A 45389-nucleotide genomic window follows, 5' to 3' on the forward strand; every position below is an offset into this window, starting at 1 on the left:
CCGTGGCTGATGGTGGCGGCCACGGTCTGGCTGCGCTGCGTCAGGCCCGCGAGCTCGATGGCGCGTTCGCAGCGCTGGTTCACCTGGGTCATGCCGGCGGCGGCGCTGAGCCAGCGCAACGGGTTCCATGGCGCATGGCGCTCGCGCGACTGCGCGGCCAGGCGCACGTTGTCCCACACGGTGAAGGGCAGGAAGATGTTGGTCTTCTGGTAGCTGCGGCCCAGGCCCAGGCGCGAGATGGATTCGGGCGAGTGCCCGGCGGTTTCCACACCGCTCAGTGTGATGCTGCCGCTGGTGGGCGGCAGGTCGCCCGAGAGCAGGTTGGTCAGCGTGGACTTGCCCGCGCCGTTGGGGCCGATCACGGCGTGGAGGCGGTCGCGGAACAGGTCCACCGACACGTCGTTCACGGCGGCCAGACCACCGAAGCGCTTGGTGAGGTGTTGCGCCGACAGGATGGACTGGCTCATTTCGGCTCCCCCCCCTGGCGGCGGTTGAGGAACTTGTCGCCCAAACCCAGCAGGCCACGCGGCGCGACGATGACCACCAGCACGATGAAGCTGCCCATCCACAGCTGCCAGTGTTTGCCGGTGTCGAAGTCGCCGATGGCGGGCAGGTCCTTGAGGACGTGCATCACGTATTCGAAGGTGAACGCGCCGATGATGGCGCCCGCGAAGTTGCCCATGCCCCCCAGGATGACCATCATGATCGCGTGCGCGCTCATGTGAAAACCCATCAGCTCGGGGTTGACGAAGCCGGTCTGCGCCGCCCACAGGTAGCCCGCCACGCCGGCCAGCGCGCCCGCCAGCGTGAAGGCGGCCAGCTTGTAGCCGAAGCTGCCGTAGCCCACGGCGCGCAGGCGGTGTTCGTTCACACGGATGCCGGCCAGCACGCGGCCAAAGGGCGAAAACAGCACGCGGCGCAGGAACAGGTAAACGCCCACCATCACCGCCAGCGTGAAGTAGAAGAAGTGGGCCTTGTTCTCCAGGTCGATGCCCAGGGCGGTGGCGTCGGGGCGGAAGTTGACGTACAGGCCGTCCGACCCGCCCAGCGCCTTGTTGTCGAAGAACAGGAAGAACACCATCTGCGCGAACGCCATGGTGACCATGATGAAGTAGATGCCGTGGGTGCGCACCACGAAGAAGCCGATGACCAGCGCGGCCAGGCCGGCGCCCGCGGCGGCCAGCGGCAGGCTCCACCACAGGCTGATGGGCGTGTCGGCCGGGGTGAGGAAGGCCAGCGCGTAGCCGGCCAGGCCGAAGTAGGCGGCGTGGCCGAGCGAGACCAGGCCCGTCACGCCCTGCAACAGATCGAGGCTCATGGCGAAGATGGCCAGGATCATCATTTGCGTGAGCATCTGCAGGTAGAAGTCCGACGCCTCCAGCGGGATCAGCGGGAACGCGGCCAGCGCGACGGCGCCCAGGCCCAGCAGCACCTGCATGGCGCGGGGCAGCTTTTCGAGTGTGGCTTTGGGGGAACTCATGCGGGGGTGCACACGGCGGTTCGTGCGGTCATTGTTTGAACAGCCCTTCGGGCTTGTAGAGCAGCACGCCGGCCATGAGTATGTACACCGCCATGCCCGCGATCTGCGGCACCAGCACCTTGCCGAAGGTGTCCACCAGGCCGACCAGCAGGGCCGCGACCAGGGCGCCGCGCACCGAACCGATGCCGCCGATGACCACGACCACGAAGCACATGATCAGCACCGAGCTGCCCATGCCGGGGTACACGCTGGAGATGGGTGAGGCGATCATGCCGGCGATGGCCGCCAGCGCCACGCCCAGCGCGAACACCACGCCGTGGATCAGGCGGATGTTGATGCCCAGGGCCTCGGTCATTTCTCGGTTGAAGGCACCGGCGCGGATCTTCATGCCCAGGCGGGTCTTGCTGATCAGCGCGTACAGACCCAGCGCCAGCGCCACGCACACCGCCGAGATGACCAGCCGGTACACCGGGTACGACAGGTTCTCGGTCAGCTGGATGGAGCGGTTCACCAGCTCGGGCACCTGCACCGCATGCACATCGTCGCCCCAGAGGATGGAGCGCAGCTCTTCAAAGATGTAGATCAGGCCGAAGGTGAGCAGCACCTGGTCGAGGTGGTCGCGGTGGTAGAAGTGCCGGAACAGCAACCATTCGAGCAGCCAGCCCAGCGCCACGGCGATGACCGTGCCGACGGCGATGGCCAGCACCAGGCTGTCGAGCTGCGAGGTGAGAAACCAGGCCAGGTAGGCGCCGAGCATGTAGAAGCTGCCGTGCGCGAGGTTGACCACGCCCATGATGCCGAAGATCAGCGTCAGGCCGGCGGCCAGCATGAACAGCAGCAGCCCGTATTGCAGGCTGTTGAGCAATTGGATGAGGAAGTTGGCGAAGTCCATGGCACTCACAACAGCCGGGAATGGCGCCGATCCGCCCTTCGACAGGCGCAGGACGGGCGGCTGGCATCGCCCCCCTTTCTGGGGGGAGATGCCGAAGACAGCGCAGGGGGCTTAGCCGAGCCGGCAGCCGGCGCCCGAGTCGGCCACGGCCTTCTGCGCGATGCCGATCACCTTGTTCTGCTTGTTCTCCACCTTGCGCAGGTAGATGTCCTGCACCGGGTTGTGGGACTTGCTCATGGTCCATTTGCCGCGCGGGCTGTCGATGGTCGCGCCTTCCATGGCGGCGTACAGCGCCTTCTTGTTCGACAGGTCGCCCTTGACGGCGTTGGCCCCCTTGACCAGCAGCAGGCCGGTGTCGTAGCCCTGCACGGCGTAGACGTCGGGCTGCAGCTTGAAGGTCTTGGCGTAGTCGAGGCGGAATTTCTTGTTCGCCGGGGTGTCGAGCGAGTCGGCGTAATGCATGGTGGTGATCACGCCATTGGCCGCATCGCCCGCGGCTTCCAGCACGCCCTCGGTCAGGAAGCCCGAACCGTACAGCGGGATGCTCTTGTTCAGGCCGGCGGCCGCGTAGTCGCGCATGAACTTGGCCGCGCCCGGGCCGGCGAAGAAACAGGCCACGGCGTCGGGCTTGAGCGCGGCGATCTCGGTCAGCAGGGCCTGGAATTCGACGTTGGGGAAGGGCAGGCTCAGCTTCTTGACGATGGCACCGCCCGCTGCGGTGTAGCTCTGCTCAAAGCCCTCGAAGGCTTCGTCGCCGGCGGCGTAGCTCCAGGTGATCCAGACCGCCTTCTTGTGGCCGTTGGCCACCATGGTCTTGCCCAGTGCCAGCGTGGGCTGCGAATTGCTGAACGAGGTGCGGAACACGTTCGGGGCGCACTGCGCACGGGTGGCGATGTGCACGCCGGCGTTGGGGATCAGGTTGAGCACGCCCGATTCGCGCGCCACCTTGTGGATGCCCATCTGCACACCCGAGTGCACGGTGCCGACCAGCACATCGACCTTGTCGCGCTGGATCAGGCGGTTGGCGTTCTCGATGCCCTTGGCCGGATTGGACTCGTCATCGACCTTGAAGAACTCGATTTCACGGCCGCCGAGCTTGCCACCCTGTTCGTTCAAGGCCATGCGAAAACCGTTTTCAATGGCCACGCCCAGGGGCGCAAAGTTGCCGGTGTAGGGCAGCATGAAACCCACGCGCAGCTTGTCGGACTGGGCGCGCACCAGCTGCGGCAGCAGCAGGCCGGACGAGGCGGCACCGATGATGGCTGCACTGCGGGTGAGGACAAGACGGCGAGAGGTCATGAGGGGTCTCCGGTGAAAGTTGTGCAGGCACTGTAGGCAGCAGCACCCGGCTTGGCGATACTGGCTTACCCGTACTTTAGGTGTGAACTATCAAGCTGTGAATCACTGGGTCAGTGCTTGGCAAGATAGTGCTGATACATGCAGTATGTTGCATGTGGTGAGGATGAGCACCGGGGGAAACCCTTGGCGGAGGAGGATGGCCCGCTGATACAGCAGATGCAACAGGTCTCGCGCACGCTCTGCCGCGCAGGAATGCAGTGGCTTTGTCGCGCAAGCGCTGGTCGGCGTTGCTCGTGATCGCGTGGCCAATAACGAGCATCTGCGGTTCGTCGATGTTGAGCATCTGCTGGATTCCCTGTGCTCTTTCGTCTGCATCCTTTTTCGCATCGGTGTGGACGATATTCAGTGCTGCGCCCATTCAGGCAACCAGCAATCCACCTGCTAAAACTGAGCGGCCCGACCTGCCTTGACGCAGCGCTGGTCCATGTGCTCTGACCGAGGGCTACGGGTTCCGCCCGGGCTTTTCCAATGTGGATCAGCAGGCGTGCGGCACTGCCGAACGGCTACTCGGTACTGTCCTGACGAAACTCGCGGTTCCATCCCGATGCCCGCTGAGTCTCGATCACCTCCAAGGCCTCGGCGCGCACTTCAGCGTCCAAGCCGGGTGAGGCCTGCAGTGCCTGCAACTTGGTTTCAAATTGAGGCCAGGAACTGAGTGCCACGGCCGTCAGGGCGTCGATCTGCAACGCCGGGTTGCCGCTGTCCAGCATGGCGCACAGCACGACGAACACGTCTGGGTTGAAAGGCCCGCAGGCCAACACCCCCAACGCGCGCGCGGCGGTGCCCAGGTGCTCGATCGTGGTCGCCTCCTGGAGCGTGGCAATGCCTTTTGCGGGTGTGATGAGCCATGCGTCGTGCGCCAACAGGGGCTCAGCGTCGGCAGCTTGCGGCCCATAGACCAGCCCATAGAAATGCCGAGAAAACTCGGGGTCGTCCATCCATGAAACCCAGGCATCCAGGGTGGGGTGCCGCCAGGTCGATGCGGCCGCGCTGGGCAGTCCCGCCAAAGTCCCTTGCTCAACCCGAGTCCAGCCACCGGCCTCAAGCGAGGCGTAGAGCTTTTCGTGTTGCAGCGCTGGCAGAACGCGGAGGATGGCGGGCATGGTTGTTCAAGTGTGGCTCAGAATCAATCGGGCAGGCCAGTGAGGGATTTGAATCTGTCCAGAATGGCCTTGTGCACCTGTTTCTCGATGTCGCTCGTCAGCTGACTCTCGCTGTTGAACAGCATCCTCCCGGCCTCCATTTCGGCCTGAAGCACCCGGGCAACGAAATCCAGTTGCTGCCGAATGAAGCGGCGCAGTCGCTTGGCCCTGCCTGAAGGTTCCTTGCCCTGCGTGGCGAGTTCCTGCGCCTTGCCGGCGTTCTTGACCGCGTCCTTGCTGCTGAGCAGTTGCTTGCGTTTGTCCGCATCTGCTTCGCTCAGCGACCCGGCCACGCGTTCGTTGTAGCCGGGCTTGTCCGGGTTGAGGCGCCTGTCATTGGCGCTGATGCCCGTCATCGGGTCGGCTGCCACCGCTCCGCCAGTGCTCATGGTGCCCTGCGCCGCGTGGTGTGCAGTGTCCAGCGAAATCAGGCCGCCGGCGGGGTTTCGGCTGATCTCGGCGATCTTCAGCAACGCCTGGGTGGCGCCGAAATTGGCGACGGCAGGTGACTGTCCGCCGGCAGGCCGGCCAAGAAAGGTTTGCGTGGTGGCCTGATGGAGCGTCTGATGACTGGCCCCAGTGGCGGTGCTGGTCGCCTGCACATCTGCCACGTGGTTGATGTAGGCGCCGCCATCGCGCACATGCTGCAGGCCGGGTGATGCGGCCGAGGTGTCTGTGGCCCAATGCGCCGGGTCACGGGTCACCTGGGCCGTTCCCCCGCCTGCAAATGTGACGTTGGCCTGCTGGCCCGAAGGTCTGGGCTTATTGAGCTGGGCGGCCAGCGCCAGGCTCTCCGCCCCCGACTCAACCTTGGGTTGTTCGGTTTCTCCCTTGTCGTTTACCTGGGGCTTGCCGTCGGCGATGGCCGCGGCCTTGTCTGCAGCGGCCTGCACATCCGGGTGGTTCATCACATCATCGGCTGCCTTGTAGATCAGCTTGCGCAGAGGCACCCCGAACTTGGCCACAAACTTTGACACTTCCTCGCTGGGGTTGACCTTGGCCACGACGGTGGCTACCCCGTCAGCGACCTTGAGCTGCAGGCTGGTGAGGCGGTAGCGCACCCGCCACATCAGCAGCCGAGCCTTGAGCAACATGCCGCTCAACTTGCCCTTGCCCGCCATCGAAGCCACCTGAGGCCTGATGGCCTCCACTGCCTTGCGCAGCCGATCCTTCTTTTCCTCGTCTTTGTCCTGCTTCTTCTGGCCCGCGTCCTTCTTCTTGCCGGCGTTCTTGGAATCCTTCTTCGCCTTGCGCTTCGCCCGCCAGTCGTCAAACCGCTTCTTCCCCTTCTTGACCGCACCACCGATCTTTTTGGCCACCTTCTTCAGCGCGCCGCCCACTTTCTTCATCACAGCCTTGAGCTTGGCCATGATCTTCTGGGCGATGGCTTTCACCTTGGCGCCCACCTTGCTGGCCGGGCCGCGCAGTTTCTTGAGCAGCCAGTTGGCCACGAAGTCGATCACCACGATCGCGGCGCTGGCCAGCAGGTCGGCGAACTGCGGGCCGGCGCCGCCGGCCTTCACGGCCTTGAGGAAGGACACGAACTTGCCCAGCGCGGCGATGATGCGCTGCACCGTGCCCCAGGCGGCCTGCAGGCCTTCGATGATCGCCATCACCGCGCCGGCGGCCGGCACGATCATGGCCACCACCTTTTCGATCAGCAGCTGGATCAGCGCCTGCGGGATCGCGGCCTTGAGCGCCTCGAAGGCCATCTTGCCCACGTCCTTGATGGCGATGCCACCCTTCTTGAGCACGCTCCAGATGGCGGTGCCCACGCCCAGCACCTGTTCGAGCTTGTCGTCGAACCAGCCCTTGACCGCCGTCTTGAACGCCTTCCACAGGTGGTTCTTCACGCCGTCCATCACGGCCGCGCCCAGGTTGGCGATCCAGCCGCCGGGGTTGGCCGCGATGTCCTTGATGAGCACGATGAAGGTGCCCACCAGATCGGCCACCGCCTTGGCCGCCTTGATGGCGCCGTCCACCACGGCCTTGGCCGCGTCCAGCACCATGAACATGGCTTTCTTGTAGGCGTCGAGCAGGAACTCGAAGGCCTTGCCCAGCGCGTCCAGCAGCTTGGTGACCCCCTTCTTCAAGGCGTCGGCCAGGCGGTTCACCGCGTTTTCGGCGGCCTTGACCTTGGCCTCGATGAAGCTGCGGAAGCGCCGCTTCAGGTTGGGGAAGGCGGCCAGCAGCACGTCGCCCAGCGCGATCAGCGCGGCGCCCACCGCCTTGATGACGGCGACGATGGCCTTGCGCGCGGCCTCGATCACCGCCACCGCCAGCTTCTTGGCCTTGTCGATGGCCGCGCGCACCAGCCGCTTGGCGGCGTCGAAGATGGCGGTGATGCCGCGCTTGATGGCGTTGAAGAACGACGACACCTTGCTGGAGAGCCAGCCGAACACGCCGCCCGATTCCTTCTTCGCTTCGGCCTTCTTGGCCGCCGCGTCGCGTTCGGCGCCGGCCTTGGCTTCGCCGGCTTCGCGCTCGCCGTCGCCGATGTGCTGGGTCGCTTTGTCGTCGGCCTGGCGCTGTTCCTGCGCCACTTTGGTGTGGCCCTTGGCCAGTTCCTGCCCGGCCTTCTGGCCGGTGGCGTCGATGGCCTTGCGCTGCTCGGCGGTCCAGTCGCTGCGGGCCTTGGCCACCTCGCTGCGTGCACCGGCCTTCTCGGCCGCCTGCTCGGCGGCGTTTTCGGCGCGCAGGGCGGCCATCTGTTCGTCGTTCTTGTCCTTCTCGGCGCTCACTTTCTGCTGGTGCTCGCCTTTTTTGCCGGCCATCTCGGCCTGCGCCTGGGCCATGGCTGCGCGCACCTCGGGGCCCTTCTTTTGATTGGCGATGATCGCCAGGCCTTCGGCCGCGGCGCCCGCGTCGGCGGCCCCCTTGCCGCCACCGGCCGCGCCGCCTTGGGCGATCTCGGGCGGCTTGAGCACCTCGCGCGGGCGGGTCGAGCGGATGGCGTTTTCGCCCGCCGGGGCGGCGGCGTCGGCCGCGCCCTGCTGGCGTTGCGTGGCCACGGTCTGGTCCAGCTCGGCCTTTTGCTGGTCGGCGCTGGCCGGGTCGGCTTCGCCGCTGAGCTGCACCTGCGGCGGCGCGCCCGCGGGCACGTCCAGGCCCGGGTCGTGCGTGGGCAGCGCGTCCACCGCGCCCTGCACCCGGGCACCGTCTTCGCTGGAGACCTTGCCCCCTTCGCCGGCGCTCACCTGCGGTTCGGCCACGCCGGCCACCGGCGCCGGACCGGCCGGGGGCGTGGGCGCGGGCTGGGGTGTGGCAGGGGACGCGCCGGGCTGGACCGCCTGGGGCCGCTCGGCCTGCGCGTCGTCGGCAAGGGGCTGCACCGCGCTGGATGACGCGCCGTCTTCGCCCACTTCGGGGTTGGGCATCTGATCTTGCAGCGCCTGGCCTTCTTCGCCTGCGGTGCGTTCGATGGCGCTGCCCACGCTGCCCAGCGCAGCCCCGGCCTGCACCGGGCCCAGTGCTGCCGCCGCACCCAGACCGTCGGCCGGGTCCTGCGCGGCCAGGTCGGGCGGGGCGGCCTCGTCGGTGGCGGGGGCCGCCGCGCCACCACCCCCACCGCCGGCCGCACCGGCCCCGCCGCCGTCGCCCCCACCGCCCACGGTTTCGCCCAGGTCGGCCAGCCCCGCGCCGGCTTCGGCCGACGAGAGTTCGGCCCCCGCCGGAGCCGAGGCGCCGGCGCTGGCATCGGCCTGCTGTTCGGCCTGGTCGTCGGCGTGTTCTTCGCTGGCGTTTTCGGCCACGCGCTGGCTGTCCTGGCTGTGTTCACGCGCTTCGCTGGTCGCCTGGGCACGTTGCGTGGCCTCGGGGTCTGTCTGGGTCGCAGCGTTGGCGGTAGCGGCGCTGGGCGCGGCCTCGGCAGCGGTGTCGTCGTCGCTGTCGGTCGCTGGGGCACCCGCGGCGGATGCGCCGGCGGCGTTGTCGCCTGCGTTGGTGTCTCCGGTGTCGGTCGGGCCACCGGGGGCCTGTTCGCCGCCGGTGTCGGCCTCGCCGGGGCCGCTGTCCGCCGCCGTTGCGGGCTCGGCCTGGGCTTCTTCGGCGGCGCCTTCGGGGTGGGCGGCGGCCATCTTGTCTTCGGTCTGTTCCCGCACCGCTTCGGCCGCCGTGCCGCCCGCGCCCGCCGCCGCCGCATCGCTGTCGGGCGTGGCTTCACCGCCGCCGGCATCACCGCCTGCATCGGAGGTGGACGCGCCGCCGCCCGCACCACCCGCAGGCCCTGCGCCCGCGGCGGACGTGGCGGGCGATGGGGTGGCCGTTGCCTGGGGGGCGGCTGTCGCGGCGGGCGGGGTCTTGCTCGCGGCGACCGGCGCTGGAGCCCCTACCGCAGGAGGGGCGCTGGTGGAATGTTCGGCGGCGGGGCCTTTCAGCCGGGCGTGCGCGGGCTTGGCTGGGTGGTCGGCGCGGGCCTTGCCGTCTTGGGGCAGGGTCTGGTCTTTGGCGATTTTTTCGCGTTGCGCGGCACCCTGGGGTGTTGCGGGTTCAACGCCGGCCCCGTCCTGCTGGCCCGGCGCGGCTGTGGCCACCGCGGCTGAGGCTTCGCCCGCGAGGCCGTTCGCCACCGGCGGCGTTGCCGGTGTGGCGTGCGACAGGGGAGCCGCCGTGCTGGCCGCTGCCGTGGTGGACGGCGCCGGCACGGGGGCGGTGCTGCCAGGGTCTGCCACCGGCTGCGGCGCGGCATCAACAAGTGGCCGTGCGGCGGTTTGCAGGTAGTGGGGCAGGGTGCTGGCACGGCTGTGTGCGACCTCGGGCGCACCGCTGGCGGGTGCCCCTTGCGCCGTGCGTTGCGGCTGGCCCGCCGTGCGGGGGGCCTGGGTGTTGCCCGTGGCGTTGTGGCTGGCCCCGGTGTGGCTGGCGCGGCCCTGCGCGCCGGGCGGGTGGCTCAGCGCCGCGACGCGTGCCGTGACCGCCGAACCTGCCGGTGCGGCCCCCGGCGCGGGCCGGCGGGTCGCTTGCGGGGAGGGGCGGGGTGCCTCGAACACGGCCGGCTCGCTGCGGGGGTCAGAGGCTGTCCGGCGGGCGCTGGCCGAGCTTGCGGTACTCCAGCGCCAGGGCTTCGCGCAGGTCGTCGGCCTGCAGGTCGCTGGCGAGCGGCTCCGTTGCCTCGGTGCCGCCGTGCGCGTCCTGGCGCCGCTCGCGCGCCAGCAGCGCGGCCGTCAGCACCGCGTTGCGGATGTGGCCGCCGGGCAGGTCCACCAGGGCGGCCACGGCGTTGAGCACGGCGGGGTCGAGCTGCGGCGCTTCGCCCAGGTGCAGCGACCACAGCGCGCGCCGCTCGGCCACGTCGGGCAGCGGGAATTCGACCACGCTGTCGAGGCGGCGCAGGAAGGCGTCGTCGAAGCGCGCCTTGCTGTTGGAGGTGAGCAGCGCCACGCCGTGGAAGGTCTCCAGCCGCTGCAGCAGGTAGTTGGTCTGCATGTTGGCGTAGCGGTCGTTGGCCTGCTTGACGTCGGTGCGCGCGCCGAACAGCGAGTCGGCCTCGTCGAACAGCAGCACGGCGTCCAGGTGTTCGGCGCGGCTGAGCAGTTGCGAGAGGTTCTTTTCGGTCTCGCCGATGTATTTGCTGACCACGGCGGCCAGGTCGACCTTGACCAGTGGCCGTGCCAGGCGGTCGGCCAGCCACTGCGCGGCCAGGGTCTTGCCGGTGCCCGAGGCGCCGATGAACAGCGCCTTGACGCCCTGGCCCAGGCGCCCGCGCAGCAGCGGCCCCAGCGGCGCGCTGGCGTCGCCGCGGGCCAGGCAGCGGGTGAGCAGCAGACCCAGCTGGCGGTGCACCTGTGGCGGGCCCACCCACGCGTCGGCGGGGATGCGGTCGGTCGACACCTGCGCCCAGGCCGAGAGGCTGCGCGCGCTGGATCGCACCGCCTGTTCGATGGCGGCGGGGGCCGCAGCGCCCGCGCCGGCCAGGGTGGCGGCCTGCGCCAGCACCGACAGGCCGCAGCGCGAGCGCGCCACGGCGTGCAGATTTGCGTGCAGGTCGGCGCGCAGGTCTTCCCGCGGCTCGGCGCCCGGTGCGGTGGTGGTCGCCACGGCGTGCCACAGCGCCAGCCGGTCGCTGGCCTCGGGCCGTTCGAGCTCCAGTTCGTGGAGGTTCAGGTCGGTCTGCAGTGCGGTGTCGGCGCTGCCCAGCACGATCCACGGGCTGTGCCAGTGCGCCAGGGTCGGCAGGCGCAGGGCGCTGCCGGGGGCCAGGTCGGCCTGCCACACCGGCCAGCCTTGCAGGGCCAGCAGGGCCGGGACCAGGCCTTCGCGCGGCGCCAGCTGGGCCAGCGCCGGGGCCGACAGCTCGGGGCCTTCGTCGGCCGAGCGCACTGCGATGGCACGGTGCCCGCAGCGCTGCGCCAGGTCGGCGGCCCAGGCTGACAGCTCCTGCGCGTCGGCCCCGCGCAGCACCACCACGCTGGGGCCGCTGGCCGCCTGCAGGGTGGCGGCCAGCGTGGCGGCCGCGCGGCGCCAGGCCTGCGGCAGCGGCCAGGCGGGCGGCGCCACCGGCTGCAGCGCCAGCCGGCCCAGGCGCGTGCCGTGTGCGGGCGGCGCGGGGTCGGCCAGCAGCGGCAGCAGGGCCGGTGGCAACTGCAGGGTGCGGCTGTGTGCCAGGTCGGTGGCGGGGTTCCCGTCGGGCGAGAGCTGCAGCAGCCCGCTGGCGATGGCCGGGCCCTGCAGCAGCTGGCCCATGGCCTGCGCGGCCGACAGGGGCTGGCCACCGTGCGGCGGCCAGCGCACGGCCAGGCGCGCCACCAGGCCCAGGGTGGGGCGCTGAGGGCCGCTGCGCTGGGCGTTGCCCTGCAGCAGGGCCAGGGCGCCGGCCAGCGCGGCATCGAACTCAACCCACAGGGCCAGTGCCACGGCCAGCTGTTCGCCTGGGCTCAGTGCCAGGGCCTGCGTCAGCGGTGCCAGCGCGGCGGCGTCCACCGCGGGCAGGGCCTCGCTGTCGAACAGGGCCTGGGCGTCCGGGTGGTCGCGCAGATCGTCGGGTAGCAGGGCGCCCAGCGCGCCGAGCAGCCGCTGGTGCAGGCTGGGGCGGGTGCGGTCATCCATCTCAGTGGCTCCTCCGCGCGGCGCGTGACCCGCGACGCATGAAACCGTGGCGACCAGAGGCACCGAGGAACCGGCTTTGCCGGGCCTCTGGTGCCGCCCCCCTCCCGCCGGAGGCGAGAGAGGGGGGTGACGCGAAGCGGCGCGGGGGGTGTTTCATCCTAATCTCCGTCGTCCGGCGCGGGCAGCTGGTCGCGTGGCACGAAGTGGAAGGCCACGATGTGGCCGAACCAGGGCACCCAGCCAGGGTCGGCGTCCAGGCCCAGGCGGCGCAGCGGCAGCGCCACATCGTCCAGCGGGTAGACCACGTCGATGTGGGTGGCGCTGGCGCTGAACCAGCCCTGGCGCACGACCACGTCCCGCAGGTCGAGCCCGGCGTGCCGGCGCAGGATGCGCCGCAGTTTCACCCGCCACTGGCGCAGGGCCTGGGCCAGTGGCGAGCTGCCGGCGGTCAGGGCGCGCTGGTCGGTGTCGGTCAGCGCCAGCCCGGCGCGCTGCGGGTCGTGTGCTGGGGCGCCGCAACGGTCGAGCACCTGGCCCAGCAAGGCGTGGACGAAGGGGCGTTGCGCCTCGGCCGGCTGTGCCCTCAGCCAGGCGTCGAAGCGCAGGGCCTGCAGCACGTTGAGCAGCAGCAGCAGGCCGGCGTGGGCGCTGGCGGGCGCATCGGCCAGCCAGGGCAGGGCGCTGGGGGCGCGAAACCGGTGCGGCCGGCTGGCCGTGGGTGGTGTGGCGGTGTGCGGCTCAGGTGCAGGCCTGTGTTGGGCGGATGGCTCGGCAGGGTGGGTCGCCGCTGGCGACGTGCCGGTGGGGCGCTGGTGTGGTGCGGTGCCTGGGTGGGCGGACGGTTTGCCGGGCGCATGCGGTGGGCGGTCGTCCTCGGTCAACGCGGACATGACAGGCGCTGGGGCGCGCACGGCAGGCGGCGGTGCCGGTCCGGCTGTTGTGGGCACGGCCACAGCGGCGCCTGCATCCTGGTCGGTCGCTCGGGAGGGCTGCAGGGCCAGCACCTGCGCCACCTCGGCCGGTGTGGGCAGCAGTTGCAAGGCGGGCGCCAGCCACAGCGCGGCCAGCCAGGCCGTGGCCGCAGGGGTAGTGGTGCTGGCTGGTGGAAGACGCCTGGCAGTGGCCCGCACGGCCGATTCGGTTTCGCCTGTGGGCGCGGTGGGGGCGGTGGCGTGGATTTCGGTCGGTGTCGGGGCGGCGGGTTCGGCCTGCATTTGCCGTTGCCAAGCGTCCAGCGTGGCCGGGCTCAGGGCCTGGGCCAGGGCGATCAGGTCGCCGTCTGGCCAGGTCGTCAGCGCCTGGCGGGCGGCCTCGGGCGCTTCTTCGCGCAGCAGCGCCACCACCTGCTCGATCGGTTGTTCAGCCGGTGCAAGGGGCGCCAGTTCGGGCAGGGCCGCGGACCAGAACCAGGCATCCACGGGCTGCCCGCGGGCCACGCACCGCAGCCAGGCCAGCCGCGCCTCAAAACGCGAGGCGAAAAACACCGCCGGGGCCTGCGCGGCCTGCGGGTGGTGGTGCGGCAGCGCGTGGGCGGCCAGGGCGCGCCAGGCGGCTTCGAGCGCGCGGGCCATCAGCACCGGGCCGGCGTGGGGGGGCAGGGCCTGCAGCTGCAGGCGCCTCACCAGCACCAGGCGGCCGCAGTCGCCGAAATCGGCGGTGGCCAGCGCGTCTTCCAGCACATGGCGCAGCGGCGTCACCGCGTCGGCCGCGGTGGTGTGCAGCGTGGCGTGTTGCACGATGCGCGCCCGCGGCCCCAGGCGCCGGGCCTGTTCGATGCGCGCGGCGCTGGCGGTCATTTACCGCCCCTGGTGGCGCAGCCGCTCCACCTGCTGGGCGATGCGCCGCTCGGCCGCGGGCTCGGCGCTGTCGCGGGCGGTCTTGACCTGTGGCGCGGCACTGGCCGGCACCGCGCTGGCGCGGGCCTGCTCGGCCTGGGCTTTCTGGCGCGTCGGGGTGGACAGCGGGGTGCCGCTTTGCACCTGCACGCGCAGGCTGCTGTCGAGCGTGAAGGCCGCGCCCGCGGGCGCTTCGACGATGCGGGCCGTGGCGCTGCCCGCGCCCAGGTCTTCGATCACCGCGCGCGCCACCAGGGTCTGCGTGGCCGGGGCGTGCACCAGCACCTGCATGCCGATGCGGGTGGTGGCCGGGTCGATGGTGATGTCCAGCCGCGTGTTCACCACCGCCGGCACCGGGCGCCGGATGCGCGCGCTGATGATGCGTTTGACCGGCGCGTGCGCCGACAGCAGCAGGCACACGCGCACCAGGTCGTTGATGGCGGCGTGGGCCGCGGCTTCGTCCACCACCTGGGCGAACAGCCAGTCCACCATGCGCTGCATCTGCCGCCAGGTGATGTGGTCCACGCCCAGGATTTCGTCACCGAAACCGGGCAGCACGCTGAGCTGGCGCAGCGAGACGGCCGGGTCGAGTTGCGAGAACAGCTCGGCCCAGCGCAGCCGCGTGGCCGGCGGCACGGTGCACAGCGCGGCGTGCAGGCAGCTGGCCACGCCGCCCACGTCGTCCAGCAGGCCGGCGGCGGCCACCGTCACGGCCCGCGGCACGGTGCCGGCGGCGAACAGGTCGCGGATGTTGACGATGTGCTGCGCCGGCTCCACCGCCTGGCGCCAGCTGGCGGCGCTGAACTGGGTCAGCTTCAGCGTCGCTTCCTGCTTGGACTGCATCACCCGCTGGCCCTGGCGTTCGAAGGTCCGCATCAGCAGCTGGCCGGTGGCCGAGGCTTCGCCTTCGGTCAGGCCGAGCTGGTGGGTGGAGACGCTGTCCACCCCGGTGGTGACCATGCGCAGCTGTGCCTGGGTGACCACGCGTTCGAGGTCCACCACGCGGTCGAGCTGCACGAACACCTGCGAGACCGTGCGCAGCCAGCGCACCGGCACGTCGCGCAGGGTGTCGACCATGGCGTCCAGCTCAGGCGGCGGGGTGTGTGCCTCGCTGCGGCAGCGCGGCACGGGGTCGGCCACGTCGGCGGGCTGGGCGGCCAGCAGCGGCACGTCGTTCAGCGTCAGCGTCAGGCGCGGGCGGCGGAACACCAGGTAGGGCACCTGTTCGGCCAGGATGGTCTTGCGCTTGTGGACCAGGGCGTCGATGCGGGTCTGCTCTTCGGCGCGCAGCGAGCGCGCGACCGACAGGTCGTGCCGCACCTCGGCCAGGCGCACCGACAGCGCGTCCAGCGCCGACTGGATGCGCGCCGCCGCGCCCTGGATGCGGTCGCGCGCGGCCTTGGCGTCGGCCTGCAGGCGGCGGTAGTCTTCGGCGCGCAGTTCCACCCCGCGCAGGAAGCGGATGGTGTTGTCGATGGCATCGATGCCGCGGCGGAAGTACACCGCCTCGTGCTTGTCGCTGCCCTCGTCCTGCGCGTCGCGGTCGACCAGGCCGCCCGCGAGCAGGTCTTTGGCGGTGAGGTCCTTCTGGTCTTCGGTGCCGTAGCCGTAGACCTTGAGGTCGTCCACCACCAGGCCGGTGGCGGCCAGGCCGGTGATGCCGCCGACCACGAAGTCGTTCTTGGCCTTGGCCGCGGCGTTGCTGGAGACCACCGAAGCCGGCAGGGTGAAGCGTTCGGCCACGGTGACGGTGTTGTAGGTGGCGCCGATCAGGCTGGCGCCCACCACGTCTTTCACGGCGGGTGGGGCTTCCACGCTGAGCTGGCTGCCGCGCACCAGGGCCGCGCTGGCCGAGGTCTTCACGCTGACGGTGGGCACGGTCTCCACCGCGCCGACCTTGATGAGCTTTTCGCCCAGGGTGGCGTCGGTGATGGCGGCGATGCCGCTGCCGCTCGCGCCGGTGTCCAGCGCCACGTGATCGGAGGTGCCGGTGGTGTCGCGGTTGGCGGTTCCCCCGGTGGTGAAGGTGCCGGTCGCCGGGCCGGTGACGGTGGTGACCGTGGTGATCCGGGGCGTGATGACGGCGCCACCGAACAGGCTGGTGTTGGTCTTGCCCAGCACGAAGGAGCTGCCGGCCGGGGCCGACGAGGCCACGGCGCCGGCGATGGGAGTGCTGGCCAGCAAGCTGCTGCTGCGGGCGGCGGGCGCCGCGCCCCGTGGCTGGGCCTCGGGAGGCGACGTGAAGTCGGGCGGGGCCACGGCGGCGGCGTTCAGCCGCGTGAAGTAGTCGCTGAACTCCTTTTCGGTGGCGGCCGGGTTCTCGTTGCGCTTGACCAGCTCGGCCGCGACCGGCGAGGTGAGGAAGCGCCCGGCATCGGCCACGCCCAGCACGTTCTGGCGCAGCCGGAAGATGTCGGTGCGCGCACGCAGAAAGCCCATGTCGATGTGGTCGCCCGCGGTGCGGATGCGGCCGTCGAGCCGGTTGATGAGTTCTTCCAGGCCGCCGTCCACGGTGCGCGGGGGCGAGGCGGCGGTGCGCCCGGTCTTGGGTTCGCCCAGCTCCACCGCCAGCGCGCCGGCCTGGAAATTGGCCCAGTTGCGCAGCAGCTGGTCGAGCTCGCTCACGTGGCGGGTGTGGGGGTGCGCGGCGGGGTCGGCCGGCGCGGTGGTCGCCGGCACGGGCTCGATCGGCAGGCCGTGGCTGGCGTCGGCGTCGGCCACGCTGGTGTCGCCCTGGGTCTGCCAGGTCCAGCTGCCGGTGGCCAGGGCGCCGGGCGGCAGCGCGTCGCCCACCCAGCAGGTTTCGGTGCCGTTGGACGCCTTGCCCGCCTGGCCCCAGCTGGCCTGGCAGGCGCGCTCGCCCGCGACCAGGGTGAATACCAGGCCGTCGATGCGGCGCCCGCCCAGGCCCGCGCGCGACATGGGCACGGCCAGCCGCGTCCACACCCCGCTGGCGGGCAGGTCGCCCACGCGGTCGCCGTCAGTTGCCGATGCCAGCGTGCCCCACACAAAGGGCCGCGTGGTCACGGCCGGGGTGTTGAGCGCGTCGCTGATCAGCGGTTGCACCGCAATGCGCTGTGCCGCGCCGTCCAGCCGCACGAACACGATCAGTTCGTCGCTGGCCTGGAAGTCCAGCGGCAGGTGGGCGCCGCTGAAACCGTGCTGGGCCGCCAAGCCCGCTTCGGCCTGGGCCACGTGCACGCGGTGGAAGGCCATGGCGTCCAGCGCGCCGGTTTCGTCGGGCAGGGCGTTGGGGTCGTCCTGCGGGTAGGCGGGCAGGTTGCCCACCACCGCTTGCACCAGCAGGTCGTGCCGGCGGCGCAGGCCGTCGCGCCGGGTCAGCAGCTGCAGCCGCTCGGTGCCCAGGCGCTGGATTTCCAGGTCGAACAGCGGGTGCACCGCCAGGTCGAGCTTGAGCAACTCGGGGTCGTAGTGGCGCGCGGGCACCGGCACCAGCAGCTGCACCTGGTCGCGCAGCGAGAGGTTGTAGGGCATCAGGGCGGACGATTCGGCGATCAGCGCGTCCACCATGTCGATCGGCACCGGCTGCGCCTGCACGTCGAACTGGGGCGGGAACAGGCTCTGCCGGCCGCTCAGGAAGTCGGCCACGTCGCGCGGCAGCACGCCGGCCGGGGGCAGCCAGTCGAACTGCTGCTGCAGCGCCGCCGCGTGGCGCTGGTCGGCGGGCAGCTCGGCCAGGTGTTCCAGCAGCTGCGACACACGCGCCTGCCACAGCACATCGTCGCCCGCGCCCGGCACCAGCGCGCTGCGGTTGCGCCGCCCGCCGCCCTGGCGCGCGACGCTGGCACCGTCGGCAAACACCGGGCGGAAGTCGGCGTCAAAGCCCACGATGGCCAGCGGCACGCCCAGGCTTTCCCAGGGCCAGGGCTGGCGGCGGACCTGCAACCGGGCTTCGTGCGCGGCGTCGGCATCGAGCTGGGCCGGGCTCCAGCCGGCACGCTCGCGCCAGGCGCGCAGCGAGCGCGGCACGCCCAGCGACAGGCGCTCGCGTTCGGCGTTGAACACCGCGTAGGCCAGCCGGTTGCGAAAGCGCGGGTCCACCGTGTTGCCGTCCTGGCTCCAGGGCGGCAGCGGCCGGTCGGCCGGCCAGGGCGACCACATGAGCTGCAGGCCGTCTTCCCACGCAGCGCCCTGGCTGGCGGCGGTGTCGGTGGCGTTCGCGCAGGCGCCGGCCTGCTCGGCCGAGCGGTCCAGCGCGATGCTGCGCGGCACCGCCACCAGCACCATGGCGTGGGGCAGGAAGCGCGCGCCGTCCAGTTCGTCGAGCACGCGCCGCAGCGGCACCTGGCGCTGCAGGCCCGAGAGGCGCGCCCAGGCGCTGGCATCGGCCAGTTGGCCCTGCAGGGCCAGGTCCACCCGCGGCGAGGCCACGCAGATGGCGTCGTGCGGAATGTGCAGCGGGTAGGCCAGTTCCACGTCCTGCCCGTCGGGGGCGATGGCGTGGCCCGGCATCAGCACCAGCGTGCCGCCTTCCACGGCCAGCGTCAGCCCGTCGACGATGCCCGGCGCCACCGCCTGGCCCAGGCGCATCGCGTCGGCGATGCGGCCCTGCTGCTCGGCGATCAGGGCGGTGTGCGTCAGCGAGCGCTGCGCAAACAGGTTCAGCCGCTTGCGCAGCGGCGGCACGCCGGCCGCGCTGCTGGCGTAGGGCCCCAGCGCCGGCAGGGTGGCCAGCACGTGTTCGCCGGCCACCGGCGCTTCGATGCCGCGCAGGATGTTCATGTCAGCCTCCGCAGAGCCGCCTCAAGGAGGCTTAAGCCCCCTCGGGGGGCAGCGAGTGAAGCGAGCGTGGGGGTGGTCATGTCAGCCTCCGCAGAGCCGCCTCAAGGAGGCTGAGGCCCCCTCGGGGGGCAGCGAGTGAAGCGAGCGTGGGGGTGGTCATGTCGGCCTCCGCAGAGCCGCCTCAAGGAGGCTGAAGCCCCCTCGGGGGGCAGCTAGTGAAACGAGCGTGGGGGTGGTCATGTCGGCGCCCCTGGCAGGCCGGCCAGCCGCGCGAGCTGTTTCGCCGGGTCGGCGGAGGTCGCCGCGTCGCGCAGCCGCACCGCGAAGCCGGCCTGTTCGCTCACCGGCAGCGCTCGGATGGCCAGGTCCAGCTGCGGCGCCACGCCGCTGTCGGCCACCGCCTGCACCAGCTCGGGGGTTTGCAGGTCGGCGCGGGTGGTCTCGTCGGCGGCCTGCACCAGCGCGTCGAAACCTTCGCCCAGGCGCGGGTCGCCAAAGCGCCGGGCGATGTCCAGCACGTCGTCGTGGCCCAGGCCTTCTTCCTTGCGCTCGTCGGCCCGCTGGCTCAGCGCGCTCAGCGTGCTGCGGCGCAGCAGGTCCGACGTGGCCAGGCGCTTGTCGGCCAGCGTGGGCGAGACGGCCAGCCGCGACGAGGCCAGCAGGTTGGCGGTTTCGGCGCGCGCCAGCGTGGGGATGTTGGCGGTGATGGCGTTGAAGCGGGTGAGCAGACCGTCGGCGCGCAGCCGCACGTTCACTTCCTGGTCGATGGCGGCGGCGTTGCCGGCCAGGCGCAGGGTGGCGCTGGAGACCTCGGCCGTGTAGGGCAGCTGGCGTTTGCGCAGGTACCAGAACATGCCGCGCCCCTGCGCCGCGCCGGCCAGCTGCGCGCGCGCGGCGTCGATGGCGTTTTGCCAGGCCAGGGCCAGCGCGTCGGGCGCCAGCACGCCCGGCAGCGTGGGTCGCACCAGCACGGGCGGTTGCGCGATGCGGATCAGCGACTCCAGCGGCGAGCGCTTGGCCACCAGCCCGGCCGAAGCCGAGCGCACCGGCGTGACCACGCTTTGCAGCGTGCGCTTGTGCGCTTCGAGCACCTGGCGCGTGACCGGCGCGACGATGAGGATGGACAGGTGGTCCAGGTCCTCGTCGCCGGCGCGCAGGTCGATGGGCGGCAGGACCAGCGACTCCTGCACCAGCGCGGCCAGTTCGTCGCTGGGGATGAAGGCGAATTCGCAGTCCACCTGCGGCGGGAAGTAGCTCTGCAGCAGCGTGAGCTGGCCCAGCTGCTGTTCAAAGCGCAGGGTGGACGCGGGCATGGGCCCCACGGGGGGCAGCGCCTCGAACTGCCGCACCGCGGCAAAGCCGGCCTGCATGGCGGTGGTGTCGACGTCGTCCAGGTGGTCCTGGTGCTGCTGCAGCCAGGCTTCGAGCAGCGCGCGCGGGCGTTGCGCCAGGCCGGCGGCCAGGGTGGATTCGGCGCCCACTTCGCGCCGCACCATGTAGACGTCGAGCCAGCGCAGCGCACCGCCTTCTAGGCACAGCATGGCCAGGGGTAGGGCCTCTTGCAGCACGCCGGCCTGCTGGCGGTCGAAGAACACCTCGCGGGCCACGCGGGCGCGTTTGGCGCTGGCGTTCTCCACGCCCGAACGGTCCGGGTAGGGGATGAGGGTGATGGCGGTGGCTTCGATGATGTCGCCGTCGCGCACGGTGCGCTGGCCGTCCAGCGAGGTGGGGTAGGCGGTGGTCGGGGTGGCGCTGAACTCGATCGGCCGCAGTGCCAGCACGAACAGGCCCGTGCGGTTGACCGCGCCCGCACCGGGCAGCACCTTCACGCCCAGCTGCACATCCAGCTGCGCGGACTGCGGCAGCGACCCGAGCTGGATCGTCTGGCGCGTGTCCACATTGACCAGTTCGCCCGCCGGGGTGATGCCAATGCCCGGTTCGATCACCAGCGTGGGGCTGTTGGACGCGGCCTGTGTGCCCAGACCCACCATGAGCCCACGGACCACGCCCGCGCCGACGGCCTGGGCCAGGTCCGACTGGCGCGCGCGGATGTAGTTCTGGTCGGCGGTCAGGTCGTCGGCGGTGAGGAAGCGGCCGTCGAAATAGAACGGGCGGCGGCGCCCGCTGTCCACGATGAGCGCGCCCGCGGCTAGCTGCGCCTGCAGGCGTGCGTTGTCCTGTGCGCTGTGGACCGAGATGTCGCTGTTGGCGTTGGCCATGTCACTCTCCTTGGGACGGGCTCGGTGGTTCGGACGTTGCGGTGTTCTTCAATGGACGGCCGGGCGGGCGCCCTTCGGAACGGCCGGGCGGGCGCTCATGCCGCCCCCCGCCACGAATAGGGGTTGAACACGATGGGGCGCAGGCTGTTGTCGGCCAGGTCGCGCCAGCGCGGCTCCTGTACCGCGTCGGCGGCGGGCGCCGGCGCGGCGGCGATGGCCGCGATGGCGTCCGCGTCCAGCGTGGGGAAGGTGTTGGCGTCGGCCTGCCGCACTGGCACCGACACGCGGGCCAGCAGCACGCGGTCCCAGTCGGCGTCGCTGGCGTGTTCGGCCAGCTTGGGCAGGCGCTCGGGGTTCAGGGGCGAGGCGGTGGGCCAGGCGTCCAGCGCGCTTTCCATGCACCAGAGGCGGCGCCCCGCTTCGAGCTGCGCCGGATCGTTCAGGCCTTGCAGGCCAACCAGCAGGGCGTCGAGCTTGGGCGAGCGCGGCTGGGGCCGGGCCAGCTCGCCGTCCGGGCTCTCCAGCGTGGCGTTGACGGTGTGGGCCAGCTGCAGCGTCAGCTCGAAGGCGTCGGCCAGGCGCGCGGGCACCACGTAGTCGGTGGCGTTGAAAGGGCCGGCCGCGAAAGCCGGCGTCTTGCCGTGCGGGCAGATGGCAAAGCGCGCGAACACGTCGAACACCAGGCGCGGCTGGCCGGGCGAGTCCTCGCGCACGGCGTCGATGACGGCGCGCCGCTCGGCGGCCGAGGTGGCCGGGTCCTGCTGGCGGGCCAGCCAGCGGGCGATGTGGATGCACTGCGTGCGCCGCACCTCGATGAGCCGGCCCAGGCGGTCCATGGCCAGGCCCGGTGCCACGAACACCTCCAGCTCGGGGTTGTCGGGGGCGGGGCAGCTCACGCGCAGGCCGGCCACGGTGCCGTGCCCGTACAGCGCGGCGTGGGCCCGGGCCATGCGCCCGCGCAGGTAGCGCTGCTCGTCCGCGAAGTCTTCGGCCCCCAGCAGCACGCCGGTGGCGTAGTGCACCCGCTCGGGCACGCCCTGGGTGGCCAGGCTGTCGGCGACCAGGCTGTCGGCCTGTTCCACCACGAGGTTTTGGTCTGCGGCGCCCATGTTCACTCCTTGACGACCTTGATCAACAGGCTGGCCACGGCGCTCTTGCCCGTGGGCCCCACCACCACCAGCTGCACCTGGTAGGTGCCGGGCTTGAGCGTGGGGTCCAACGCGACCACCGGTTCAGGCGTGCTGATCCGGGCGCCGAGCTTGAGCGTTTCCATGGTGGGGCGCTCAGCCGGTCAGCAGCGTCCAGTTCCAGAGCTTGACCGCGCCACCGACATCGCTGGAGCGGTCGCCCGAGAGTTGGAACCCCTTGCCGAAAGGCACCTGCACCACCGGTTCTGGGTTGCGCGAACCGTCGGCGTTGATCAGGTCGATCACCGCCGTGGGGCGTGTGGTGTCCAGCACGATGACGGTGACGTTGGCGGGCTCGGAGTCGTTGCCCGAGTCGTCGGAGACGACCAGCTGGAACACGTGCTTGCCGGGCTTGAGCGGCGCGCGTTCGGAGGCCAGCACGTCGAGCCGGGGCTCTTCGGACTTGACCGCGGTGTCGGTGCCGGGAACGAATTTGGCCATGGTGAAAGCTCCTTGGTGGGTGGGACAGAAGAAGGGTCAGGTGGGCGGCAGGTGGGTCCACGTGTAGGCGGTGATCTCGTGGCCCGCGTCGGCGGTCGATGCGCTGCCGTCGAGCTGGAACGGGGTGGTGGGGCCGCTGGTCGCGACCGAACCATCGGGCGCATCGGGTGTGGCGGGCGTGCTGCCGTGCCACTGGGCGCGCGCCACTGGCGGGGCCACCGGCGCCGCGGCGGGTGGCAGCACGCCGTCGAAGGCGCCGGCGTGCGCGTCCAGCGAGGCTTCGCCGCGCAAGGTGTCCACGCCGCCCAGCGCCGAGGTCTCATCGCCCGGGCCCACGCGCACCGGGCGCGGCGGCGGGGCGGCGCGTAGAAAACTGTCGGCACCGATCAGCGAGGCCACGCCGACCATGAAGGGGTAGGCCGCGCGGACCACGCTCACCGCCACATGGGCCGGCGCCCCGAGCTGGCTCAGGCGCTGGATCAGGCCGAACTCGTCGGCGTCCGCCGTTTCGTGCACCAGCACCGTCACGCGGTGGGCCAGGTCGTCGAACAGGGCGCGGCGCGCGGCGGCGGTCTGCCGGTCCAGCAGGGCCTGGTCGCTGCTGCGATCGGTGCCCAGGCGGCGGAACAGCGCCAGAAAGGTCTGCAGCTGGTCGTCTTGCAGGGTGGCCGCGTCGCCCAGGAACAGGGCGTCGCCCACCACCGAGTTGCCCGACTGGGTGATGCCGCTGGTCAGCGGGTCGAGCCGGTCCTGAAGCTGGGCGCCCAGGATGGTCGAGAGCGTGCGGCGCAGCCGGAAGTCCTCCACCACCACGATGCGGCCCTGGGTCACGGCGCCGTCGGTGGCGATGTCCAGCGCCCGCTGCAGGCCCGCCAGCGTGCCGTGGCGGCGGGCCAGGGCCGCGGCGTTGGCCAGCATCCAGCGCGCGCGCTCGGTGGGCAGGCCGCTGTGCAGCGACAGGCCGACCCAGCTGGCCAGCCAAGGCAGGGCCTCGGGCGGGCAGCTGCGGGCGTCGGTCATCAGCGCGGCGGCGGCCACACGGGCTTCGATGTCGGTGAACAGGCCTTCGAACAGGTGCAGGAAGCGGTCGAGGAAGTCGGCGCCGGTGGCCGCGCCTGCGCGCTCGGCGTCTTCGCCGAACACCTGCTCGTGGTAGAGCGCGGGCAGGTAGCGGTCGCGGTACGACACCCGGCCGGCGTAGGCGCGCAGCGCGACCAGTTCCGGGCTGGCGCGGCCGTCGCCGAACAGTTCCACCGCCACCCACAGGCGCGGGCCCTGTAGCGCGCGCACGGCGGTGTGGGCACGCTGGATCAGCACGGTGAACAGGCCGCTGCGGCCGGGCACCGGCGCGCAGCCCAGCACGCCCTGGCCCTGTGGCAGCTCGGTGGGTTCCTTCACCCAGGCGGCGCGCGGCAGGTCGTCGGGCAGCGCGGCCTGCACGGCCGGTGGCAGGGCGATGCGTTCGCCCAGCAGGTGCGGGTACCAGTGGGCGCGCTGCTCGGGGTCGCCGGGCGCGAAGGCGGGCACCCCGGCTTCGCTGGTGGCCAGCCAGACCAGCAGCGCGCAGCCCGGCGGCACCACCGCTTCGGCGTACAGCCGGTGCCAGACGGTGGCCGGGTCGCGCGTGTCCACCAGGCCCAGCGAGGCCAGCACGCGGGCCTGCGGCGTGCGGCCGTCGGCCGCGTTCACCACCAGGCCGTAGCGGGCGCGCGAAGCGGTGGACACCCGGGCCACCCGCGCCGGCAACACGCCCTGCGGGCCGCTGCGCGGGTAGTGCAGCCGGTCGCCGGGGCGGCCGTTGAGGAAGGGGCCGCCGGTCCAGCCCGTGAGCGGGAAATAGTCGCCCAGCGGCGGCAGCGTGGCGGCCATGTCTGGCGGCAGCGCGGTCTGGCCCGGGGCGCTGGCGGCGGCCAGGCGTTCTTGCGTGGACGGGGGCAGCGCGTAGGTGAACACGCCCGGGTCGCGGGCCTGGCCGTCGGCCGCGCTGAGCGTGCCGCGGGTGGCCACGGCCAGGCGCCCAGCCTCGACAAAACCCAGCGTGTGCGGGAAGCGCGGCCCTTCCAGCGCCAGCGGCAGGGACAGCCGGCCGTCGGCCAGCAGCAGGCGCACCCGCGCGCCGCCCGCCGCGCTGCGCAGCAGGCTCAGCACCACCAGCGGGCCGTGGCGGTGGCTGGCCAGGGCCACGGCTTTTTCATCCGGCGGCAGCTGGGCGGCCAGGGGCTGCCAGCGCGGCGGGTCGGGGTTGGGCTGATGGGCTTCAAACCGGGCGTCGTGCTCGCGCCCGACCCACAGCGGGGCCTGCGCCTGCGGCAGCCCGTGCAGGCGCGCCAGCCGGCCCTGGTCGACGTCGAGCGCCCAGACGCCGCCGCCCGGGGCGCTGGCCAGGCGGTGCAACTGGAAACCGGCCGGCGCGGCCAGCCGCGTCAGTTCAAACCGGCCGCGCAGGTCCACCAGCCAGAGGGCGCCGTTGGCCGCGAGGTAGAGCACGTCGTCGTCGCCCACGGTCATGTCGCTGACCGGCTGGGCCTCGGGCGGCAGCGCAAAGGCGCGCGGCGCCAGCCCGTGCTGCGCCGCCAGGTGCGAGGTGGAGACGATCTGCGTGCCGTCCCAGTGCACGTGGTTGCCCTGCGCGTCCACCGCCATGGCCGGTTGCAGCAGCACGTCGTCGACGCGGGTGGCGGTTTCCTGCAGCGTGCCGGGCTGTGCGCGGCTGGCCAGCCGCGTGCCGGTGATGCGGTGGTGCAGCGTCGGCTCCACGCCCATGTCCACTGCGGGCGCGCCGTCGGCCTGCGGCACGCGCCAGGGCTGCAGGCCGCCCGTCTCGTGCGACAGACCGTATGAGCGCAGGCCGTTGATGTCCATGGCGGTCAGCAGAGGGTGGGCACCACGGGCAGCGCCAGCGCGGGGGCATTGCCTGTGGCCGCGGGGTCGTCGAATGGTGTGGTGACCGAGGCCGGGGCATTCACCCCTTCCACCACCACCACGGCGCTGAGTTCGGGCAGTTGCCAGGCCTCCAGCGTGAGCGTGGTCACCGCCTTGCCGGCGCCGGGCAGCTCGGTGTAGACGCCGTCCCGCGCTTCGAACAGGCGCACCGGCGAGACGCCGGCCACGCCCGGGGTGCGGGCCACCACCACTTCCAGCTCGCGGTCGGTGAGCGGGCGGCCCAGGGGGTAGCCGCCGTCGGTGCTGGCGCTGTCGGGCCAGGGGCCGTCCACCCCGGCCAGGCCCAGGGGCAGCGGCCACAGATGGGTGCGCAGCGCCTGGCGCACGTCGCTCATCACCTGCTCGCGCGCAAAGCCATCGGCTACCTGCACCGCCACCGTCACGCCGATGGGCCGGTACTCGCAGCCGATGACGTACAGCTCGGTGGCCAGCGGGCGCCGTTCGTTCAAGAAGGCGTGCACCGCTTCGAGCAGCGGCCGGTCGGCGCGCGGGCAGGGCGCGGCGCGGTCCACGCTGGCGCGCTGGGGCAGCACCATGACCGACACCGCGCCGGGCACGGCGGCGTTGCGTTCGTGCGGCTTGAAGCGCGGCAACACGGCCACGCGGCCCACCGCCGTGCCCGGTGCCTCGCGCGCCAGGGCGCGGTAGTCGCCCTCTGTGACGGCGCGGTCGCGGTGCTGGAAGTGGGCGGGAATGCGGCGCTCGGCGGCGTCCAGCGTTTCGGCGTCGGCGCCGCCGTGCAGGGCCAGCGGCTGCAGCACGTTGATGGCCGGGCTGGGCTTGCCCTGGGCGCCGGTGACCGGGTCGGCCACGCGGTCGAGCGGGCCCAGCAGACCGGGCGCCAGGTTGCCCGCAGCACCCCCGCCCACGCGCAGTCCGTCGACCACGATGCGGCTGCCGGTGCTGGGCACGCGGCCCTGCACGCCGTTGCCAAAACGCACCGTGCCGGCTTCCACGTCCAGCTGCACCGCGCGGTCCAGCGGGCCGCAGCGGCCCAGGTCGTCCACCGCGGGCCAGACCGCGCTGCCGCTGATGGCGTCGTGCACGATGACCTGCAGCGTGGCCGGGTCGGCGCTGCCCAGGGCGCTGATGCCCAGGCCGTGCAGCTGGTCGGAGCCCCCGTCCGACACGCCGATGGCGCGCGCCGGCAGGGCCTGGCGCTGCTCCACCGCCACCGCGTTGATGCCGGCCCAGGCCAGGCGCAGGCTGGTGGTGGCGGTGTGGCCGGGCGGCAGGCGCAGGCGCAGCCAGGTGACCAGGCGCTCGGCCTCGGCTTCGTTTTCCAGCCGCGGTGGCGCGTCGCCCACGCCGGCCATGAGGTTCAGCCGCGGATCGTTGGCGGGGGCGCCGATGCTGGCCAGGCTGGGCAGGGCCAGGCGCAGCACGCCGGCCTGGCGCAGGCCGCGGGTGCCGTCTTCCAGCACGTCCAGCGCCAGCATGTCGGGTACCTCGGGGGTGCGGGCGTCGCTGCCGGTGCTCATGTCCCACAGCAGGGGCAGGGGCGCACGGGTGCTGATCGCGGCGTCGTCCAGGGCGTCGCTGCCCTCGGGCAGGTCCAGCGCCGGCACCAGGCCCACGTTGAGAGCACGCGAGCTGCCGGGCACGTCGGCGCCCAGGGTCTGCAGGGCCTGCTGGCGCTGCGCGGCGCTGGGGGCCAGCAGCGCGATCCACAACGCGCCGTCCACCGTGGTCTGCAGGATGTCCACGCCCACGCTCAGGTCCTGCCCGGGCGCGAACACCGGCGTGGTGACGTAGCCGGTGGGTGTGCCTTCCACCCCTTGGTAGACCGCCTGCAGGTCGGGCAGCAGGGCGTTGAATTCGGCCTGCTCGCTGGCGCTGAGCTTGCGCCGCACATAGGCGCTGCCGGTCAGCGGGTAGGCGGTGCAATAGCCCTGGGTGGCGAACGGCAGGGGTTTGTCGATGGCGGCGCCGGGCGGCACCGGCACGGCCACCACCTGCTTGTCGGCCTTGACCTGCAACGCCACCAGGCCACGCGCGGCCGCGGCCGGCTTGAGCGGCATGCCCAGCAGGCGCAGGTAGGCCAGGCGCTGGCGCTCGGGGATGAGGTTGGCCCGGTACAGGATGGTGTCGCCCAGCCAGGCGAACAGGTCGATCAGCGTGCGGCCCGGGTCGCCCGGGCGCGGGTGCGTCCACTCGGGCGTGTGGGCCGGGATGCGCGCCAGCAGCTCGGCGACCAGGTCGTCGTAGCTGCGGTCGTCGAGGGCGGGGGGCTTAATGGGCACTGCGTGCCTCCATCACCAGCGTCAGGCCCACGCGGGCGGGGGCACCGGTGCGCAGCAGGCGGTAGGCGATCTCCACCCGCACGCCGTCGGGCACACCGGTGGCAGCGTCGCTCACCGGGTCCACCGCGATGCCGTCCACCACGATGCGGTCTTCCCAGCGTTTCAAGGCATCGCCCACCAGTTCCTTGATGCGGCTGCGCGTGGCCACCGTGTTGGGCTCGGTCAGCAGGTTTTCCAGCCCGGCACCGAAGCCGGGGTGCATGAGCTGCTCGCCCGGGCGGGTGGACAGCAGCACCTGGATCTGTTCGCGCACGCTCTGCGCCAGGCCCGGGTAGTGCAGCTGGCCGTTGGCGTCGGGCACCGGCAACAGCGGCCAGCCCAGCGGTTCGGCGGTGTTCAGGACTTGGGCCATGCGCTACTCCTTGGCCTTGGGGATGGGGATGCAGATCTTCAGGAACGGCAGCCACCAGAAGATCAGGTTGAACAGCTGCAGGAAGATGTTCAGCACGATGAAGGCGCACAGGGTGATGATGGGCAGCGAGAAGCTGCAGATCCACCCCAGGCCCAGGCCGTTGCCGCCGTCGCCCTTGCCGTCGCGCAGGTCCTTGGCGTCGGTGCGCAGCAGGGCCGCCAGCTTGGGCGGCAGCGCAAAGGCCACGGTGGGCCGCACGCGGGCGAGCTGGGCGCGGTCCATCAGGTCGGGCAGCGGGATCACCGGCACCGGCGCGCCCGACGACTCGAACCAGGGCGCGATGCTGAACGGCTCGCTGTAGTCGGACCACACCAGGCGGCCCGGGCAGCCGGGGCGTTCGGGCTTGAGGCGCACGAAGGCGCGCACCACGTAGCGCGCTTCCACGCCGGAACCGTCGGCCTCGAAGCGGCCGCGCGCGGGCAGCACCTGCGCAAAGCGCTGTTGCAGGCAGAGCAACGAGGCATCGAACACAGCCTGCGCCACCGTGGCGCTGACAGCACCCCAGCGGTCGGGCACGCTGAGGCTGGCGCCGGGCACCGCGTCCAGCAGCACGGCCTTGGCGCGCAGAAGGAAGTCGTAGGCGCTGCTGCGCTCGGTGCGCAGCAGCCGGCCCTGGCCGTCGCGCATGTCGGTTTCCACCTGCAGCTGGCGCAGCGCGGCCTGCATCGCGGCCGGGCCGGTGCCGCTGCCAAAAGCGTCGAATTCGTTGCCCAGCTGCAGCAGCAGGGCGCCGAGCTGCCGGTCCAGCGCCAGGTACTCGGCGTGGCCCAGTGCGCTGGGGCGTTGCTGCGCGGCGGCGGCCCATTGTTCGGTGCTGAAGCTGCGCGCCGCCGGCACGGTGAAGTTGCGGGCGCCGCCCTGGCGCAGGTGGACCACCAGGTCGTCGGCCAGTTGCTGGCGTTCCTGCGGCGTGCTGCCGAAGACGGGCGGCGTGGCGGCGCGCTCGGTCAGCTCGCCCGACGTCAGTCGCAGGTTGCCGAACAGCAGCGTGCGCGCGACGCCGTCGGCCACGGCCGGCGGGGCCTTGAACAGGGGCTGAACGTCTTCGTTCACCGCCACCCGGGCGCTGGCCAGGCGGGCACTGCCTGCGGTGCGCACCGCGCGCTGGCTGGGGGCCAGGGCGTTGAGCACCGGGTGGCCCAGGTCCACCGCCAGGCCGCGGCGGTCCTGCACCGGGTCCAGACTTTCGTCCACCGCTTCCCAGCCAAACACCTGGGTGCCGGCTTTGAGCCAGGCCTGCTTGTGCGCGCCCACCACGCGGCGCAGCACGAAGCCGCTGCTCTCAATCTGGGCCGGGTCCAGGCGCGGCTGGCCGGGCTGGTCGCAGAAGGCTTCCATCACCACCAGGTTGAACACGCGCTGCACCGGCGGGAACAGGCGCGGCACACCCTGCTGGCGGGCCGGCACGCTGGCCCGCAGCGCGGCGTGGGCGGACGGATCGCCCAGGTCGGCCAGCAGGCCCTCGACGAAGTCCTGGTCGCGCCGCTCCACGATCAGCGGCGCCACCGCCGGCTGCTGCGGCCCCGCGCGCAGGCCGCTGAGCCGCACGGGGTGGGCCGGGCCGTGGGCCTGTGCCGTGGGCGCTCGCAGGGCCAGCGGTCGCGGCGGGCTCTGGGGCCGGGTTTCGAGCGTGGTGGCGGTCATGCGGGCCTCACCAGATGTTGCCCGCGCCGGGGGTGTACGACGTGGACACCACCGCGTTGCTGATCAGCGTGTCGCACTTGACCACGCCCGAGAAGTTGGACATGGCGGCGTCCACCGTCACCGTCGCGGCGCTGACCTCGACCGTGGTGGCCTGCACCTTGACCTTGGCCGGTGACTGCACGGTGATGCCGGCCGGCTCGATGGTGACGGTGTTGCCCGCGCATTCGATGGTGACCTTGCCGCCGGCCTCGTCGGTCATGGTCAGCTGCACGCCGCCGGGGGTGGAGCATTCGATGGTGGCGGTCGCGTCGCTTTCTTCCACGATGGCGATGCGCGTGCCCGCCTTGCCGGTGATGCTCCAGCGGTCCACCCGGCCGTTCAGGGTTTCGGGCGGCGTGGCCGTGCCGTTCCACAGCCCGCCCACCACCACCGGGTGGCGCGCATCCCCGCCCACGAACAGCACCAGCACCTCGTCGTCTTCCTGCGGGATGAAAAAGCCGCCGCGCCGGGCGCCGGCGAAGGGGCTGGCCACGCGCGCCCACAGGGCCACGTTGGCGTCGGAGTCCAGGGCGTACAGCTCCACCTTCACGCGGGCGAGGTTCTCGGGGTCGTTCACGTCGGTGACCCGGCCCAGGTAGGGCATGGCCAGCGCGTGCATCGGCACGCCGAAGTCGGTGAAGGGCAGGGTGTCGCGTTGCATGGCCGATGTCCTTTCAGCTTCTCAACCCGGTGGGCCGAAGAAGGCGCATTCGGCGTGGAACTCGGTCTCGAAACCGCGCTGCATGTCGTAGCGGTGGGTGCAGGCGGTGACGTAGTAGCTGTTGTCAAAACGCGGCGACACGCCGGCCAGCGCAAGGTGGCTGCCCACGCGCAGGGCGGGGTTGCCCTCGCACCGGCCCTGCACGCGCACAAAGCGGCGCGCGCGCTGCGCGAACTCGGCCTGGGCCAGCGCGTCGGCCTCGGCCTGGGTCAGCGCCAGGCGGTGCGCGGTCTGCTGCACGCGCTCGCCCCAGGTTTGCTGCAGCAGGTCTTTGCCGGTGCGGCCGCTGCCCGGGCCCAGCGGGGCGCCGCTGCCCGTGCCCTGCACGGCAACGCCCTGGGCCGGGTCGAAGCCGGTGACCTTCACCTCGCTCACCTGGTGCGCCAGGTCGGCCACCACGCGCAGCTGGTGCAGCTGGCTGTGCAGCCGCAGGGTGATCTGGTTACGCTGCACGTCGGCCCGCGGCGCAACCTGCAGCTCACGGCCGACCACCTGCAGGTCGGCGCCGTGGCGCGCCAGCAGGCGGCGCAGAAAGGCCAGGTCGCTCTCGTCGTACTGCACCTCCAGCGCCGACGTGTCCGACAGACCGGTGACGGTGGCGGTCAGGCCCAGGCGGCTGGCCACCGTGCGCGCGATGGCGGCCACCGACTGCTGCTCGTACACGGCGATGCGCCGCGTCATGCGCGCCTGCTGGGCCGGGTCTTCGGCCTGCACGATCAGGCGCGGCGGGCCTTCGGAATCGAAGGCGAATTCCAGCGCGCTGACCCGGCCGGCGAAGATCTCGGTGGGCGCGGCGGCCTCGCCGGCATAGACCTTGAGCTCGGCGCCCAGCTTGAGCACCTGCTCGTCCTCGAAGGCCGGCCCCACCTGGCCGCTCTCGCGGGCGGTGAAGTTCACGAACGTGGCCTCCAGGCTGGACAGGGCGCCTTCCTGCTCGCGCATCACCAGCGACTGCAGCAGCGCGCTGGCCATGGCGTTGTCCTGCCCGTCGATGCGCAGCGTGGGCCGCGCCGAGTACAGGGCCAGGTTCGAGAGGTTGCTTTCGCCCATGGTCGTGCTCTGTGGTGGCTGCGGGGGTTCGGCTGCTCAGTCGGCCATCAGCCGGTCCAGGCGCCAGGCCTCGCGTTGCAGGGCGGCTTGCAGGGCGTGCTCGTCCAGGCCGGGGTTGGCGCTGGCCGCCGCGTCTGCCAGCGGCGGCGCGGCCGGTGGGGGCTGGGTCTGCACGTCCAGTTCTTCGATGACGACGGCCATGGTGGTTTCCTTTGATCGACGCTTCAATCGAACTTGATGCGGGCCGACGGGCCCATGTCGGCCTTCATGCCGGACGAACTGGCGCTGACGGCCTGGCCACCCAGCGCAAAACCGCTGCCCATGACCGTGCCCGGTGAGGGGGCGGCCGGCATCAGGGCGCGGGTGTTCAGTGTTGGTGTGCCGCTGGCAGCCTTGGGGCTGCCCAGGCCGGCAAAGGCCTGCAGACTGCTGGCGCCCGCTGATGCCCCCAGGCCCAGACCGAGTCCCAAACTCGCCCCCGCAGACACCCCGGCGGAAAACCCCACCGCAGCCTTGAGCTGCACGCCGCCGCTGGCCACCGCGGCCACCCCGGCGCCGGGGTTGCGCATGCTCTCGAAACCGTTGCTGGCCGCCAGGGCCCGGCCGGCGCCGGCGTTGCCGCCTTGCGCCGCCATGCCGCTGGTGCCGCGCTGGCCCACGGCCGCCAGGCTCACGCCGCCGCCCGCGGCCGCCGCGGCGTCGGGGTGGCCCGCGGGCAGTTCGGCGAACACGTCTTTCGGGTCTTGCGACGACAGGCCGATCTTGAGCGTGGAGCGCAGCGGCACGCCTTCGGCCGAGAAGAAGTCCAGGTTCTCCTTGAACGACTCCAGGATGCCTTTGAACAGGTAGGTGCCCCAGCGAAAACCCACCAGCGCGGGGGCCTGGTCTTTGTTGCTGCTCTTGTCGCCCGGGTTGAGGAACTGCTTGATCCGGTCGGTCTCGCCGCGCACGTCGGCGCCGTCGTGCGTGCTGTCGAACACCAGGTCGAATTCCAGCTTGGCCGTGGTCTGCGCCACGAACTGTTTGGCGTTGGCGTCGCGGCCCTTTTTCTCCAGCGTGTTCTGCACCGAATACGACAGCGAGGTCGGGTTGAACTGCACCAGCACCGCGTCCGTGCTGCTGACGCCGGGTTCGTTGCCGGGGTTGGCCTGGTCAACCTTGAACAGCTTGGCCTTGTGTTCGTCGGGGATGCGCATGTCAGGCCCCCTCCATGAACAGACCTTCGTGCACCAGGTGGATCTCTTCGATGCCCACGTCGGCGCTGCGCGCGTTGAAGTCCGCCGCCTTGAACTTGACCGGCATGGCGCGTTCGAGCCGCCAGCGCAGCACCGGCTTGCTTTGCAGGTCCAGCAGGGCGATGCGCACCGTCAGGCGGTGGGCGAAGGCGCCGTTGGCACGCGCGGGGTCGGTGCGGGCGCCGGCGAACAGACCCCACCAGCTCCAGAGGTCGCTGGCGCGGGTCATGCCGCGCTTGAGCACCACGGTGGCAAAGCTCACCTGGCCGGCGCGCTGGTGGGCGCCGTAGTTGGCGCCGCCTTCCTTGATGGTCTTGGGCTCCATGGCCGCTTCGAGGCCCGAGACTTCGGCGAAGGCGCCCTGGCACAGGGGTTCGCTGCTGCGGTCGTCGCTGCCGCCACCGCGCGCGGCGATGGGTTCGCGGGTGAACTCCACCACGAAGCGGTTGCCGAACAGCGGTGCCTCGAAGCCGTCGTTGCGGGGGCTGGTGGGCTCGGCCATGGTGCGGTTCCGGCTCGGGTCAGGCGGCGTTGGCCAGGACCGGTGCGGTCCCGGCCTCGCGCAGGTTCAGCACCACCACGATGCGCTGCACCGGCTGGGCCGGCTGCAGTTCGATGCGCACGATCAGGCGGCCGCTGTCGATGTCGTTCGGCTGCATGGTGTCGCGCCCGCAGCGCACGTCGAACGGCGTGCCGTCGCTGGACAGCGCGCCGGCGCTGAGCAGGGCGCGCATCAGGTCGTTCAGGCGGTTGCGCACGCGCGCCCACAGGTGCTCGCCGTTGGGTTCGAAGGCGAAGTCGTCGCCTGCGCGCCGCGCGGCCTGCACCACCACGTTGAGCAGGCGGCGCACGGCGGCCTGGCGGGTGCGCGGGTCGGCCGAGCAGCTCACGTCCGACAGCAGCTGCGGCCCGCGCGGGCTGGGGCCCAGCAGGCACACACGGTCGGCCAGCGTGAGCGTGCCCAGCGGCGTCCAGGCGGCGTCTTGCAGCACCTGGGTCCAGGGCAGGGTGGGGGTGCTGTCCTGGTAACGCAGCAGCGGGCGGGTGGCGGCCGATCGGTAGGCGCCGCGTTCGAGCGCGCTGCGGGCCAGCACGCCGGCCAGGCTGCCTTCGGGCGCTTCGACGCCGCCGGGGGTGTCGGCGCTGTCGGCGGTGCGCAGCCAGGGGTAGGCCAGCTGCAGGCGGTCGCTGAGCAGGCCGTCGTCGCCCGTGCCGGTGTCCTGGAGCCAGCCGGGGGTGCGCGCCATCCAGTGCACCCACTGCGACGGCGCGGGCAGGTCGCGGCCATCGCCCAGCAGGGGCAGCGAGGCGAGCAACTGCACGTCGCGCCGGGCGTGGGCACGACCCGGGTTGTCCAGCAGCTGCAGGGCACGTTGCAGCAGCTGGCGCCAGACCTCCAGGCCGCGGGCGTTCAGGCGCGGCGGTGCCACGCGCCGGCCGGCCGGCTGGGACTCGGGCGGGGCCTCGGCCACGCAGTCCACAAAACGTTCGGCGCTGCTGGCCACCTCGGCCGGTGGCACGGCGCTGCTCAGCGGCTGGGCGCAGGCGTCCACCAGGTCGGGCAGCACGGCGAAGCTCACGTCGGGCAGGCCGTAGACCTGTTCCAGGCCCACCCAGTCGGCGGGCGAGAGCGCGGGCGGCGTCGCGCCGCCCTGCAGCCCCACCAGCGTGCCCAGCCTCACCTGCCGGCGGATGCCCGGCAGTTGCGGACAGCGGTCGGTGTCTTCGTCGAAATCCAGGCCCTGGCCGGGCTGCGGAAAGCAGGCGGCAATGCGGCCAACGGCGGTGTCGTACAGGGCGCTGGGGTCGCCGGTGCGCACCACCCAGGCGCGGCGCCCGCCCTCGCCAAAGAAGGCGCGCAGCGCCACGCCCAGCGGGGTGGCGACCACCGGGTCGGCCGCGCGCACGCTGCGGTCGCGCACGCCGCGCTGGTCCCAGGCGAACAGCTGGTCGAAGGCGTCGAAGCCGTCGATCCGCAGGGGCAGGTTCAGCAGGCGCTGCACGCGCTCCCAGGCGTTGAGTTCGTCACCCGTCAGCAGCCGGCCGGGCGCCCATTCGCGCTGGTGCAGATCGTCCAGCAGCGCCTCGGGCAGGGGGCTGAGTTCGCGGCAGGCCTTGAGCAGGCTGGCCCAGCGCGGGGCTTGCGCGCTGCTGCCGGTGTGCCGGTCCAGAAAGCTCGCCAGGGCCTCGCGTTCGGTGTCGCCCGCCGCCTGGGCGATCAGGCTTTGCGCAAAGCGGGTTGGGCCGTCCAGCGCCACCCGCAGCCGGGCCAGCGGCAGGCCGCCCACGCTGTGCACCCGGTGTGATCGCAGCCAGCGCTGCAGCACCGCGGGCAGCAGCTGCGGGCCATCCGTCCGCGCCACGCGCCGGCGCGCCACCGTGCCCACGAAGCAGGCGATGTCGCTGCGCAGCGGGTGGGAGGCCACGGTCGGCGCGAGCTCGAAGCTCAGGCCGGGGCGGCGGCGGGTGGTGGTGGGCATGGCGGCTCAGGGTGGTCGGTGGTGGCAGCGAGAGCGTTCACTCGACCTGGTAGCCCTCGCAGGAGAGCACCAGCTCTTCCATGGCGACGTCGCCCCCACCCTTGCCGGCCAGCGTGGGTCCGGTGTATTTGAGCGGCATGGCGTTCTGCAGCCGCCAGGTGGCCACGGGGCCGTTGCGGGCTTCGTCCTGCAGGTGGATCACCACGGTGCGCTTGGCCTGGTAGCCCTCGGTGCGGGTCTGCTTGATCCAGTCGAACAGGTCTTTGCTGCCGACCAGGCCACGCTTGAGCGTGACGTCGCCCACCTTGTGGATGCCCGGAATCTTGCGCACGTGGTTTTCGGCGTCGGTCCCGTTGCGGTACTCGGCCACGGTCATTTCGGTGACCAGGCCCGACACGTCGGAAAACCCGGCCATCACGCCCGTGCCCAGGTCCACCTGGAAGTTGAACGCACCATAGGGGGTGTCGCGTTGGATCATCTTGAGGCTCCTGTGTGCGTAGACGAGGGGGGATCAGCTCTTGGCGTCGGCCGTCTTCTGGCCGATGCGGAAGATCACGAATTCGGCGGGTTTGACCACGGCCACGCCGACCAGGCAGATGAGCCGGCCGTTGTCGAGGTCGTTCTGGGTCATGGTGCTGCGGTCGCAGCGCACGAAGAAGGCCTCTTCGGGCTTGCTGCCCAGCAGGGCGCCGTTGCGCCACTCGTTGTAGAGAAAGTCGGCGATCGTGCCGCGAACGTTGGCCCAGAGCATTTCGCCGTTGGGCTCGAACACCGCCCACTGGGTGCCGCGGTCGATGGAGGCGCCGATGTAGTTGAAGTAGCGCCGCACGTTGAGGTATTTCCACTCCGGGTCGCTGGAGATGGTGCGCGCGCCCCAGACCCGCAGGCCGCGGCCTTCGAGGTGGCGCAGGCAGTTCACGCCGATGGGGTTGAGCAGTTCCTGCTGGCCGAAGTTGACGGCGGGTTCAAACCGCAGCGCGCCGCGCACCACCTCGTTGGCGGGTGCTTTGTGCACGCCGCGTTCGATGTCGTTGCGCGCGTAGATGCCGCACACATGGCCCGAGGGGGGCAGGGCGATCTCGGCCGGCTGGTTGCTGTTCGGGCCGGCCAGCGGGTTGGACGCCACGATCCAGGGGTAGTAGAGCGCGGCGCGGTTCGAATCCACCAGGCCGCGCAGCTCGCGCATCTGGCCCGGGGTGACGGCGGGCGGCGCGTCGAGCACGGCCATGCGATAGCGGCGCGGATCGGCCACGTGGGTGAGCAGCGCGTCCTGGATGGCCTGGTAGGTGTCGGGGTCGGCGTCGGTGTAGAAGGCCGAGTAGCCCGGCGCGGCCACGATGGACACGTCTTCCAGCCCGACCAGGATGCCCAGGGCCTCGGCGTATTCGTCGGCGTCGGGCGCGGCGCCGTCGCTGCCGCCGCTGAGGGTGTAGACGGTCTTGGGCTCGGCGCCATCGCTGTCGAGTTCGCCACCGCCAAAGGCCGTGAGCAGTTCGGTCACGGTGGGGGCCGTGGTGCCCAAGTACAGGCCCACCGGCTGCACCAGCCGGGCGGCGCGGGTGGCGGGCTCGGCGGCCAGCACGCTGCCGATCCAGCTGGGGCTGCTGCTGGCCAGGGTCAGGCCGGCGTAGCCGGTGTTGTCGTTGGCGCCCGCGCTGACGCTGACGTTGAAGCTCAGCAGCACCACGCTGTAGGTGGCGTCGAGGTCGGCCACCAGGTCGGCGATCTCGGGCGAGGCGGGCGGGCTGTCCTGGGTCCAGGCGCCCGCGGCCTTGAGGAAGACGCCCACCGAGCTGCCGTCGGACTTCTGGTGCACGCGCACCGCGCTGCCATCGGGCAGGCCCGCCAGCGCCTGCGCGCCGGTGGGTGTGCTCACCTGCTGCACGGTGACGGTGGCGCCGTTGAAATGGCTGCCGTCGAAGCGGGCTTCGAACCAGGCTTTTTCGGCGCCCGCGGCGGCGCCGGCCACCACCGGTGTGCCCACGCCGCTGGCCGCCTGGGCGCCGCTGCCGGTGGCCCGCACCACGTACAGGCGCGCGCCGCCGTTGTTGAAGAAGGCCTGGGCGGCGTGCGCGAGGTAGTGGCGGTTGTGCGCCGGGTCTGTGTCACCGGTGAAGGCGAGGTCTTCGAGGCCGCCGTAGGTGCGCTCGAAATCGGCAAAGCTGGTGAGCAGCTCGGGTGCCACCCCGACCGGGCCCTTGCGCGTGGGGCCGGCGAACGCGCAGGTGCTGGTGCCCACGCCCTCGATGGATTTGGAACGGAAGCTGACTTCCTCGACGTAAACACCGGGTGCTAGGTATTCGGGCACGGTTGATCTCCTTGGGGGGTCGCAGGGTTGCCAACGGGGTGGTCTAGGGCCATGTCACCAGGTCCGTTCGGCGCCGGCGGGTGCCAGCTGAAAACAGCTGCTCACCCGTTGCCACAACCCTCACGTCGGCATGGCCGGCGCTGCGGCGCTGCAGGATCAGCGCCGGGTCGGGCGAGGGGAACTCGGTGGCGGTGCTGGGGCGCACCACGCTGCGGTCGAGCACCAGCGTGAGGGCGACCGCAAATTCGCGCGTGAGCCCGGCCGTTGGACGGGCCAGCGGCAGGAAGGGCGGGGCCGAGACGATCACCACCAGGGCTTCGCCATGCCGGTCGGTGAAGCTGCGGCGCAGCGCAAAGCCGGGCAGCGCGGGCTGGGCTTCCACCAGCACGTTGGCCAGGCCGGTGGCGCTTTCGCTGCCGCTCACGGCCACCTTCAGCCGCAGCACCGCCCAGGCGGTCTGCAGGGGCATGCCCGCCGCGGGCGCCAGCCGCACCGTGACCGGCTTGAGGGCGTTGTCGGCGTCGTCCACGGCCTCGGCGCCTTCGGGCAGCCAGCGCGGCAGCGCCAGGCCGATGCGCTGGGGCAGGTAGCGCTGCGCCGGGTCCTGTACGTTCAGGGCCAGTGCGCTGCGCGGCGGCCGGGCGGGCGGGTCGTCAAAGGCCCGGGTGTAGGCCTCCTGGCCGTCCACCTCGCGCAGCACGTAAAAGCCGCTGCGGTTGCGCAGCACCTGCACCCCGGGGGCGTCGATGTGCAGCGGCGCCAGCACCCGCATCTCGCTCAGGTCGTCGATGAATTCGATGGCGCCGAAGACGCGGCGATCGATCAGCTCGATCATCGGGTGACCTCCACCAGTGCGTCCACATCGTCGGTCAGCGCGATGCGCGTGGCCACCACCGGCTGGGCGTCGGGCTGCGGGTCCAGATCGAGGATGACGTTGCGCGCCACATAGCCCAGCGACGGGCGCAGGGGCGGCACCAGCACCTGCCAGAGCTTGCTCAGGTCGTCGAGGGTGAGGTCTTCGGGCGAGAGCGTGACCAGATCGCCCGGACCGAAGCCGCTGCCGTCGGCAAAGACGCTGCGGTCGAGCACCGGACGCTGGTGCAGCTCGCGCATGGTCCAGGCCAGCAGGCCCTGTTCCTTGAGCGCGGTGTCGCCCCAGACGGAGATGAGCAGGTGCAGGTTGACCGTGAGCGGGACCGGTTTGCCCAGGGGCAGGGTGCCGGGCGGGCGGTTGCGCAGGTGTTCGTTGTGCGAGATGCGGTAGAGCAGCAGGGTGACCTTGGCGTCGTTGCCATCGAGCTTCTTGAGGTCGGACACGCCCAGGGGTTCGAACTTGCAGCTCACGCCGCTGATGGGGCGCAACTGGTAGGCGCGCGAGAGCACCTGCGCCAGACCGCTGGTGAGGGCGTACAGGCCGGTGATGCTGGCCATCAGTGCATCCTCGGTGGTGGCGGGGCGCCGGGGGCCGGGGGGCGCACACCCGGGGCGGTGTGGGCCAGGGCCTGCAGCTGCGCGTCGTGCAGCGCATCGTCGGCCGCAGGGCGGCGGTAGCGCACGCGGCCATCGGCGGCCCGGTGGGCCTGCAGCAGGCCCAGCGCCTGCAGGTGGTCCAGCGCCGAGATCACCACGGGCAAGGGGGTGGGGCTGCTCACGCCCAGCAGCCACCAACGGGCAATGCCCTCGGCCGTGTCACACGCGTTGGGGTGACGCCAGAGGTAGTGGGACAGCTGCTGCACGGTGTGGGCGGTATCTGGGTTCATGGGGACAGGGACCCCAGGGATGGGTTCCCACCCCATCGCAAGCTCGGTGCCAGATGCCCGCGTTTTGCAAGTGCTTGATTTCGTGAGCTTTCTCACGCTGCTGCCGATGTGAAGCAGGACAAATTTGTCCTGCCGCTGAGCGGGCGGAACGGCCGGAAAGCCGCGCCACGCCTGGGTTTGATGGGCCAGGACAAATATGTCCTGGCGTCTGCGGGAAGCGACAGCCAAAGACAGCCAAAAAAAAAGCCGTCGGTATGCCGACGGCGGGGGCCGCGCGGGGGGCGACCGGGCTCAGTGCGCCTGGGCCACCGGTGAAGCGCTCAGGAACTCGCCCGATTCGATCTTGTACTTGCGCATCAGCTCAAAGAAGGCGCGGCGGTTTTTCTTGGCGGCGCGCGCGGCGTGCGTCACGTTGCCGGCGTGCGAGGCCAGCAGCTGTTCGATGTACTGGCGCTCGAAGGCTTCCACCACCCGGGCCTTGGCTTTGCGGAACGACTCGTCTTCGGCCGGGAGGCACATGGCGCCGGAGGGGTTGTCGAGCTCGATGTCGTCGGCGCTCAAGCGCTGTGTGGCCGACATCAGCACCGCGCGGTCGATCACGTTCCGCAACTCGCGCACGTTGCCGGGCCAGTCGTGGGCCAGCAGCTTCTTGAGCGCCGCGGGCGAGAGCGAAGGCAGCGGCAGGTTCCATTGTTTGGCCGCGTTGCGCATGAAGTGCATGGCCAGCGTGGGGATGTCGGCGCTGCGTTCCCGCAGCAGGGGCAGGTGCAGCGAGAGCACGTTCAGGCGGAACAGCAGGTCTTGCCGGAAGCCCCCGCGCGCGGCCAGTTCGGCGGGCGTGCGGTTGGTGGCGGCGATCACGCGCACATCGGCGTGCATCACCTGGTTGGAGCCGACGGCACGGTATTCCTTCTCTTGCAGAAAGCGCAGCAGCTTGGCCTGCGCCGCGCAGGGCAGGGCGTCGATTTCGTCCAGGAACAGGGTCCCGCCCTCGGCCTCGCGCACCAGGCCGGCGCGGGCCGCATGGGCGTGGGTGAATGCGCCCTTGGCGTGCCCGAACAGCTCGGCCTCGATCAGCTCGGTGGGAATGGCGCCGCAGTTGACCGCGACCCAAGCACTGCCCGCGCGCTGGGACAGGTAGTGGATGACGCGGGCACACACCTCTTTGCCGGTGCCGGTTTCGCCCAGGATCAGAACGCTCGCGTCGTAACGCGCGATCACCGGCAGACGGGCCACCTGGCGGGCAAACGCGGGGCTGTCGCCGATCAGGTCGTGCAGGGCGGGCTGGAACGCGCTCTGCAGCGCCGCGTCAGCCGGGCCATCGCTCAGGCCCAGTGCCCGTCTCAGACGGGCTTCAAGCTCGGCCGACGCGATCGGCGCACACATGAAATCGCCTGCACCGGCCTGGGACAGCGCCCCCAGGTGCCGCGCGCCGAGATCGACCCCCACGGCCAGGGTCGCGCACGCCGGGGCCTGTTTTTTCAGTCGTGTCAGTTGTTGCACCGCTGGGGGCACGTCGTCGGGGCCCACCAGCTGGATGAGCAAGTCGTGCTGTTCGAGGGCGGTGTCGAACGAACCCAGGCTCAGGCCGCGGTTGTCCAACTGGATGGATCTCAGGGCGTCCAGCAGCGCGGCGCAGGTCCCGCCGTCGGGTTCGCTGCTGCACACCATGACCGTCGCGGGCGCGCCAGGCGCCGAAATCGGATGCCGATGCATGACCTCCTCCTTCCATCGTTGTCGTCGGCCAGCGCACCGGTCCGACGGTGTGCCGTGTGGGCGTGCAGGCGGCATGCAAGCGGCGTGCATTGGGCGGTGTGCTCACGCCCCCGGCGGTGCGGGGGCCATGGCCTGGCTCGCCACATGGCCGGTGCTGCCAACAGCCCGCAACCCGGTGGGTGCGGCGCTCGCAGCTTAGACCCTGGCCGACGGCGGCGTCAATTCGTGGGGAGCGGTGCGGTGGCTGCCGCATCCTCAGGGGAGGGGGTGGCAGTGGATGGAGGCGCGGGGCGTCTTGAACCCGGAGGGGTTCGAACAAATCTATGGAGGCCGCATGAACACTGAGTTTTCGGTGTTCAGTTTTTCGCGTGTTCCCCTACCTGTTCCCCTGCGGCGAAAAAAGCAGTCGAAGGTCGGTGGTTCGACGCAAGCTTGTGCCCTTCAGGCTTCTTTGGAGGCCACCAAGTTGAGCGGCAAGCCCTAGTACAAGACGGCGATCTCGCCGCGCCTGCCGAAGGAAGTGAACGAGAAGACGGCGGCGAAGTACCAGGAAGCGCTGACGCGGCAGATGGGCTGAAAGACCTTCTTTTCGCCCAGAAAACCCAGGATTGCCCCGGGTTTTTGTGCCTGCTTGAAGCGCTCAGGCGCTCACAAGTTCACCGGCATCCCGCTGCGCAACGACTGCGTGATCGCCTGGCCGATGCGCGTGGCCTCGGTGGCGTCGTTGAGCGTCAGTGGCGAGGGCTGTTCACCGCGGCAGGCCGCCACAAAGGCTTCCATCTCCAGGCGGAAGGCGTCACCGAAGCGCGCGAAGAAATCCGGCAGGGCGCGGTGGCCCACGCCGCGCGCGTTGCGGTACTGCACGCGGCTGGCGTGCGCGCCCATGCCCACCTGCAGCGTGCCGCTGGTGCCGATCACCTCGGTGGTGGTCTCGTGGCCGTGCGGCATGGTGCGGCTGGCGTAGAACACGGCGCGCTGGCCGCCGTCGAATTCCACAATCGCCAGGCCGTTGTCCACGTCGCCACACTCGGCCAGGCCGGGGTGCAGGGCGATGGTGCCGCTGGCGAACACGCGCGTGGCCCTGGGGTTGCCCAGCATCCAGCGCGCGAGGTCGATGTCGTGCACGCTGCAGTCCATGAAGATGCCACCCGAGCTGGGCGCGAACTTCACGAAGAAACCGTCGGGGTCGTTCTGGTCACAGGTCTGCGAGCGCACCAGGAAGGGCTTGCCGAGTTCGCCCTGATCGATCGCGGCCTTGGCCTCGGCGTAGCTGGGGTCGAAGCGGCGCACGAAGCCGACCATGGCCACGAGTTGGGGGAAGTCCTTGGCCACGGCTTCCACGGCCTCGCAGGTCGCCACGTCCAGCGACAGCGGCTTTTCGACGAAGACGTGTTTGCCCGCGCGCAGGCAGGCGATGGTCTGGTCGGCGTGCAGCGTGGTCGGCGTGACCAGCACGATGGCATCGATGTCGGCGTCGGCCAGCATCGCGTCCAGCGTGTCGTGGCAGCGGGTGACGCCCAGTTCGCTGCGCGCCCAGTCGAGTTCGGCGGCCACCGGGCTGCAGGCGGCGACCAGACGGGCGCCGGGGGTGTTGCGGGCCAGCTGCTGCGCGTGGCGCTTGCCCAGGCGGCCGAGGCCGGCGATGCCGACGTTGAGGAGGTTGGTGCTCATGCTGACCTCCTCAGAATGTGATCGGCTGGCCGGTGGTCGCGCTCTGCGTGGCCGCATCGGCCAGCTTCTGCGCCAGCACGCCGTCCTGCACCGTGGTCTTGAAGGCCTGGCCCGACTGTAGGCAGCTGAAGAAGTGTTCGATCTCCAGCCGGTAGGCGGCGGCGTAACGCTGCAGGAAGAAGGCCTCGGGTTTGTCGGCCTGGATGCCATTGGCCCCCCAGTGCTGCACCTCGGTGGGCGTGTGGTTGCCACACTGCAGCAGTCCCGCCGAGCCCAGCACCTCGAAGCGCTGGTCGTAGCCGTAGGCGGCGCGGCGCGTGGTGTTGATCTGGCACAGGCGGCCCTTGTGCGTGCGGATGGTGACGGCGGTGCAGTCGAAGTCGCCCGCGGCGCCCACGGCCGGGTCGGTCAGCACCGAGCCGGTGGCGCTCAGCCAGGCGGCTTCATCGCCGTCGGCGCAGAGGATCCAGCGGAACACGTCAAAGTCGTGGATCAGCATGTCGCGGAAGATGCCGCCGGACTGCTTGATGTACTCCACCGGCGGGGCGCCTGGGTCGCGGCTGGTGATGACCAGCATCTCGGGATTGCCGATCTCGCCCGCGTCCATGCGACGGCGGGCTTCGTTGAAGGTGGGGTCGAAGCGGCGCTGGAAGCCGATCATGCAGCCCACGCCCGCCGCGGCCACGGCCTGCGCCACGGCCTCGGCGCGCGGCACCGACAGGTCCACCGGCTTCTCGCAGAAGATGTGTTTGCCCGCAGTGGCGGCGCGCGCGATCAGGTCGCTGTGGGTGGTGGTGGGTGAGCAGATGGCGACCGCGTCAACCGTCTTGTCCGCGAACACCGTGTCGATGTCGGCGACCTGGGCGCCCAGCTGCTGGGCCAGGTCGGCTGCGGCAGCGGGTACCGCATCGCAGATGTATTTGAGCTGCACGCCCGGCTGGGCGGCGAGGTTGGTGGCGTGGATGCGGCCAATGCGACCAGCGCCGAAAACGGCTACGTGCTTCATAAAGTTCCTGTCTCCGGATGTTGGGATCTGTCGCCGCGCGCGCGTCGCGCGTGGGGTGTCCGGACTATACGGAACTTCCGGCTATTTTGGAAAATTATTTCCAGAATATTTTCAAATCGAAATGAAGTGCGGCGGCTCAGCCGTTGCTGCGGGGCGAGGTGGGCCGGTAGGGCAGCTCCAGCGCATAGGCCAGGGCGATGAACAGGCTTTGCGCCAGGCCCATGGTGCTGGTGAGCGAGCGGAAGCCGAAGGTCGAGTTGTCCTGCACCACCAGCACCGCCTCGGCGTCCTTGGCCAGCGGGCTCATGCGGCTGTCGGTGATGGCGATCAGCCGCACCCCGCGTTCCTGCGCCAGCGCCACGGCGGCCAGGGTCTCTTCGGCGTAGGGGGCGAACGAGATCGCCAGCATCACGTCGCCCGGCCGCACCGAACGCATCTGGCCCAGGTGCATGCTGCCCAGGCCCGACATCAGGCAGACCCGTTTGTCGGTGTGCTGCAGCGCGTAGTCCAGGTAGACGGCCACCGGGAAGGAGCGGCGCGAGGCCGCGATCCAGATGCAGTCGGTCGCCAGCAGCAGGTCCACCGCCTGCTTGAAGGTCGTCTCGTCCAGGTTGGCCTCCAGCTCGTGCATGGCGGCCTGGCTGCCGGCCAGGAACTCGCGCGCGATCTCCACGCTGGAGAGGCTGCCCGAGCCCGACTCGATGATGTCGCGGATGCGGGCGCGGTAGTTGCGGCTGGGCGCGAGCTGGCGCGTCAGGCCCTCGCGGAAGATGGCCTGCATCTCCGAGAAACCCGAGAAACCGAAGTGCTTGGCAAAGCGCACCACGGCCGAGGGTTGCACCTGGCAGTGGGTGGCCAGTTCCTGGATGCCTTCGAGGCCGATGTGGTCGCGGTGCTGTTCGACGTAGCGGGCGATGACCTTGAGCTGCTTGCTCAGGCTTTCGTATTCGGTGCTGATGCGCGCAATGAACTGGTCGACGCTGGTCTTGCCGTTGCCCTTGGATGCCATGGCCCTGAAACTTTCATGTGCCGCACCGGCGGCGCTGCCGGGCGTGGAAATGGATTTCTCCCTGCATTCTGATTGAAAACCCGGTTTCCAGTGGCAGGGCTTACGCCAAGTACGGCTGCAGGCCCATGTTCTCCGCGAAATAGAGCCGGAATTCACCCGGCCGCTCGGCCTGGCTGGCCGCCGGCGCCATGCCCAGCGCCGCCAGCGTGTGCTGCAGCGCGCGGATGGCCTGGGTGTCCGGGTCCTGGTCGATCACCACGTCCAGCATGCCTTCGCGCAGGTACTGGCGGTGGTCGTCCGAGATCTCGTGCGTGACCCAGCAGACCTTGTCCTGCGCGAAGCGTTGCAGCGCGGCGTGGATGCCGGGTGAGCCGGCCCCCGTGTTGTAGAGGCCGACCACGTCGTGCCGCCCCTGCAGCGCGTTCTTGAGCGCGAGATAGCAGCGGTCCGGGTCGTCGTGGGTCTCGGTCACGTCCACGTCGCAGCGCAGTTGCGGGAACTGGGCGGCCAGCAGATCGCGGCAGCCGCCGCTGCGTTCGATGTGGCCCCGGTAGTCGCGCCGGCTCGACAGGATCAGCACGCGTCCCTCACGGCGGCACAGCCGGCCCAGCAGGTAACCCGCGGTGCGGCCGGCGGCCGGGTTGTCGATGCCCACGTAGTCGGCCTGCGGCACCTCGTCGACCCGGGTCACCACCATGGTCACGTGTTCGCCGCGGTCGCGCGCGGCCTGCAGCGCCGTGCGGTCGAGCA

General features: G+C 71.3%; 33 protein-coding genes and 1 pseudogene. 1 reads left to right on the forward strand and 33 read right to left on the reverse strand.

All coding sequences use genetic code 11. The features are described from left to right. The 29 genes from RMP09_RS05080 to RMP09_RS05220 all read right to left on the reverse strand — a co-directional run. A partial coding sequence (locus RMP09_RS05080) for an ATP-binding cassette domain-containing protein (RefSeq protein ID WP_310564917.1) occupies nucleotides 1-467 on the reverse strand: 467 nt, incomplete at its 3' end. After that, nucleotides 464-1480, reverse strand: coding sequence for a branched-chain amino acid ABC transporter permease (locus tag RMP09_RS05085; protein WP_310564918.1), 1017 nt, complete (start codon nucleotides 1478-1480; stop codon nucleotides 464-466). The genes RMP09_RS05085 and RMP09_RS05080, both read right to left, overlap by 4 nt. A gap of 28 nt (nucleotides 1481-1508) precedes the next feature. Continuing rightward, complete coding sequence (locus RMP09_RS05090; RefSeq protein WP_310564919.1) at nucleotides 1509-2372, reverse strand: branched-chain amino acid ABC transporter permease; 864 nt, start codon at nucleotides 2370-2372, stop codon at nucleotides 1509-1511. 111 nt (nucleotides 2373-2483) lie between these two features. Then, the gene (locus tag RMP09_RS05095) at nucleotides 2484-3671 is read right to left on the reverse strand and encodes an ABC transporter substrate-binding protein (RefSeq protein ID WP_310564920.1); all 1188 of its coding nucleotides are present in this window, start codon (nucleotides 3669-3671) and stop codon (nucleotides 2484-2486) included. Nucleotides 3672-4234: 563 nt separating this feature from the next. Further along, nucleotides 4235-4834: a hypothetical protein gene (locus RMP09_RS05100; protein WP_310564921.1), complete on the reverse strand. Its 600-nt coding sequence runs from the start codon at nucleotides 4832-4834 to the stop codon at nucleotides 4235-4237. A gap of 23 nt (nucleotides 4835-4857) precedes the next feature. Next, the gene (locus tag RMP09_RS05105; protein ID WP_310564922.1) at nucleotides 4858-9861 is read right to left on the reverse strand and encodes a hypothetical protein; all 5004 of its coding nucleotides are present in this window, start codon (nucleotides 9859-9861) and stop codon (nucleotides 4858-4860) included. 19 nt (nucleotides 9862-9880) lie between these two features. Further along, on the reverse strand, nucleotides 9881-11917 hold the full coding sequence (locus RMP09_RS05110) for an ATP-binding protein (protein ID WP_310564923.1): 2037 nt from the start codon (nucleotides 11915-11917) through the stop codon (nucleotides 9881-9883). Between the two features lie 158 nt (nucleotides 11918-12075). Further along, nucleotides 12076-13713, reverse strand: a complete 1638-nt coding sequence (locus RMP09_RS05115) for a hypothetical protein (RefSeq protein WP_310564924.1) — start codon at nucleotides 13711-13713, stop codon at nucleotides 12076-12078. Next, nucleotides 13714-18495: a hypothetical protein gene (locus RMP09_RS05120; protein ID WP_310564925.1), complete on the reverse strand. Its 4782-nt coding sequence runs from the start codon at nucleotides 18493-18495 to the stop codon at nucleotides 13714-13716. A gap of 236 nt (nucleotides 18496-18731) precedes the next feature. After that, entirely contained in the window at nucleotides 18732-20714 is a 1983-nt protein-coding gene (locus tag RMP09_RS05125; protein WP_310564926.1) for a hypothetical protein, read from the reverse strand. 95 nt (nucleotides 20715-20809) lie between these two features. Beyond that, nucleotides 20810-21823 carry a hypothetical protein gene (locus RMP09_RS05130; protein WP_310564927.1) on the reverse strand — a complete coding sequence of 338 codons (1014 nt, stop codon included), beginning with the start codon at nucleotides 21821-21823 and terminating at the stop codon, nucleotides 20810-20812. Between the two features lie 2 nt (nucleotides 21824-21825). After that, nucleotides 21826-21987, reverse strand: a complete 162-nt coding sequence (locus RMP09_RS05135; RefSeq protein ID WP_310564928.1) for a hypothetical protein — start codon at nucleotides 21985-21987, stop codon at nucleotides 21826-21828. A 10-nt stretch (nucleotides 21988-21997) separates the two neighbouring features. After that, a complete protein-coding gene (locus RMP09_RS05140; protein ID WP_310564929.1) occupies nucleotides 21998-22342 on the reverse strand; it encodes a hypothetical protein in 345 nt (114 codons plus the stop codon). A gap of 36 nt (nucleotides 22343-22378) precedes the next feature. Further along, the gene (locus RMP09_RS05145; protein ID WP_310564930.1) at nucleotides 22379-25204 is read right to left on the reverse strand and encodes a phage tail protein; all 2826 of its coding nucleotides are present in this window, start codon (nucleotides 25202-25204) and stop codon (nucleotides 22379-22381) included. A gap of 5 nt (nucleotides 25205-25209) precedes the next feature. Beyond that, nucleotides 25210-27528: a putative baseplate assembly protein gene (locus RMP09_RS05150; protein WP_310564931.1), complete on the reverse strand. Its 2319-nt coding sequence runs from the start codon at nucleotides 27526-27528 to the stop codon at nucleotides 25210-25212. After that, nucleotides 27518-27940 carry a GPW/gp25 family protein gene (locus RMP09_RS05155; protein ID WP_310564932.1) on the reverse strand — a complete coding sequence of 141 codons (423 nt, stop codon included), beginning with the start codon at nucleotides 27938-27940 and terminating at the stop codon, nucleotides 27518-27520. The genes RMP09_RS05150 and RMP09_RS05155 overlap by 11 nt, the downstream gene beginning before the upstream one ends. A gap of 3 nt (nucleotides 27941-27943) precedes the next feature. After that, nucleotides 27944-29644, reverse strand: coding sequence for a hypothetical protein (locus RMP09_RS05160; protein ID WP_310564933.1), 1701 nt, complete (start codon nucleotides 29642-29644; stop codon nucleotides 27944-27946). A 7-nt stretch (nucleotides 29645-29651) separates the two neighbouring features. Continuing rightward, complete coding sequence (locus RMP09_RS05165) at nucleotides 29652-30344, reverse strand: phage baseplate assembly protein V (RefSeq protein ID WP_310564934.1); 693 nt, start codon at nucleotides 30342-30344, stop codon at nucleotides 29652-29654. 21 nt (nucleotides 30345-30365) lie between these two features. After that, nucleotides 30366-31454 carry a phage late control D family protein gene (locus tag RMP09_RS05170; protein ID WP_310564935.1) on the reverse strand — a complete coding sequence of 363 codons (1089 nt, stop codon included), beginning with the start codon at nucleotides 31452-31454 and terminating at the stop codon, nucleotides 30366-30368. Between the two features lie 36 nt (nucleotides 31455-31490). Continuing rightward, nucleotides 31491-31655, reverse strand: coding sequence for a hypothetical protein (locus RMP09_RS05175; protein ID WP_310564936.1), 165 nt, complete (start codon nucleotides 31653-31655; stop codon nucleotides 31491-31493). Between the two features lie 23 nt (nucleotides 31656-31678). Then, on the reverse strand, nucleotides 31679-32650 hold the full coding sequence (locus RMP09_RS05180; RefSeq protein WP_310564937.1) for a hypothetical protein: 972 nt from the start codon (nucleotides 32648-32650) through the stop codon (nucleotides 31679-31681). Nucleotide 32651: 1 nt separating this feature from the next. Continuing rightward, nucleotides 32652-33191 (reverse strand): phage tail protein, encoded by a 540-nt coding sequence (locus RMP09_RS05185; RefSeq protein WP_310564938.1) that lies wholly within the window; start codon nucleotides 33189-33191, stop codon nucleotides 32652-32654. Nucleotides 33192-33210: 19 nt separating this feature from the next. Then, nucleotides 33211-35169, reverse strand: a complete 1959-nt coding sequence (locus RMP09_RS05190) for a phage tail sheath C-terminal domain-containing protein (protein WP_310564939.1) — start codon at nucleotides 35167-35169, stop codon at nucleotides 33211-33213. Between the two features lie 37 nt (nucleotides 35170-35206). Then, nucleotides 35207-35647: a phage tail protein gene (locus RMP09_RS05195; protein WP_310564940.1), complete on the reverse strand. Its 441-nt coding sequence runs from the start codon at nucleotides 35645-35647 to the stop codon at nucleotides 35207-35209. Nucleotides 35648-35680: 33 nt separating this feature from the next. Beyond that, the gene (locus tag RMP09_RS05200) at nucleotides 35681-37477 is read right to left on the reverse strand and encodes a phage tail sheath subtilisin-like domain-containing protein (RefSeq protein WP_310564941.1); all 1797 of its coding nucleotides are present in this window, start codon (nucleotides 37475-37477) and stop codon (nucleotides 35681-35683) included. Nucleotides 37478-37520: 43 nt separating this feature from the next. Beyond that, entirely contained in the window at nucleotides 37521-38312 is a 792-nt protein-coding gene (locus tag RMP09_RS05205) for a hypothetical protein (RefSeq protein WP_310564942.1), read from the reverse strand. After that, nucleotides 38309-38908: a DUF4255 domain-containing protein gene (locus RMP09_RS05210; RefSeq protein ID WP_310564943.1), complete on the reverse strand. Its 600-nt coding sequence runs from the start codon at nucleotides 38906-38908 to the stop codon at nucleotides 38309-38311. The genes RMP09_RS05205 and RMP09_RS05210 overlap by 4 nt, the downstream gene beginning before the upstream one ends. Then, nucleotides 38908-39237: a hypothetical protein gene (locus RMP09_RS05215; protein ID WP_310564944.1), complete on the reverse strand. Its 330-nt coding sequence runs from the start codon at nucleotides 39235-39237 to the stop codon at nucleotides 38908-38910. The genes RMP09_RS05210 and RMP09_RS05215 overlap by 1 nt, the downstream gene beginning before the upstream one ends. Nucleotides 39238-39528: 291 nt before the next feature. Next, nucleotides 39529-40953, reverse strand: coding sequence for a sigma-54 dependent transcriptional regulator (locus RMP09_RS05220; protein ID WP_310564945.1), 1425 nt, complete (start codon nucleotides 40951-40953; stop codon nucleotides 39529-39531). Nucleotides 40954-41404: 451 nt separating this feature from the next. On the opposite strand from RMP09_RS05220, the pseudogene RMP09_RS24045 reads away from it, so the two are divergent. After that, a pseudogene (locus RMP09_RS24045) lies at nucleotides 41405-41530 on the forward strand (phosphoribosylaminoimidazolesuccinocarboxamide synthase); the annotation flags it as partial. A gap of 71 nt (nucleotides 41531-41601) precedes the next feature. On the opposite strand, the gene RMP09_RS05225 reads toward RMP09_RS24045, so the two are convergent. The 4 genes from RMP09_RS05225 to RMP09_RS05240 all read right to left on the reverse strand — a co-directional run. After that, nucleotides 41602-42624 carry a Gfo/Idh/MocA family oxidoreductase gene (locus RMP09_RS05225; RefSeq protein ID WP_310564946.1) on the reverse strand — a complete coding sequence of 341 codons (1023 nt, stop codon included), beginning with the start codon at nucleotides 42622-42624 and terminating at the stop codon, nucleotides 41602-41604. A 10-nt stretch (nucleotides 42625-42634) separates the two neighbouring features. Continuing rightward, the gene (gene iolG, locus RMP09_RS05230) at nucleotides 42635-43630 is read right to left on the reverse strand and encodes an inositol 2-dehydrogenase (RefSeq protein WP_310564947.1); all 996 of its coding nucleotides are present in this window, start codon (nucleotides 43628-43630) and stop codon (nucleotides 42635-42637) included. Between the two features lie 136 nt (nucleotides 43631-43766). Continuing rightward, the gene (locus tag RMP09_RS05235) at nucleotides 43767-44639 is read right to left on the reverse strand and encodes a MurR/RpiR family transcriptional regulator (RefSeq protein WP_310564948.1); all 873 of its coding nucleotides are present in this window, start codon (nucleotides 44637-44639) and stop codon (nucleotides 43767-43769) included. Between the two features lie 100 nt (nucleotides 44640-44739). Then, on the reverse strand, nucleotides 44740-45389 hold a 650-nt coding region (locus RMP09_RS05240), incomplete at its 5' end, for a substrate-binding domain-containing protein (RefSeq protein ID WP_310564949.1).

Source organism: Hydrogenophaga sp., from assembly GCF_031426985.1.
GTDB lineage: Bacteria > Pseudomonadota > Gammaproteobacteria > Burkholderiales > Burkholderiaceae_C > Hydrogenophaga.

What these genes read in the sequence shown, in the direction of transcription:
- RMP09_RS05085 (WP_310564918.1), bottom strand. Translation starts at nt 1,480, where the DNA reads ATGAGTTCCCCCAAAGCCACACTCGAAAAGCTGCCCCGCGCCATGCAG.
- RMP09_RS05090 (WP_310564919.1), bottom strand. Translation starts at nt 2,372, where the DNA reads ATGGACTTCGCCAACTTCCTCATCCAATTGCTCAACAGCCTGCAATAC.
- RMP09_RS05095 (WP_310564920.1), bottom strand. Translation starts at nt 3,671, where the DNA reads ATGACCTCTCGCCGTCTTGTCCTCACCCGCAGTGCAGCCATCATCGGT.
- RMP09_RS05100 (WP_310564921.1), bottom strand. Translation starts at nt 4,834, where the DNA reads ATGCCCGCCATCCTCCGCGTTCTGCCAGCGCTGCAACACGAAAAGCTC.
- RMP09_RS05110 (WP_310564923.1), bottom strand. Translation starts at nt 11,917, where the DNA reads ATGGATGACCGCACCCGCCCCAGCCTGCACCAGCGGCTGCTCGGCGCG.
- RMP09_RS05115 (WP_310564924.1), bottom strand. Translation starts at nt 13,713, where the DNA reads ATGACCGCCAGCGCCGCGCGCATCGAACAGGCCCGGCGCCTGGGGCCG.
- RMP09_RS05120 (WP_310564925.1), bottom strand. Translation starts at nt 18,495, where the DNA reads ATGAACATCCTGCGCGGCATCGAAGCGCCGGTGGCCGGCGAACACGTG.
- RMP09_RS05125 (WP_310564926.1), bottom strand. Translation starts at nt 20,714, where the DNA reads ATGGCCAACGCCAACAGCGACATCTCGGTCCACAGCGCACAGGACAAC.
- RMP09_RS05130 (WP_310564927.1), bottom strand. Translation starts at nt 21,823, where the DNA reads ATGGGCGCCGCAGACCAAAACCTCGTGGTGGAACAGGCCGACAGCCTG.
- RMP09_RS05135 (WP_310564928.1), bottom strand. Translation starts at nt 21,987, where the DNA reads ATGGAAACGCTCAAGCTCGGCGCCCGGATCAGCACGCCTGAACCGGTG.
- RMP09_RS05140 (WP_310564929.1), bottom strand. Translation starts at nt 22,342, where the DNA reads ATGGCCAAATTCGTTCCCGGCACCGACACCGCGGTCAAGTCCGAAGAG.
- RMP09_RS05145 (WP_310564930.1), bottom strand. Translation starts at nt 25,204, where the DNA reads ATGGACATCAACGGCCTGCGCTCATACGGTCTGTCGCACGAGACGGGC.
- RMP09_RS05155 (WP_310564932.1), bottom strand. Translation starts at nt 27,940, where the DNA reads ATGGCCCAAGTCCTGAACACCGCCGAACCGCTGGGCTGGCCGCTGTTG.
- RMP09_RS05160 (WP_310564933.1), bottom strand. Translation starts at nt 29,644, where the DNA reads ATGACCGCCACCACGCTCGAAACCCGGCCCCAGAGCCCGCCGCGACCG.
- RMP09_RS05165 (WP_310564934.1), bottom strand. Translation starts at nt 30,344, where the DNA reads ATGCAACGCGACACCCTGCCCTTCACCGACTTCGGCGTGCCGATGCAC.
- RMP09_RS05170 (WP_310564935.1), bottom strand. Translation starts at nt 31,454, where the DNA reads ATGGGCGAAAGCAACCTCTCGAACCTGGCCCTGTACTCGGCGCGGCCC.
- RMP09_RS05175 (WP_310564936.1), bottom strand. Translation starts at nt 31,655, where the DNA reads ATGGCCGTCGTCATCGAAGAACTGGACGTGCAGACCCAGCCCCCACCG.
- RMP09_RS05180 (WP_310564937.1), bottom strand. Translation starts at nt 32,650, where the DNA reads ATGCGCATCCCCGACGAACACAAGGCCAAGCTGTTCAAGGTTGACCAG.
- RMP09_RS05185 (WP_310564938.1), bottom strand. Translation starts at nt 33,191, where the DNA reads ATGGCCGAGCCCACCAGCCCCCGCAACGACGGCTTCGAGGCACCGCTG.
- RMP09_RS05190 (WP_310564939.1), bottom strand. Translation starts at nt 35,169, where the DNA reads ATGCCCACCACCACCCGCCGCCGCCCCGGCCTGAGCTTCGAGCTCGCG.
- RMP09_RS05195 (WP_310564940.1), bottom strand. Translation starts at nt 35,647, where the DNA reads ATGATCCAACGCGACACCCCCTATGGTGCGTTCAACTTCCAGGTGGAC.
- RMP09_RS05205 (WP_310564942.1), bottom strand. Translation starts at nt 38,312, where the DNA reads ATGATCGAGCTGATCGATCGCCGCGTCTTCGGCGCCATCGAATTCATC.
- RMP09_RS05210 (WP_310564943.1), bottom strand. Translation starts at nt 38,908, where the DNA reads ATGGCCAGCATCACCGGCCTGTACGCCCTCACCAGCGGTCTGGCGCAG.
- RMP09_RS05215 (WP_310564944.1), bottom strand. Translation starts at nt 39,237, where the DNA reads ATGAACCCAGATACCGCCCACACCGTGCAGCAGCTGTCCCACTACCTC.
- RMP09_RS05220 (WP_310564945.1), bottom strand. Translation starts at nt 40,953, where the DNA reads ATGCATCGGCATCCGATTTCGGCGCCTGGCGCGCCCGCGACGGTCATG.
- RMP09_RS05225 (WP_310564946.1), bottom strand. Translation starts at nt 42,624, where the DNA reads ATGAGCACCAACCTCCTCAACGTCGGCATCGCCGGCCTCGGCCGCCTG.
- iolG (WP_310564947.1), bottom strand. Translation starts at nt 43,630, where the DNA reads ATGAAGCACGTAGCCGTTTTCGGCGCTGGTCGCATTGGCCGCATCCAC.
- RMP09_RS05235 (WP_310564948.1), bottom strand. Translation starts at nt 44,639, where the DNA reads ATGGCATCCAAGGGCAACGGCAAGACCAGCGTCGACCAGTTCATTGCG.